Source organism: Colwellia sp. MB3u-4 (genome assembly GCF_014077065.1).
Lineage (GTDB): Bacteria > Pseudomonadota > Gammaproteobacteria > Enterobacterales > Alteromonadaceae > Cognaticolwellia.
The window spans coordinates 346029-403699 of the sequence record NZ_JACGVE010000089.1 but is presented as its reverse complement, the minus strand read 5'-3'; the positions used below and the strand labels follow the sequence as shown (position 1 = coordinate 403699).

Here is a 57671-nt window from a genome sequence, read left to right as displayed (position 1 = left end):
CTTGTCCTTTATATTGTGCACCTAAATAACCCTGGTAATGCATTTCAGACGTGGTTTCTACACTGTTTAATTTTTTGAATTTTTGTTTTTGCAGTTCAACGCCGTACGTTGCCAGTTCAGCGGTTAAATCAATACGCTCATTGCTGTATAAATAGTGCTTAAAGCTTGATGAAATATCTTCACCACAGAGCAGGTTAGCAATGTTAATAAAGTCAGCTTCACTGGTACCGATATTGGTGCGACCAAAGTGAATCCATAACTCTCGCATTAAGGTGTCTAAACTATGCTGGTTGTTTGATTTACGGCGAATAATTAAGTCTAACCATAAAGCAATTAAAGCACCTTTGGTGTAATAACTAACAATGTTATTCACCGCATCTGGGCCTTGTTGATAAAACTTGGTCCAAGCATCAAAACTTGAAGCCGTGACACTTTGTTTTAATTCACCACTACCGCGATAAACTCGTGTGGCTGTTTTCGCTAATATAGTTAAATAGTCTTCAAAGTTAATTAAGCCGGTACGATACAGTGAAAAGTCATCGTAGTAAGATGTTATCCCTTCAAAGGCCCATAACTGTTGGGTGTAACTTTCTTTTTGTAAGTTGTAAGGGACAAATTCTTTCGGTTTTATGCGACAAACATTCCAAGCATGAAAATATTCATGTGAACATAAGCTTAAGAAGCTTTTATAATCCTCATTTAGCGCGGTTGCTGTTTGTTTTGGATTGGGTAAGTCGAAGCGACTGGCTTGTAAAATAGTAGAGTTTTTGTGTTCTAAGCCACCAAAACCATTCGCTTGTAAATGAATGATAAACCAATATTCTTGAAAAGGTGCTTCACCAAATAAGCTAATGTGATGTTGGCATAACTTGCTAATATCAGCAGCCAAACGCTGAGTATCGCCATAGTGTTTACTGGTAAATACTAAATGGTGCACTACCCCTTCTACCGTAAATTCAGTGCTGTCAAAGTCACCGATAGCAACTGGGCAGTCGATTAAATGTTGGTAATTATCGGCAATATATTGACCAAATTGGTATTTTGTCGTGGCTTGCGCTCGTGGTAAACCCGTCGCCACTCGCCATTGACTATGTTCAGCTAACGTTGAGGGATGAATGATGAGCTCACATGCTTCCTCACTTAACTCTTGTACTTGCAAAAAGGTTGAGCTGCCATTGAAAAATCCGCGCTGGCTGTCTAGGTAAGCCGTGCGTACGGATAAGTCAAAAGCGAAAACTTGATAGCGCACTTGCACCTGTTCATTGCTGGCCTGCAATGACCAAGTTTGTTTATCAACTTTACTTAAGCTTATGGCTTGCTCATTGCTGTCAAAGGCGCAAATTTCGGTAATATTTTTGGCAAAATCGCGGATCATGTAACTGCCGGGTAACCAGGCGGGTAAAGATAAAGTGTAGCTTTGGCCTGGGGTACTTTTAAATGACAATAAGACCTCAAATAAATGACTATTTGGGTTAAGAGGGGAAATTTGATATTGGATCATATTGGCGCACAAATGTTGACAAGATATTTGTGCTCCAATGTAGCAGAGTTAACTGAATAAAACAGCTTGAAAATAAGCCTTAGCGACTAGCTATTGCACTGGCGATTAACTTAAAATAACGGTTTTATCTTTATTGATGCAGATACGTTGCTCAGCATGCATTTTTACGGCATTACATAAGGCGATGGCTTCTAAGTCGTGGCCCAAATGAACCATGTGCTCAATGGTAAAAGCATGGTTAATCGGTTTTACTTCTTGAACAATAATCGGCCCTTCATCTAGGTCTGCAGTGACATAATGTGCGGTAGCGCCAATGATTTTAACACCACGTTTGTGCGCTTGATGATAAGGCTTTGCGCCTTTAAAACTGGGCAGAAAAGAGTGATGAATATTAATCGCTTGGCCACGTAAGCTCCGACAAAGCTCGTCTGACAATATTTGCATATAACGGGCAAGTACCAATAAGTTACCATTATACTGCTGATAAATAGCTAATAATGCCTGCTCTTGCTGTGCTTTATTATCTTTATTGACCGGTAAGTAATGAAAGGGAACATTATGCCATTGGGCCAGTGCCTGACAATCTTGATGGTTTGAGGTAATAGCGACAATATTGACCGGTAACACACCCGCTTTCCATTTGGTTAATAGTGACACTAAGCAGTGATCATCTTTAGACACGGCAATAACGACATTAGGAAAATTCTCTTTTTCTCTAAGTTGATAATGCATATTTAACGGTTTTGCTAATAAATCAATGGCTTGTCTGAATGCTGAAAAACTGACAGTCAGTTCTCGATCATCAAAAGCAATGCGTGAAAAAAATGTATCTGTATAGGGATCACTGTATTGGCTAGTTTCAGTAATAAAGGCCCCGTGTTCGAATAAACTCTGGCTGACTTTTGCCAGTACGCCTGAAGTATCAGGGCACTGCCAAGTAAGAATATAGTGATGGATTTTTTTCATGCGGTAGACGTTATTGTGGTTATATCTCAGCAGTTTGGCATTTTATTGTCATCTTGTTCAATACTTTTGTGCGATATGCTTATGCTATTTCAAACCGAATCGGCTTCGTCATCAAGTTTGGTTTTGTGTTGAATATAAAGTGCTTCAACCTTTTCTCTGGCCCAAGGGGTTTTTCTGAGAAACTTCAAGCTTGAGTTAATGCTAGGATCATCAGTAAAGCAACGAATTTTTATTTCTTTACCGAGATAATCAAAACCAAAATGATCAACTAATTGAGTAACGATAATTTTTAACGTGACTCCGTGCAGTGGGTTGTAGGGTTGGTGATCCATATTGTTGGCCTTAACAGTTTTAAGCACTATTCTATCATGACGTAGGCTAATGCCTACTGGATTAATGACACTATTAGTGACGAAAGCAAAAAATAAAAAACGACGCTAAGGCGTCGTTTTTTAATCGTTAAGCCAAATTCAATGGCTTTAGTCTGGCGTCACTATTAATTCAAGTGAGCTGCCAATGCTTCGCTGCCACCAATATGTTGTCCGTCGATAAAAATTTGCGGTACTGTGTCTGCATGAGTTAGCGCTTTAAACATGGTTAAGTTAACATCTTTACCTACTTCTAACTCTTCAAATGTTAAGCCTTTTTCATTTAACAAGGCTTTTGCATTTTTGCAATGTGGGCAACCCGGCTTACTAAAAACCACAATCGCTGATGTTTGACAGGCTGACGGGTTAATATGATTTAGCATAGTGTCGGCGTCAGATACTTCAAATGGGTCACCTGGTAAATCAGGCTCAATAAACATTTTTTCAATGACGCCATTTTTAACTAACATCGCATAACGCCAGCTACGCTTACCAAAACCTATAGCGGCTTTATCAACTAACATGCCCATGCCATCCGTAAATTCGCCGTTGCCATCAGGAATAAAGCTAATGCTGTCTGCATTTTGGTGTTCTGCCCAAGCGTTCATCACGAAGGTGTCATTGACTGACATACAAATAATTTCGTCAACACCATTGTTAAACAGTTTTGGCGCCAATTCGTTATAACGTGGTAAATGTGAAGATGAACAGGTCGGTGTAAAAGCACCGGGTAGCGAAAAAACCACTACCGTTTTATCACTAAAAATTTCGTCACTAGTGCGCGTTGTCCACTCGTCATTGGCTCTTAATGTGAAGGTAACATTAGGGACTTTTTGTTGCTCTTTGTTTTCTAACATAATGGCTCCGTTTATAGTTTCTAAAATAATGTTGTCACTGACTATGTTGCTATTATTGAACAAGTCCAACTTTAAATAAAGTGATTAATAGTGCACTTCATGATTGATAAAATCGATTAATGAAATCAATGGATAAAAGTTGCCACTAATATTAAGCAATTTTAGCGACTGGCATCAATAGATTTAATCAGGCGGCTGTCATTATCTGCACGGGTCAATTTTCACTTATCAATTTGTACTGGTCAATTTGGCAAAGATGGCCTAAATGAATTCGATGCTATCAATAGAAATAATTTCCTGTTTTATCGGCAAAGTGGTAAATTAACCGCAATAAAGTTGTATATACAATTTGAGGGATTTAGATGTCAAACAGTTACACCTTAATTAAAGGCTCTGTGCCTTTACTCATCAGCATGCCACACAATGGCGAAGAAATACCCGCAGATATTGCGAAGGTGATGACCGCTAAAGGGCGTGAAGTTGCCGATACTGACTGGCATATGGAGCGTTTATATGCCTTTGCAAAAGAGCTTGGCGCTTATATATTAATGCCTAAATATAACCGTTATGTGATTGACTTAAATCGTGATCCTGATGGTGTTGATTTATACCCAGGTGCAAATAATACTGAACTTTGTCCCACCACAGCATTTGATTTATCACCTTTATATCAAGCAGGCTGTGCACCGAGTGCTGAACAAATAGCGGCTCGCGTTGCCGATTATTGGCAACCTTACCATCAGGCCTTAAGCTCAACCATGCAAGCAATAAAAGCTGAATTTGGTCAAGCTGTTTTGCTTGAGGCACATTCTATTCGCTCGCATGTGCCTAGATTTTTTCAGGGACAATTACCTGATTTTAATTTTGGTAATGCCGATGGAAAAAGTTGTGCTCCTGAACTCATGGCCGCTTTAGCGGATCTAGATTACGCACCTTACACTATGGTTTGTAATGGTCGCTTTAAAGGCGGTTATATTACGCGGGCATTCGGTCAACCTAATAATAATTTTCATGCTATTCAATTAGAGCTTTCACAGCATACCTATATGAATGAGCAAGCCATGACTTATAACGAAAGCTTAGCCTTGCAAGTGCAGCCTAAACTTGCCGCCTTGGTTAATACGCTGATAAATTTTACTGCCATTAACACCATAAGCCAAAACGCCACTGAGTAAGGGAAGGTATCGATGAAACTTTTTGCTAAAAAAATCTTATTAGCTGATGGTTGGGCTAACGAGCAAACGTTGACGATTGAACAGGGCGTGATTACTGATATTACCGCCGGATATATCGCCGGCGCGGAACGTGCTAATGGTGTGGTTATACCGGGTATGGTCAATTGTCACTCTCATGCTTTTCAACGGGCTTTTGCCGGTTTTAGTGAACAAGGCAGCGAAGGTCAAGACAGTTTTTGGACTTGGCGTAATATTATGTATAAATTTTTGGGGCAATTAAGCTCAGAAGATGTTCAGGTAATTGCGCGCCAGCTTTATATTGAAATGTTGAAAATGGGTTACACCCGTGTTGCTGAGTTTCATTATCTTCATCATGATATTGACGGCCAAAATCATCAAAACCTCGCCATTATGGCGCAAGCTATTTTTGCCGCTGCTGAGCAATCGGGTATTGGTTTAACATTATTACCTGTGCTGTATAGATTCAGCGGCTTCGGCACACAGGCCGCTACTGACGGACAAAAGCGCTTTATTAATTCAGTTGAGCAGTTTAATGACTTAGTCACTGATTGTTTTGCGCTCGCCAAATCACAAGCTAATTGTAATGTCGGTATTGCGCCACATTCTTTACGCGCGGTTGATAAAAATTCGCTCTTAGCGGCAGTGGCTCATGTCAGAGCACTTGATGCGCAAGCGCCGATTCATATTCACATTGCCGAACAGCAAAAAGAGGTAGCAGACTGCTTAGCTCATTATGGTCAACGGCCAGTGCAATGGTTACTCAATAATGCAGATTTAGACCAGCATTGGTGTTTAATTCACGCCACACATATCGATGAACAAGAGCGCAAAGGTATTATTGCTAGCCAAGCAATAGCCGGAATTTGCCCAACCACAGAAGCTAATTTAGGTGATGGTATATTCCCGACCAGTGAATTTTTAATAGACAATGGCACCTTTGCTATTGGCTCAGACAGCCATATTTCGGTTAATCCAATCGAAGAATTACGCTGGCTTGAATATGCTCAACGCTTAAGTAAGCAACAACGCGCCCTGTTAGCCAACAGCGAGCAAAAGTCTGTTGGGCTTAATTTATGGCAAAAAGCCGCCGCTGGAGGCGCACAAAGCACTAACAGTAATACCGGCGCATTAGCTATGGGTAAGCAAGCTGATTTATTGGTCTTGGATGACCGCCAATTACGTTTATTTGCCCATGACGATATTCACTTACTCGACAGCGTTATTTTTGCCAGCCAAAGTAACCCGGTTTTAGATGTGATGGTCAATGGTCATTGGGTGATCCAAGGCGCAGAACATGCCTTAGAGCAGGCGAGTGCAGATAGTTTTGCGACCTTATTAGCTAGGCTTTCAGCTTAATTATTTCGCTTAACGTTAACTAGGCGATTAACTAGGCGATTAGCTTGGCTCGCAATCGTCTTGATCCCTTAGCTATGATAACAATATGACTGATTTTCTGGTTATTGCTACAGGTTAAAACAAGCGACTATGGCGTTATATATTTAATGATTAGTCTAACGATCGACTAAGTAATTATCTTTTAATCCATTGTTTTTAATGCGTTTATTTATCGGGATGTAAACTAGTTCCGCTAATTAATGAAACAGATATTAGCTAGCTGTTCGACCTCAAATTGAACATTTGTCCAAGTCGATACAAGCTCTACAGCAACTCATTATAATAAATTGCTATATTTGCTGATGGCTCGACACACTTTGGCTAAATTATCGCGCTGTAGTTTTGGCGTTTGTTTTTTACTTCGACAATATTGCTCGTTAAACTTTTTTACCTGTTCACGGCTGCTGGTGATTTCTGCCACGTAAGCTATTTCTTGGTTACTGAAGTGACTAAAGTCACGCGATAAATCTTGATATATTTTATCGGACTTTAAACGTATTTTGGTGTCAGTCGCCTCTGAAAAATAACTCAGCACAACTTGTTTTTGCTCAAATAACCAGTGATTTAGTTTTTCATTGGGATAATAATGAAAATATAACGCGGCGGCCACGATCAAGATCAATAATTTTTTCATCTCTTGCCTTATAATCATATGTACGTACAAATAACCAGCAACTCGCTGCTGTTTTTTAACCAATCACCAATAGTATTATTGTTTTCTTGGGCTAAATGTCATGCTAATGACGCTAGAGTAATCAATTTGGTAGTAACAAAGCAATTTTATGCTATTTTTTTGATGGGTAATGAGTACGAATCCGTTATAATTATCCGGTATTACCGACATAAAGGATCCGCTTTGAAATCAAAAGATAAAAACATTAACGTTAGTCAGCATATTCCGATTAAAAATGTTCAAATTCATCAGCCCGCCAAAAGCGATACCTATAAACCTCGTGATCAAATCTATGTTCGCAAAGTAAAAGGTGTATTTCAAAAACTACGCAAAAAAATGAATTTTTTCTTTTTAGCGCTATTTGCGGGTTTACCTTGGTTACAATATGACGGCCACCAAGCGATTTTGTTTGATATTAGCGAACAACGTTTTACGCTATGGAGTGTCACACTTTGGCCACAAGATCTCACGCTATTGGCCTGGCTCTTAATTCTTAGTGCTTTTTTACTGTTCTTTATTACCACCTTTTTAGGGCGAGTTTGGTGTGGTTACCTTTGCCCTCAAACGGTTTGGACCTTTATATTTATCTGGTTTGAAGAAAAAATAGAAGGCACAGCCAACCAACGTAAAAAACTCGATAGCCAAGCAATGGACTTCAATAAGTTTTGGCGTAAAGCGCTAAAACACTTTTGTTGGGGCTTAATTTCTGTTTTAACCGCGCTAACCTTTGCCGGTTACTTTGCACCCATGCGTGAAGTGTTTGTTGATTTTTTCACTCTTAAGGCCTCGTTTGCCTTAGCCGCAACCGTATGGTTTTTTGCTTTTTGTACTTACGGTAACGCCGGCTGGATGCGAGAAATTATGTGTTTACATATGTGCCCGTATGCCCGCTTTCAATCCGCGATGTTTGATAAAGACACTTTAACCGTTTCTTACGATGCCAAACGTGGTGAAAACCGAGGTCCACGTACCAGAAAAGACGTACCAAAAGATATTGGTTTAGGTGATTGTATTGACTGTAATTTATGTGTTCAGGTTTGCCCTACCGGTATTGATATTCGTAATGGCTTACAATATGAATGTATTAATTGTGGTGCCTGTGTTGATGCCTGTGACGATGTTATGGATCGCATGGGTTATGATAAAGGTTTAATTCGTCATGCCACTGAGCATGAGTTGGAAGGGAAAAAAGTGCACTTTGTCCGTGCTAAACTTATTGGTTATGCCATCGTATTATTTGTGATGACCAGCTTATTGGTGTTAGAAATGGTCAACAGAGTGCCCGTATCAATGGAAATTATTCGCGATAGAAATGAGTTAGCCAAAGAGAACTTTAATGGTGATATTGAGAATGTTTACACCTTAAAGATTCTCAATAAGTCACAAAAAGATAATCGTTATCGCCTGTCAGTAAAAGGTATTAACAATACTAAATGGAACGGCGACCAAGAAGTACTTGTTAAAGCGGCTAAAATCTATACTTTGCCGATCAGCCTTTCGGTCGCTCCTGAGGAATTAGAAGACTATATGACAGATATAAGTTTTGTGATTGAATTAGTATCTGAGACGGATGAGGTGAAGCTTGAACACGAAAGCCGCTTCTTTAATAAACGCTAATGTCAGTATTTGATTTTACCTCGCTGTCACCCGATTTAATTCTAGACGGTTTGGAAAGCACAGGTTTAACGGTTGATAGTGGTTTGTTGGCATTAAATAGTTATGAGAATCGTGTTTATCAATTTCATGACATGGCTAAAACTAAATATGTGACTAAGTTCTATCGGCCGCAACGCTGGACAGAAGCACAAATTAGGGAAGAGCATGACTTTTCTTTTGAATTAGACGCAAGCGAGCTGCCTTTGGTGGCACCAATGAAAATTGATGGCGAGTCTTTGTTTTCATACAAAGGCTATAAATTTGCAATATTTCCTTGTCGTGGTGGCCGAATTTTTGAGGTGGATAACTTAGACCAACTAGAGTGGATGGGCCGGTTTTTAGGCCGAATTCACGCTGTTGCTGCGCAGAAAAGCTTTAGCGAACGGCCAACATTTAATAGTGAAGAAATGCTTCAGCAAGCACAGCTTATTATTGAAGGGTCTAACTTTGTTCCTGCGGGCTCAAGCTTACCTTTTTTCACTATTTTAGAACAAGTGATCACAGTTGCAAGTCAGCAATATCAGCCTACTTCGCAGATCCGTCTGCACGGTGATTGTCATGCCGGTAACATTTTGTGGACTGAGGTTGGGCCGCACTTTGTGGACCTTGATGATTGTCGTATGGGGCCTGCGGTGCAAGATATTTGGATGATGCTTAGTGGTGATCGCCAGCAGCAGTTATTACAACTTGATACCATATTAACTGGCTACAATGAATTTTATCGCTTTGAAGCCAATCAATTGCCTTTAATTGAATCATTGCGTACTATGCGAGTAGTTAATTATATGGCATGGCTATGTAAACGTTGGCAAGACCCTGCTTTTCCTCGTAACTTTCCGTGGTTTAATACTGAAAAATATTGGGAACAACAAATTTTGATGCTTAAAGAGCAAATGTCAGCATTACAGCAGCCACCGCTAAGTTTGCTAGGTTATTAAGCACGCATAGTGCTATTGATTTTGATTTATTAATAATTAGGAATTTTAATTTTATGAAGAAGTTAGTGAGCTTATTCGCTTTAATGTTATTACCCGTACTCTCATTCGCAGCAGATTATACTGAAGGTGAGCATTACACTAAAGTGAATGAAGACGTTTCGGCGAAATCTGAAGTACGTGAATTTTTCTCTTTTTATTGCGGACATTGTTTTAAATTTGAACCCTTTATGGCGACGTTAAAAACGTCTATACCCGCAGATGCTGACTTTGAAATGAACCATGTAGATTTCTTGCGTGCTGCGTCACCTAAAGTACAACAAATGCTCAGTAAAGCCGTTGTTGTTGCCCACCAAATGGGTTTAGAGAAGAAAATTATTGGCGCACTGTTTAATTACATCCATATCCAAAAAGCGGTATTTACTTCAGAAAAAGATATCCGAAACGTTTTCGTACTCAACGGTGCTGATGGTGAAAAATTCGATAAGTTAATGAAAAGCTTTAGTGTGGTCAGCAAAGCCAATGCGATGAAGAAACAGCAAGACTACTTTGCTAATAAAGGTGCTTTAACTGCAGTACCTACTGTGATTGTTAATGGTAAATACCGTGTTGATCCAGCCGGCTTAGATAGAAACAATTTTGAACAAGATTATATCAAGCTAGTAAATCACTTATTAACCTTAAAGTAAGTTAATCCGTGCCGACATGGATGTAGTGACTGAGTTTTTGTCTGGCATAAAAAACTGACCGTTCATCCGGTAACTAAAAAAGAGGCTTTGGCCTCTTTTTTATTGCTTTGCTATTTATATCCTATGTTTTAGCCGTGAACGCTGTCATGCGAGTGTCAAAAGCGTTGGCAAAACGGAGTGCTGAGGCATCGTCCATATTAAAATAAAGCGAAGGCTCAATTAACTCAGCTTCCATTAAGGCAAAGGTGTTTTGATAGCGAACAAAGTCAATACGCGCGTAGAGTAGTTCACCATGTAGCTTGCTGATAGCTCGCATTGTATTGTTTGCTGCTACCAATAAGGATGGTTCAGGCATTACCGATAATAAGCCACCACCATGCTCTTCTTGAACACGAAAATCACCTTGGGCTGGGGTTTTTAATATGGTGTGACTGTACTGGCCGTTAAAATAAAACAACGAAAATTCACCTTCTTGGCAAATAGCAGCCATAAAAGGCTGCACCATCAACTCTCGCTTTGCAAACGCTTGACTTAACTCAGTAACTTTATCTTGATAAGTGTCTTTTGTAAGCCAAAATGTATTGTCAGCATTGGCACTGACTCGCGGTTTTAAGACTATTTGCTCGGTAGCAAAATGGCTGAAATATCCCGCCATATTGTCAGGGTCAAAAGCCTGTGGCCATAAGGTCGGTACAATAGTCACTTGCTCAGCGACTAAGCTTTTTAAGTAGCTTTTATTAATATTCCACTGCACCACATTTAAGCTGTTTTCTAAGCGGGCGCTTGATTGATCAATAGCCGACAGTACCTTGAGAAAACTTTCCATGTCATCTTGGTAATCCCATGGGCTACGAATAATAACCGCGGTATAGTCTGACCAATTTACGCTGCTATCATGCCAGGAAATCACTTCGGTTTGCCAGCCTAAAGCCAGCATTGGCTGATCAATCAAACAATCATAAGCCTCAAAATTTTCCAAACTGTCCATGGATAAAATTGCGCATTTTTTCATAAAATCTACTGCCTCTGCTACATTGGTTAAAGGTTAAAGTGAATAAACTAAGGCTAGTTAGCAAAAATTTCTGCTGGAAACAATTGCCCATACATAGCTATTGGCATAACAAGCCACTGTGCTGATGTTTGATTAAAGATCAATAATTGCTGCTCAGTGGCATAAAAACTTAACTGTAATGGCAGTGGTTGGCCGGCAATATCGAGCTTAACATCGAGCGAAAATTGTCGATCAACTATTGGAGCTTGGGCCATTGCCTGACCGCTACTTTGCTGCCAAGACATCATCATTTGTGCTAATGCTTGGCCGGAGATATTAGCCGGAGCTGCCCGCCAAGTGCGGCCTATCCGCTCAATAGTGACCACATTACTTATATCGAGCGTTAAAATAATATTTTGCGATCCGACTAAAGCAATCTCTTGATCGCTAGTGACCTCAGTATTTTCATCTGGCGAGTGAATTTTTTTATTCGTGGCGTTAATCAATAAAATAAAGCCCATTACCATAATGATAATGACATTATTCCAGCCAGTTTTTGATAATCTGATCATCATGCCCCTCAGTACTGCCTATTATCTTCATCATACAAAAAAATTGAGCTCATTAGAATATAGCGTTACATTAATAACAATAATATCACCCCAAAATTAAGGCTTCGTATGAAACTAAAACCATTAAGTGCTGGAGTATTATTACTCTGTGGCTTATTCAGCGCAACCAGCACGTTTGCCAACCAAAGCAGTGAACAGTTTCAACAGTTACTCAATGAGCATTGGCAAAGGGCAAATCAAGAACAAGTGTTTTTTCGAAAAGACCCCGATGCCTTTCGCATGAAGGGTAATTTACCTGAAATGTCAGCAAATGGCCGCGAACGTCGGTCAAAATACAATAATGAATTGCTAACGCGTATTAATGATATTGATGTTAATAAACTCTCAGGTGCTGATCAGATCAGCTATCGTTTATTTAAATATGAACGCGAAGCGGAAGCAAAAAGTTATCAATTTCAAGATCACCTTTATCCGTTAACTTATTATTCAGGCTTTCATAGTTACTTTGCCGGCGCTCCAGCCAACATGTCATTTTTAACCGAACAAGACTATAGTAATTATTTAATCAGTCTCGCTGATTATCCACGTTATAACCAAGCACATATCGTTGATCTAAAACAAGCCATTGCCTTAGGTCATACCCATTACTGTGAAAGCTTTAAAGGCTATGAAAAATCAATCAGTAAGCATTTAGTCGCTGATGTACAAAACAGTGTTTTTTATGCGCCTATGCTGAATATGCCAGCAGTCATTTCATCAACCGAGCAAGCGCAGTATCGCCAGCAAGTAAAAACCTTGATTAAAGAGACTGTTTTACCTGAGTACCAAGATTTTTATGACTTTTTCACCAAAGAATATATGACCCACTGTCGGACCACTGCTGGCATTAGCAGTGTTGAGGGCGGCGAAGCATACTACCAATACTTAATCGAGTATTACACGACCACGGATTTATCAGCTGATGAAATTCATCAAATAGGTCTAGATGAAGTCAGTCGCATACGTACAGAGATGCAGCAAATTATTAAAGCTGTGGACTTTAAGGGTGAATTTAAAGGTTTTATTGCGTTTTTGCGTAACGACCAGCAATTTTACACCGATAGTGCGATGGATATGCTGGAAAAAGCCAGCTATATCACCCGTAAAATGGCCGCACAATTACCGAAATGGTTTTCAGTATTACCCAGATCAACCTTCGACATTAAATCCAGTCCAAATGGTGGTGCCTATTATGTTGCCTCCGATGGCAGTGGTACCACATCAGGCACCTACTTTTTAGAGACTAAAAATTTAAACAGCCAACCTTTATATACTTTAGAGGCATTAACCTTCCATGAGGCAGAGCCCGGTCATCACTTTCAAAGTGCTATTGCGCAAGAAGTTGATATGGCTGAGTTTCGTAAAACTTTATACCACGCCGCCTATGGCGAAGGTTGGGGGCTATATTCTGAACGTTTAGGTAAGGAAATGGGCTTTTACCAAAACCCATATAGTGACTTCGGTCGTTTAACCTATGAAGCATGGCGTGCTTGTCGCTTAGTGGTCGATACTGGCATTCATGCTAAAGGTTGGACCCGTCAACAAGCGATCGATTATTTAGCCAAGAATACCGCTTTAAGCATGGCTGATGTTATTGGCCAGATTGACCGCTATATTACTTGGCCAGCGCAAGCCTTGTCATACAAAATTGGTGAAATCAAAATTCGTCAATTGCGGGCGAAAGCGGAACAAGCCTTAGGTGATAAGTTCGATATTAGAGCTTTTCATGACCAAATGCTGAAAAATGGTAGCTTACCCATGGCGCTGCTTGAAGAGTTAACTATGGACTGGATAGCGCAGCAGTTGTAACGGCTAAGATATTTATATCATGCAAAAAAGAGCAACGCTATTAAGTAGTTGCTCTTTTTATTTGCGACTTATCCCAGCTTCAACAACATTGCCCAACCAACTAGTTTTCAAAGCTTAATGGTCATGATCATAGTTATTAAGCGCATACAATAACAACCACTTGCTAGCTATTGTCAGTGCTTCCAATTCAGTTAACTCAGCTGTTGTGGTATTTAAGATCGACTTGACGCATTTTCATGTCAGCCGTTTAGTAACTCAGTTTAGTAGCTCAGTTTAGTAACGCAGTTTAGTGGTGAGTAACTGGCATATCAGATAGGACTAAAGACAACTTTCAGAGGGTAAAATAGGCATAAGATTAAGGCGTAGGTTTGCGGTGCAAGTTAACGGAGTCATTTTCTATAGGCAATAAAAAACCCGGTATAAACCGGGTTTTTAAATAAGCCGTATCAATTACTTGATTTTAGCTTCTTTATACATAACATGCTGACGGATGCGAGGATCAAACTTTTTGATTTCCATCTTTTCAGGCATAGTTTTTTTGTTTTTGTCAGTAGTGTAAAAATGGCCAGTGCCAGCACTAGAAACTAAACGAATTTTATCGCGCATTGCAATTCCTTAAACTTTTTCGCCACGGGCACGGATATCAGTTAATACTGCATCAATACCGTTTTTATCGATAATACGCATTCCTTTCGGAGTTAAGCGTAATTTAACGAAACTATTTTCACTCTCAACCCAAAAACGGTGAGTTTGAAGGTTAGGTAAAAAACGACGACGAGTCGCGTTTCTTGCGTGCGAACGGTTGTTTCCAACCATTGGCTTTTTGCCTGTTACTTGGCAAACTTTAGACATATGAGTACTCCAAAATTAATTTCAGGTCGTGCTGTATTTCCCCAAGACCGTCGCCTCGGGATCCTGAAAAAGGTGGCATATTATAGTGAAAGTGAAAAATGAATGCCAGTATTAATCAACTTTAAAGTGAATAGTTTTGAAATATCATATAATTCAAAGATTTAGGTTGAATAATTGATGTGACTTTAGTGTTTCATGAGTTATTATCAGCCGAATCGAATGTTAATAGCACATTTTTAGGCTATTTTAACCGCTAACTATTTACGTGATCATTCTTTTTGATCTTTTTTAGCCAGTGCATTAGTTAAAATGTCAATAATAGCTGACATGGCTACTTGGGTATTAAGTTGAGTATTAAGCGCCAATGCTTGTAGTTGTGCGATTGCTGTTTTACTCAAGGCCAATCTGCTAAGGCGAAAACGACGGCCGCTGCTTTGCAATTTTTTACTTGTCATGCCATGTATTCTTTGGCGCTCAAAACAGCTTGCTGAAATACTCACACATCATTCAATCATTCAATCATTCAATCATTCGGCCATGTTCAGCATACGAATAACAATGACAACCCGCCACAATGATATGATCAAGTACTTTGATATCAATTAACGCCAGTGCTTGTTCTAGTCGACTGGTAATTTGATTATCGGCCATACTTGGCTCAGCAATACCCGACGGGTGATTGTGCGCAAGAATAACCGCTCCCGCTTGATATTTTAGTGCGGTCTCAACCACAATGCGTGGGTATACTGCAGCCGCATTAATGGTGCCGTGAAATAGCCGCTCAAACTTTATCACTTGATGCTGAGTATTTAAAAAGAGCACCGCGAATACTTCTCGGGTTTCATGGCGCAGTTCAGCTTTTAAAAAGTTTTGCGTGCTCAGTGAAGACGTTAACGATTGCCCCATTTGCATCTGTTCCGCTAAATAGCGTGTCGACATTTCTAAACATGCTTGTAATTGGACATATTTTGCAACACCTAAACCATGATGCTGGCAAAAGTCATCTAATCCCGCTTGATATATTTTCGAAATACTGCCAAAACTTTTTAATAAATTTCGTGCAAGGTCAACTACATGGCAACCTTGAACGCCTGTACGTAAGAATATTGCTAGCAGTTCGGCATCACTTAAGCTTTTCGCGCCAAAGTGTAATAACTTCTCTCTTGGTTTTTCACGGTCTGGCCAGTCTTTTAACATAAGTGCATCCTTGCAAAGTGATTTGAATAAAAGTGCGATAATGCTATCTTATTGCCCATTGTCGTTATTAAGATTAGCAGTTTATGCAGATTCTTCAGGGTAAAAAAATCCTATTGGGTATCAGTGGCGGCATTGCCGCCTACAAAACGCCAGAGCTAGTGCGTCGATTAAAAGACCAAGGTGCTGATATTCGTGTCGTGATGACAGAAGGCGCTCAAGCCTTTATCACGCCATTAACCTTACAAGCGGTTTCCGGCAATGCGGTATCAAGTAGTTTATTAGATACGCAAGCTGAGTTGGCTATGGGCCATATCGAACTGGCAAAATGGGCTGATTTTATTTTAATTGCACCCGCTACAGCCGACCTTATTGCTAAAATTGCCGCCGGGTTGGCAAATGATTTGCTAACCACGCTTTGTTTAGCGACCGCAGCGCCCGTGGCTATTGCACCGGCAATGAACCAACAAATGTGGCATAACCTAGCAACACAAAAAAATATTAACACCTTAAGGTCATGGCACTACCGCCTATTTGGTCCAGGTGCTGGCGAACAAGCCTGCGGTGATGTCGGCTTAGGCCGCATGTTAGACGTGCCTGAGTTAGTTGAATTAACTTGCCAAGCCATCGCAAAAATGAATAACCATGATACTGACTTAAATCAGCCAAAACCTTTAACTGGCCAGAAATGGTTAATTACCGCTGGGCCGACACGCGAAGCTATTGACCCTGTGCGTTATATTTCCAACCACAGCTCAGGAAAAATGGGTTTTGCTATTGCCAATGCAGCGCAAAGCCTTGGCGCAGAGGTCACCATCATCTCAGGGCCTGTTAGTTTAGCGACACCACAAGGTTGCCAAAAAATAGCGGTAACGAGTGCCACAGAGATGCATCAAGAGGCTATCGCGCTTGCGCCTGATGCTGATGTTTTTGTCGCTTGTGCTGCTGTGGCTGACTACCGTATTGATCATATTGCCAGTGAAAAAATTAAAAAATCTCAAGACACCATGCAACTGAATTTGATCAAGAACCCTGATATTGTCGCTGATGTTGCTGCATTAGCACATAAGCCTTTTACGGTTGGTTTCGCCGCTGAAACGCAAAATGTAGAGCATTATGCTCGTGATAAATTAGCCCGTAAAAATCTTGATATGATCGCCGCCAATAACGTCGCGGCTGCAGGTCAAGGCTTTAACAGTGACAACAATGCGTTAACGGTATTTACCGCTAGCGATAAAAAAGTTTTACCTTTAATGAGCAAAAATGAGCTTGCCAAACAATTAGTCCAACATATTCACCAAACATGGCAAGGTTCTCGATTAAAGAACTAGGTCGGGCGGCTAATTTCAGGCTTGAACATCAGCTAAATAACGCTATACAATCACGCTAATCTTTTAGTAGTAAACCCATCGGTATAATTTATTCATCCGTTTGGTCTGACTGTTGAAAATATAATAACAATAGAGAATCAGTTTTATGTCGGCAACTCAAAAACCTAATCGTAAACAACAAATTTTAGAATGTCTTGCGCATATGCTAGAAACCAGCGCAGGGCAGCGGATCACAACGGCAAAGCTTGCCGCCGAAGTCGGTGTTTCTGAAGCGGCGCTTTATCGTCATTTTCCATCGAAAGCACGGATGTTTGAAGGCTTAATAGAATTTATTGAAGAATCTATTTTTTCTCGGGTAAACCTGATATTAACCGACCATAAAGAAGCCTTGATTCGTTGCCATCATATTTTGCATGTATTACTTATTTTTGCTGAGCGTAATCCCGGTATGTGCCGTATTCTTGCTGGTGATGCGTTAATGGGGGAGAATGAGCGTCTACGGGCTCGTGTGAATCAATTTTTTGAAAAGCTTGAGTCACAATTTAAGCAAGTTTTACGAGAGCGAAAGCTACGAGAAGGTAAAGGTTTCACCATTTCAGAGCAGGCTTTAGCCAACATTTTAATGGCTTATGCTGAAGGTAAAATTAATCAATATGTTCGCTCGGACTTTAGCAAGAAACCCAGTAACGATTTTAATGAGCAATGGCAATTTTTAATGGCTGATAAATAGGCCATTGCTGCACAAAACATCAAGCGATTTATTTTCGTTAGTAAGTAAAAATTTAAGGAAGGCTATTGAGCACGTTAGCACAACTAGAACCAAGCAAGTTATGGCAAGTTTTTGATAAAATTTGTAGCATTCCACACCCATCAAAACACGAGCAAAAAATATCGCTGTGGATCCAAAGCTGGGCAACTGAACTCGGGCTAAGTGTTAAAGAAGACGCCATTGGCAACCTCATTATTAAAAAACCCGCCACGGCAGGGATGGAAAATAAAAAGGGTGTTATTTTACAAGCTCATATGGATATGGTGCCACAGAAAAATGCGACTACTGATCATGATTTTCGTATCGACCCTATCAAGCCATACATAATTACCGAAGCTGATGGCGACTGGGTAACCGCTGAAGGTACAACACTAGGTGCAGATAACGGTATTGGCTTATCATCTGCGTTAGCGGTCCTGGCCAGTGACGATATTGTGCACGGCCCGCTAGAAGTTTTAGTCACCATTGATGAAGAAGCAGGCATGACGGGGGCTTTTGGTCTTAAAGCCGGTTGGTTAGACGGCGACTTGTTAATCAATACTGATTCAGAGCAAGAAGGTGAAGTGTACATGGGTTGCGCTGGCGGCATTGATGGTGAAGCTACTTTCGCTATTAGTAATGAAAGTGCGCCTGCAGATGTTGAATCATTTAACTTGTCAATTTCGGGTCTTAAAGGTGGGCACTCGGGTGTCGATATTCATACCGGTCGAGCCAACGCTAACCAAGTGTTGGTGCGTTTTTTACTCGATGCTAGCAACACCTTAGGTTTGCGTTTAACGGAATTAAATGGCGGCAGTTTACGCAATGCTATTCCGCGCGAAGCCGATGCTAGCTTTGTTATTAGCCGTAATAAAATTGAGCCGTTAAAAGCCAAGTTAGCTGAGTATTTAGCAACAGTGCGCCAATCGCTAGGTGCTATCGAAACCAGTATCGAGATGTTATTGATTTCGCCTGAAACCTTTGATGTATGTTGGACGCAAGCCAGCCAAAATACTATCTTACGTGCACTTAACGCCTGCCCTAATGGTGTGTTACGGATGAGCGATGACATTGAAGGCATTGTTGAAACCTCATTAAACTTAGGTGTTATGCGCAGCAAAGGTAATAAATTTGTCGCCATGACTTTGATCCGTAGCTTACATGACGACGGGCGCTTAGCCGCACAAACTATGGTGCAATCTGTGTTTGATCTCGCTGGCGCAAGTATTAAGTTTTCTGGCGCTTACCCTGGTTGGAAACCTGATACTAGCTCAGCATTAATGCAAACTGTGCGTAACACTTATCAAACACTGTTTAATAAAGTACCTGAAATTATGGTTATTCATGCCGGTCTTGAATGTGGCTTATTCAAAACAGCTTATCCGCATTGGGATATGGTGTCATTTGGTCCAACGATCAAATTCCCTCACTCACCGGATGAAAAAGTACAAATAGCGACTGTTGAGCGCTATTGGCAGTTATTGTTAGCCGTATTAGCCAATATTCCAGAAAAGTCGTAAGTGCTGCTGTAGCGCGTTATTTTAGTGCGCTACAAGTCGCTTTTCTTTTTTATTTGCTACTGTAATTTACTCGATTTTAGCACTATTTGATTATTTTGGATAAAACCCGACCAGATCTGCAAAATGTTTGCTAGACTAAAGTCTAATGAACAACCCATTGTAAACAACCTAAAATAAGCTCGGCATCCTATAAATTTTATAAAGGAAATAAAGATATGATTCAGCCAGAAAAAATTATAATAGCTGACGATCATCCATTATTTAGACAAGCATTATTAGGTACATTAAAATTAAAACTCACCCAAACACATTGGTTGGAAGCACAAACTATAGCAGAGCTAGAACAGCAACTGCGCGACAATACCGACAGTGATCTGCTATTACTAGATTTGCATATTCCAGGTGCTCATGGCTTTAATACCTTGATACATGTACGTAATCATTTTCCACAAATACCGGTTGTAGTAGTATCGGCTCATGAAGACCACGAAACCATACATAAATCTATGGGCTATGGCGCTTCAGGCTTTATTCCAAAGTCTACCCCCGTTGAAGATATTTATAATGCTATTCAACAAGTCTTATTAGGTAATGTTTGGACACCCGATGCGTACAGTGAGTCGTCACCGATGCAAGACAATAACAATATTGCAGAGCGTGTTGCTAGCTTGACTCAACAACAATATAGAATTTTAATGATGTTCGCCCAAGGCATGCTTAATAAACAAATTGCCTATGATTTAAATGTCTCAGAGGCGACCATCAAAGCGCATGCCACGGCAATATTTCGTAAACTTGATGTGCGTAACCGTACACAAGCGGTTATCGTTATTGCTCAACTTGATATTTCTGACGTGCAATTACAAGACTGTTAATGTGTAGTTACCTGAACTTTAAGCACGAAAATTGAATCATTAAAGTTGAATCACGAAAATTGAATCACGAAAGTTGAAAATAAGTAAGGTTATCAAGAGTCATTATTGCCAATACTTTTCTTGCATTTTTTTCGTTAACATCGAACTCATCATCGCTCTAAGCGCGGCAGGTTTTATCAATTTACGCATAAAACCAATATCTGCTACTAGGGCTTTTTCCTCTAGGTTACTATCTGTGGTGGCGGTAATTAACACCGCAGGCACGTAGTGTCGACTCAACTTTCTTAGCTCTGTAATTAACGCGATACCGTTAAAGTCAGCGTCGAGCTGATAGTCAACTAACAGTATTTCGATATCGTTTTTGTGCTCATCAAAAATTGACAGTGCTTGATGATATGAATCCGCGGCCAATACATTGCAACCCCATACTGATAATAGCTCAATCATACCACCTAAGACATCAGGGTCATTATCGATACACATTACCGTAACATCGCTTAATCCCAAATTAGCCACAGGTTTTGCGGCTACTGATTCTCGTTGTGCTCGAGTGCGTTCAACCCCAACGGTAAATTTACAACCCATATTCACTTGCGAACTCAGCGCTAAAGGGTGACCCAATAACTTAGCTAAGCTTTGGGTGATGTTTAGCCCTAAGCCTAAACCACCTGCTGATGAATTCTGCTGATTATCTAACTGGGTAAATTGCTCAAAGACCATGGTTTGTTTTTCTTCAGGAATACCTGGGCCATTATCCAGCACTTGTATCTCAATAATATCTCCTTTCGCTCGTGCCCCTAACAATATCTTACCTGGACTGGCATAACGAAAGGCGTTACCAATTAAATTTTGCAATATTCGGCGTAATAAACTTCGATCTGAGCGTAACCACATTGAATTACAGCGTACTCGAAACTCCACTTCATGTTCCAAGGCACTGGCAGAAAACTCTTTGGCAAGATCATCAAATAAAGACTTCAATGAAAAAGAGCTAATATTGAGTTTTATATTACCACTTTCAATCCGGGAAATTTCTGCCAAATCTGCCACTAGGTCATTGGCTACTTTTAAAGAGTGGTCAATATTATCTACCTGTCGTTGTTGTGTTGCCGTTAAATTGCCTTGGCTAGCTAAAGCTGAGGTAAATAGCCGCGCCGCTTCTAATGGTTGCATTAAGTCATGGCTACAAGCTTTTAAATATAAGCTTTTTTTAATATGCGATTGCTCCGCTTTTTCACGGGCTAAAGCTAAAGCATCGTTGGTTTGCTCTAATTTTTGTGTTCGCTCAAGCACCCGCGTTTCTAAATCCACATTGGCTTCAATTAAACCTCTTTCGGCTTGACGATAGACGGTAATATCAGAAAAGAGCATAACAAAGCCACCACCCGGTAGCGGATTACCTTCAATGCGTATGACTCTACCGTCACTATCTTCTCGTTCAGAGCTATGCGGACTGCCATTGCGTAAATGCATTAGGCGTTTACTGACTTGCTCATCAACCTTACCGACACCGCATAAACCTCGCAGTATGTTAAAGCGAATTAAATCACTGACGGGGCTACCTTGAAAAACCAGTTCACTGGGGTAGTTAAATAAATCAACATACTTTTTGTTCCAGGCCACAAGGTTTAGCTCACTATCAACAATGGAAATCCCTTCACTGGCATTTTCGATCGCACTTTGTAATAAATCTTGGCTATATTGTTGTCGTTGGCTCGACGCTTCTTCCACTAATACTGCGACTTCGTCTAAAGCAATATCACGACCATCTAACGCCGACGATAAGACTAAACGGGCAGACGATGCCCCCATAACACTCGCCAAAGTATTTTCAGTGTGCTGTAATAATTTTTGGTTATACGCCACATTGCTCATTTGTGTCTTGTCTGTTGAACACTGAAATTGTATAAAACTAGCGCTGGACTTCTCTTCACCCACAAAGCGTGAAAGTAATAGCTCAAGTTCTTGATAATTTATTTGTTTATTACGTTGTAACTGTAAAACTTTTGGCGCTTTGTATTCCATAAATAAGGATACTTGCATACGCTCTTGCACACTTTGACGACTAACATGAGAAAGTAACCACATGGCAATGATGTTAGCTGATAATGACAACAGACTTGCCATTGAATTAGCCGGTAGGAAGCCTCCTTCAAAGGGGTTTGGATAAAGACCAAACTGTGGCAGAAAGTTGAGTGTTAACCAAGCACCAAAACCAATCACGATTCCGCCATAAACCGCAGTTAAAGTGGCTCTACGCCAATAAAAAGCGGCGACTAATGCGGGCGTTAATTGGGCAAAAGCACCAAAGGCTATTTCACCTAAAGAACTTAAGGTATCTGGCGATGTCATCAAAAACACGCCATAACCTAATAAAATAACAAATAAAATTAATATTTTACGAATAGTTAATAATCGTAAACGGAAATTATCATAATCTGTTTCATGGTGTTTATTTGCTCGATATAACCAAGGAAAAACAATTTCATTACTGAGCATAGTACTCAAAGCAATAGAAGAAATGATTACCATAGAACTGGCAGCAGATATTGCGCCCAAAAAGGTTAACAAGGTTAACCAAGGTTGTTGCTGATACCAAGGTAGAAATAATACGTAAGCATCAGAGGGAACACTATCGCCCAATAATAACTGTCCTGCTAGCCCTAACGGCACCGCAAAAATTGCAAATATTAATAAGTAAAGTGGAAAAATTCGACGACTAAGCCAAGTATCTTTTTCATCTTTAAGTTCAACCACCATGACTTGAAATTGCCGTGGTAATGATAAAAATGCCGCCATAGTGATCACTAGCATAGCGAACATTGACATAATATTGGGAAAGTTCAGTTGTTGTTCAAGATTCAGGACAGTTGACGATCGACGCCAAATTTCCATTGGCGAATCAAAGAGCACGTAGGTAACAAAAATACCAACGGCAGCGAAGGCAAACAGCTTTACTAAAGATTCAAAGGCTATCGCGAGCATGACACCCGGATGACGTTCAGTCACATCGATATTACGCACACCAAATACTATGGTAAAGCCGGCTAAGACTAAACTAACGATTAAACCAAAATGCCAATTAGCTAAACTCTGCTCTGCTTGCAGCTGTTGAAAAGTATAAACAATGGCTTTTAATTGCAGCGCGATATAAGGCATGGTGCCCACTAACGCGACTATGGTGACTAAAATGGCTAAGTTATGTGATTTACCAAAGCGAGCGGCTAATAAATCAGCGATCGAAGTAAGATTTAATTTTAAACTAACGCTAATAATGCGTTGAATGAAAGGCCAAGCGAATATAAAGAGTAGTATAGGCCCTAAATATATTGGTAAATGTGAAATGAAATTACTCGACGCTTGTCCAGTAGTGCCTAAAAAACTCCACGACGTACAGTAAACGCCTAGGGTTAATGCATAAATTATCGCCTGGCTTTTGCGTAATAATTTATGACGGTATTTATCTCCAATATAGGCAATAAAAAACAGCAAACCTATATAAGCAAAACTTAAGCCTGCTAATTGCCAATTTGGAAACATAACATTTCTCTATAACTGATATTAATCATCTGATTATATGGATTTATTCAGAGATGTCATTAAACTTAAAGTTCAACGCTAATTTAATGTTTGAGTATAAAACTCCGCAATATATTGGCCGCCTTTGATGTTAGCAATAATGCGTAATTTTTGCTTATCACCCTTGTTACTAATAGTATTGCGTAAAGGTGTTGGGCTCTGCCAGTAATATGCACTATCAATCATGCCTAAAGGGTAAGCACTGGCTTGGTTGTTACTATCAACTAAAAAAAATGTTGCACTATCGAGCGGAAAAGTTGAATTTAATGTTGTAGTGCCTGCTTTATCATAAATATTGACCTCAAAGGTGCCTGATTTCAACACACACTTTTCATTGATCACATCACAAAGACCAAATGGCACCATATTAAATACTCTTTCTTGATCTGCTTTATTTTCGATATAAAAATCTGACGCAATGTAGCCACCCAAGATAAGAAACGGTGCCACTATTAATGCTGTTTTTGTATGACGATTCATGATTATCCTTATTTTCTCTAGTATTCAAATTTAAAGGTTATTTTACAACTGTGTATCTTACATCAGCTGGTTATCTAGCTTAAAGACATCCTTAACAATAAAAACTAAAGGCTCCACAAGTGGAGCCTTTATTTAATGGGTATTAAATACCATCACACGCTATTAGTGATCATGTGCTGTTGAAACGCCACCATGTGGTGTACGGAAGTTTTCAACCAATTGTTGGATATGAGCTGGAGCTGGACCTGTAAATCTTAATACTGTAAAGGCTACAGCAAAGTTAACAAATGCGCCGACTGAACCAAAGGCATTAGGTGAAATACCAAAGAACCAGTTAGGACCCATATCACCTAAGAAAGATGTACCTGGAATAAACATAAGGCCTTTGTGTTGGAACACATAAAGCATAGTTACACCGATACCTGAACACATACCCCATACTGCTGCGGTACCACTCATTTTCTTAGAAAATATACCCATCATTAGTGCTGGGAATATTGATGATGCAGCTAAACCAAAGGCTAGTGCAACCGTTCCTGCGGCAAAACCAGGCGGATTTAAACCCAACCAGCCAGCGACCAGAACCGATATTGTCATCACAACTCGACCTGCTAGTAACTCATTTTTCTCTGTTAAATCGGGCGTTAATATACCTTTCATTAAATCATGGGAAATTGATGAGGATATTGCTAACAGTAAACCGGCTGCAGTAGATAAAGCGGCAGCCAAACCACCAGCGGCAACTAATGCAATTACCCAGTTTGGTAAGTTTGCGATTGCAGGGTTAGCCAATACCATAATGTCACGGTCAACTTTAATCATTTCATTCGTTGTTTTATCAGCGTTGTATTGTATTTTACCATCGCCGTTTTTATCTTCGAATTGTAATAAACCAGTTTTTTCCCAGTCTTTAAACCACTGAGGACGTTCAGCATATTCCATATTTTGACCGGCTGCTGGCTCAATAGTGTTCATTAAGTTCAAACGAGCCATAGCGCCAACTGCTGGAGCAACTGTGTATAACAAAGCGATAAAAACTAAAGCATAACCTGCTGATTGACGTGCTGCTTTTACTGAAGGAACAGTGAAGAAGCGCATGATAACGTGAGGTAAACCTGCTGTACCAATCATCAGTGACAAGGTATATGCGAACATATTTACTGAGCCACCCATGTTATCAGTAGTGTATTCTTTAAAACCAAGATCAGTGACTACCATGTCCAGCTTATCAAGTAAGTAAACACCACTACCATCTGCCAAGGTAGAACCTAAGCCTAGTTGTGGAATTGGGTTACCTGTTAACTGTAAAGAAATAAACACTGCTGGAATGGTGTAAGCAAAAATCAATACACAATACTGAGCAATTTGCGTGTAAGTAATACCTTTCATACCACCAAGTACCGCATAAACCCAAACAACGAACATACCGATGTAAAGGCCATTATCATAATCAACTTCTAAGAAGCGAGAGAAAGCAACACCCACACCTTTCATTTGACCTATGATATAAGTTAATGAAGCGATGATTAAACAAACAACCGCTACAATACGTGCAGTTTTTGAATAATAACGATCAAAAATAAACTCAGGTACAGTAAATTTACCGTGTTTACGCATGTAAGGTGCAAGCAACATGGCGAGTAATACATAACCACCCGTCCAACCCATTAGGAATACAGAACCGCCATAACCCAAGAATGAGATCATACCCGCCATTGAAATGAATGACGCAGCACTCATCCAATCGGCACCGATGGCCATACCATTTTGCATTGGTGTAATACCACCACCAGCGACATAGAAATCACTCGTTGAAGCCGCACGTGCCCACCAAGCAATACCAAAGTAAACGGCGAAAGAACCGAACACGGCAATGTAAGTATAGAGTTTTAACTCATCCATTATGATTCCCCCACGTTATATTTTTTATCAAGGTCGTTCATTTTTTTAGTATACCAAAAAACTAAACCGACAAATGTGTAAATCGAACCTTGTTGTGCAAACCAGAAACCTAGCTTATACCCACCTAGACGTATCTCATTTAATGGTTCAACAAGCAGTAAACCAAAACCAAATGAAACTACGAACCAAATAACAAGACTTATAAATATTAGGCGCAGATTCTCTGACCAATATGTTGCATTACCTTCCATCATTCTCTCCTAGCAATTATTCCTATTAAACCTGTTTAGCTTAATAGGCACAGCGTTTTATGATTTTTATACGCTTTATACCCGTTGTTTAAAGTAATGTTGACTATTAATTCGACCAGCTAGCACAAGCAAACTTGGATAAATGAATACTTAACCTACTCCAGGCTACACACTAACAATCTTTTTTCGACTCTCATATTAAACTTTAGTCTAGAACACAGGTGAAATAGTTGACTTAAGGGTTACAATTCATCTAAATACACTAAGGATATTTATTGGAGATATTGCCATGGACTCAGCATTAACCGAAATCAGTGAATTTATACAAGCGATTCCTCCGATGGATTTATTGCCGAGTAATATCATCGAACAAGTCGTTAAAGAGATTAGTATTTGTTATGTGCGTAGGGGGCAGTCGCTACCTCCAGAGGGTATTGTAGAAGCGAACCTCTACATATTACGCAAAGGTGCATTAAGTTATGTCACTGAAAATGATGAGTTATTGGGGAAATATAGTGAAGGCGATATTTGTACCGCTTTTTGCCTAAATAATGATGACAAGGCTAAAGTTACCTCTGATGAAGATACCTTGCTTTACAGCATCAACTACCATAACTTTCACCAGCTGGTCAGTGAATATCCCGATGTACTGGCATTTTTTCAGCAAACATCTGAGCAACGCCTCAATAAAAAAATGCTGCAAGTTAATGAAGACGCTATTTTAAATTCTTCATTACTTAATAGCTCAATCGCTCACTTTTGTCATGACCCTGTTTTTACCGTAAGTCCTGACACGAGTATTCAACAAGCGGCCATTTTGATGACAGAACAAGGTTTTTCATGTTTGGTTATTGTACAAAATGATCAGTTACTCGGTATAGTCACCGACAAAGATATTCGTCGGCGCTGTGTGGCGCAAGGCTTAAGTATTGAGCAACCGGTTAGCGTAATCATGACCGATGACATGGCGACAATCGATATTAAAAGTACCGCCTATGACGCGTTAATGATGATGACACAAAAGCATATTCATCATTTACCTGTCACTGCAGATAGCCAACTCAAAGGTATGGTTACTGTCACTGATTTAATGAATAATGAAGGGCAAAATGCCATTAACATTACCAGCATTATTCATAAAGCAAAATCGGTCGACGAACTCATCGAAATCAGTAGCATGATACCCAAACTGCAAATCCGGATGGCAAAGCTAGGCACTACCGCTGACCATGTTGGTAAAAGTATTAGTGCCATTACCATGGCGTTTACCATTCGATTAATTGAAATGGCGGAAAAATTATTAGGCCCACCACCTGTGCCTTACGCGTGGTTGGCTGCAGGCTCGCAAGGAAGACAAGAGCAATTTGCTCACTCAGATCAAGACAACGCCTTGATCATTTCAAACGACATGCAACCACAGCATGGCTACTGGTTTAAAGATCTTGCTACTTTTGTTTCTGATGGCTTAGCCGCTTGTGGTTTTATTTACTGCCCTGGCAATGTCATGGCGACAAATCCTCAGTGGTGTCAAACACAAAAAAAATGGTCACAATATTTTGCCCAGTGGATTAACACACCAGACCCAAAAGCCTTAATGCATTGCAGCACTTTTTTTGACTTAATTACGGTTTATGGCGAGAGTAATTTACTCGAGCAAGTGCGAGTGAAAATGTTAAAAAAAACCCAAAGTAGCACATTATTTATTGCACACTTATCGCGTAACGCTTTAAATTTAAGGCCACCATTAGGTTTTTTCCGTGATTTTGTCTTAATTCAAGATGGCGAAAATAAAGCGACACTAGATTTAAAACACAACGGTATTGCCCCAATAGTTGATCTGGCCCGTATTTATGCACTATCTGAGGGGATTTCTTCGGTCAATACCATAGAGCGATTAAAGCAAGCCGCAGGCACACCTTCATTAACCAAAGCATCAGCAGCAAACCTTATTGATGCCTATGAATTTTTAAGTATGCTGCGCATGATGCACCAAGCCAACAAATTACAAAAAGGACAACAGCCTAATAACTACTTGTCACCTAAAGATATATCTAAACTCGAGCGTGAACACTTAAAAGATGCCTTTAAAGTGATCAAAACCATGCAAGACAGCCGTCAGTCAACTTATTAACGATAGCCATTTATTATGTTAAACCATCATCCATTAACTCGTTGGCTATTCGGTTACGAAGCACAACGTAAACGTATGCTAAAAAGGGCGCCTGAAGGGCCATTGCGTGATTTTCTCAGCGTACCCTTTCCACCGCTTTACACCCCGTTGAATTGTATTCCAATTCTAGCGGTAGATTTTGAAACCACAGGTTTAGATGCGGTGCAAGATAAGTTACTCAGTGTCGGTTGCGTAGAATTAAACTTTAATCAAATAAAGCTTGGCAGCAGTTATCATCAAATTATTAACGCTAAAGGTAGCTTAAAGGCCAATAATGTCACTATTCATCAAATAACTGACGACCAAAAAGACCAAGGGCAGCCCTTAGCTGAGGTCATAGAACAATTACTTAAGCGCCTTGCCGGCAAAGTGATGTTAGTACACTTTGCCCGTATTGAACGACAGTTTTTGCGACAAGCCTGCCTTGAACTTTATGGTATGGCGCCACCATTTCCTATTATAGACACCTTAGTGGTCGCTAAAAGAAGACTCGATAAAAGAGATGTGGCCTACGACCCTTCTGAATTAAGACTGTTAGCCTTACGAGAAAAGTACGACCTGCCTGAGCACTATGCCCACAATGCACTCAATGACGCTATCGCAACAGCTGAATTGTTGTTAGCGCAGTTAAGCGAAAGAAGTAAGGATTTGTCACTGCAGCAATTGATTTTATAAGTTGAGCATTAACCTATTTGCTAGAGAAATAGCCGCTACGATTGAAATACTTAAGGTGCTGCACAATAACTTTGCCACACCATGGCGCCTATACCGGCTGCATTTTAATAGACAGATTTTGCACGCCGAGCAAGACTATGTGGCTAAGTTATTTTAGCCAAATGCAGAAAATAGCTTGGTCTATGGTCAAACTATGAGATAATTATGGTCGCAATCACATACCTATGGTCAATTATGAAACTTTTAGTTCGCAACCTTTCTCGTACGACAACCGAACAGGAACTCCGTATTTTATTTTCTGCTCATGGCACTGTCACTGAATGTAACTTAGTTTTAGACCAAGAAACGGCCAAATCAAAAGGTTTTGCTTTTGTTGTAATGCCTGATGAAAAAGAAGCAAAACTAGCCTTGTCTAATCTACATGAAACCAAAATCGCAAAAAATAAAATTCGTGTGAAAATCGCGCAATAATTTTAGCCAAACAATAGAAAAAAAAGCCAGCTCCATGCTGGCTTTTTTGTCACTAAATAAAACTAAAGCTCGTTAGTACTTGCAGAGTGACCATGCAGCTATTATGACGATATTTTTTCATCTGTTAGCTTGTGCTGTTTTTCATAGCTTAGTGATTTAATCTGCCATTTTAATAACGCTTAATAGCTCAGTTGAGCTTGTAAGTGTAACTCTATGTAATCTTTTGTAAATTCAGTCAATTAAGGTTTATTATTAAAATACTTTAATTTAGAATGATCGTTCACTCTAAATTTAAAAGGTATTTAACATGCAGTGTTCCCGCACCGTTTTATTTGTATTATCAAGCCTCATAGGTTCCGTTGCTTTAACGGGTTGTGATATCGCTGCCGAGCAGTCACAAGTTTTAGCACCTCAAGCTGTGCCAGTAGGTGTGGTGACATTAAAAAGCCAATCATTAACGCTTAAAAAAGAATTACCTGGTCGCATTAGTGCCTTTCAAATCGCTGATATTCGTCCTCAGGTAAGTGGTATAGTGCAATCGCGTTTATTTACTGAAGGCAAGCGAGTTGAGCAAGGCCAAGCGCTTTATCAGATTAATCCTGCCACATTTAAAGCTGAACTAGCGGCGAGCGAAGCCGCTGTGGCAAAAGCGCAAGCCAGCATTGCAAGCAGTAAAGCTAAAGCTTCACGCTATAGCGAGCTATTAAAAATTAAAGCAGTAAGTCAGCAGGACTTTGATGAAGCTGATGCGTCATACAAACAAGCGAAAGCTGAATTACTAACCGCTAAGGCACAGCAACAAAGTGCGCAAATTAATCTTGATTATAGCCATGTCTCGTCACCCATTAGCGGACAAATCAGTAAGTCGAGTGTCACTGTAGGTGCTTTAGTCAGTGCCAATCAAACCACTGCGCTTGCAACAGTGACACAGCTTGACCCAATCTATGTCGATTTAACGCAATCAAGCAATGAACTAACCAAACTTAAAAAAGCGATAGCGTCAGGTGCTTTGACGGTTGACTCGACAAGTCAAACAGACGTTGAACTCATCATGGAAGATGGTGCAACTTATGCTCATAAAGGCACATTACAGTTTTCTGAAGTAACCGTAGACCCAAGTACGGGCTCGGTAACCCTGCGCGCTAAATTTCCTAACCCGGAAAAATTATTATTGCCAGGCATGTATGCCCGCGCTTCTATCATTGAAGGCGTAAAAGCCAACGCTATTTTAGTTCCTCAGCGTGGCGTAAGTCGAAATACTAAAGGCGAGCCAACAGCAATGGTGGTCAGTAAAGACAATAAAGTTGAAAGCCGTATTTTAGCTGTTGATAGAACAGTGGGTTCAAATTGGTTAGTAACAAGTGGATTGGCTGATGGCGACAAATTGATTGTTGAAGGTTTGCAAAAAATTCGTCCCGGTGCCCCAGTTGTTTCATCTGAAGTTGGCTCATCTGCTGCAGCATCTTCTGTAAATAAAGCGCAATAACGGAGCATTGTAATGTCACGATTTTTTATTGATAGACCTATATTTGCATGGGTACTTGCTATCGTGGTGATGCTTGCGGGTATTTTAGCTATTCAAAATTTGCCTATCGCACAGTATCCATCGATCGCGCCACCTGCTGTTAGTATTACAGCAACTTACCCGGGCGCCTCAGCACGTACGCTTGAAGATACAGTAACACAAGTTATTGAGCAGAAAATGAAAGGGCTTGATGGCTTGCTTTATATGTCGTCCACGTCTGAGTCTAGCGGCTCTGCTACGTTGACGCTTTCATTTAGTGCCGACACTGACCCTGATATTGCTCAGGTTCAGGTGCAAAATAAATTGGCAACCGCAACACCATTGCTACCAGAAGCAGTGCAAAGACAAGGTGTTGTCGTTGCTAAATCAGCTCGAAACTTTTTAATGGTTTACGCTTTCGTCTCGAAAGATGGCAGCATGAGCAATATTGATATTGGTGATTATGTTTCATCGAATGTGCAAGATATTGTCTCGCGCGTAGAAGGTGTGGGTGAAGTGCAATTGTTTGGCTCTCAATATGCCATGCGCATTTGGTTAGACCCAGCAAAACTTGAAAGCTATAAACTAACACCAGCCGATATTAGTGCCTCTATATCAGAGCAAAATGCCCAAGTATCAGCAGGTCAATTAGGTGCTATGCCCGCTATTGCTGGCCAGCAACTCAACGCAACAGTAACTGCACAAAGTCGATTACAAACACCGGCTCAATTTGAAGAAATCTTAGTTAAAACCAGTAGCGATGGCTCTGTTGTGCGCCTTAAAGATGTAGCGAGTGTCGAACTCGGTGGTGAAAGCTACCGTGTAGTTGCCCGTTATGATGGTCAACCTGCCTCAGGTCTAGGTATTAAACTTGCCAGTGGCGCCAACGCACTTGATACCGCTGATGGTATTAAAGCCGCGATAAATGAGCTTGAACAATTCTTTCCTGAAGGATTAGAAGCCGTTGTTCCTTACGACACAACACCCTTTGTTTCTTTATCAATAGAAAAAGTTATTCACACTTTAATTGAAGCCGTTGTTTTAGTATTTATTGTCATGTATCTATTTTTACAAAACTTCCGCGCGACACTCATTCCAACCATTGCGGTACCTGTGGTGCTGCTTGGTACGTTCGGTATTCTATATACTTTTGGCTATTCAATAAATACGATGACCATGTTTGCGATGGTATTGGCTATTGGTTTATTAGTTGATGACGCCATCGTCGTGGTAGAGAACGTAGAACGATTGATGACCGAAGAAAAACTATCGGCGGTTGAAGCAACACGTAAATCAATGGATGAAATAAAAGGTGCCTTAGTCGGTATCGCTATGGTGCTTTCAGCGGTATTTATTCCGATGGCATTTTTTAGTGGTTCTACTGGTATTATCTATCGTCAATTTTCAATTACGCTAGTCTCTGCGATGGGGCTTTCGGTCTTAGTTGCACTTATTTTAACGCCAGCACTGTGTGCTTCGTTATTAAAACCAAGTCATGTACACGACAACAGCTCACTAATCGGTAAATTTTTCTCTGGCTTTAACCGTGGTTTTGATAAAACTAACGCCGGTGCGCAAGGCTTTGTTAGCCGAATGATCCAAAACTCTAAACGTTACTTGCTTATTTATGCTGTGATTGTTGGTGGTATGGTCTACGTGTTTTCAAACTTACCGACTGCATTTTTACCTGATGAAGACCAAGGTATTTTGTTTAACCAAGTTTCATTACCCGCAGGCTCTACAACACAACAAACGTTAGAGGTAGTTAAGAAAGTAGAAGATCACTTCTTGAACGACCAATCTGAAGCCGTTAATGGTATTTTCACGGTAACAGGTTTTAGTTTCGCCGGTTCAGGGCAAAATTCAGCGATTGCCTTTGTAAATCTTAAGCATTGGGATGAACGCCAACGTGACGATTTATCGGTACAAGGTGTTGCGGGTAAAGCGATGGGATATTTTTCTACGATAAAAGAAGCCTTTGTCTTTGCTTTCCCACCGCCAGCGATTATGGAACTAGGTACTGCCAACGGCTTTAATATCTTTTTGCAAGACCGTGTTGGTCTTGGCCATGACGCGCTGCTAGCCGCTCGAAATCAGTTATTAGGCTTGGCAAGTCAAAGCCCAATCTTAGCGGGCGTTCGTCCTAACGGCCAAGAAGACATGCCAGAGTTACAACTTGATACTGATTTAGCGAAAGCTGAAGCACTTGGTGTTTCGCAAAGTGCTATTAACAGCACGCTTTCAACAGCATGGGGTAGTAGTTATGTAAATGACTTTATTGACCGTGGTCGCGTGAAAAAAGTGTATATGCAAGGTGATGCAGAATCTCGTATGGTGCCAGAAGATTTAAATAAATGGTATGTACGTAACAATAATGGTGACATGGTGCCTTTCTCGGCATTTTCTAGCACTTACTGGACCTACGGCTCACCACGTTTAGAGCGTTATAATGGTTTTTCAGCAATGGAAATTCAAGGTAGTGCAGCGCCCGGCTATAGTACGGGTCAAGCAATGGATGAAATGGAGCGTTTAGTTAAACAGCTGCCAAATGGTATTGCATCTGAGTGGACAGGTATCTCGTTCCAAGAGCGTTCAAGTAGTGGGCAAGCTCCTTTACTTTATGGTCTTTCATTACTGTTTGTATTTTTATGTTTAGCGGCATTATATGAAAGCTGGTCGGTTCCATTCGCTATTATGTTAATTGTGCCTTTGGGTATATTTGGTGCAATTATGGCGGCTTTAGGCGGCGGTTTATCAAACGATATTTACTTACAAGTAGGCTTGTTGACTACCATAGGTTTAGCCTCTAAAAATGCGGTATTAATTGTTGAATTTGCCATTCATAAAATGGATGAGGGCTTAGGCCTAGTTGATGCCGCTGTCGCCGCAGTACGCCTTCGTTTACGTCCTATCTTGATGACCTCTATGGCCTTTATTTGTGGTGTTTTACCTCTAGCTATTGCATCAAGTGCTGGCTCGGGTGCGCAAAACGCCTTAGGTATTTCAATTATCGGTGGCACACTTGCTTCATCAATTTTGGTGGTGGTATTTGTCCCGATGTTCTTTGTCTTAGTGCGTCGTATCTTCCCTGGTAAAGTTAACGATTCTATCAAGGAGAGCGTAGAATGAATTTAAAAAATCGTTCTTTTAACGCTGGTAACGTCTACAAGCGCCAGCTGAAAACCCTGACTGTAAGTGCTATTACGTTAGTTGTTTTGAGTGCTTGCCAATTAGCACCTGAGCAAAATAAACTTGCACTACCTGTACCTGATGCCTATGCATCAGGTACCAATCAAGCACAAGTTACGCCACTAAAATGGCAAGAGTTTTTTAACGACAAAAGCCTGCAAGCATTAATTACACAAAGTCTTGAGCATAATAAAAATCTCCAAATTGCCATGCTTAATGTCCAGCGTGTACGTGGGCTTTATCAAATTGAAGACTCAGCGTTATATCCATCGTTAGATTTTAATAGCTCGGGTACTCGCCAACGTTTACCCGCTGATTTATCAGCAGGAAACAAGGCGACAATAAGCTCACAATATGGCGCAACAGTAGGTATAACCTCCTACGAGCTTGATATTTGGGGTAAGGTAGGTAATCAATCAGCACAAGCCTTACAAACTTTATATTCTAGTGAGCTTAGCCAATACAGCACGCAAGTGACGTTAGTGGCTGAACTGGCTAATGCCTGGCTTAACTATGCTGCCGATCAGCAATTATTAACGCTTTCTAGAGAAACCTTGAATTCTCAGCAAGAGTCTCTGTCGCTGACACAAAAAAGCTTTGATTTAGGCGCGGCTTCAAAACTTACGCTTGAGCAACTTAAAAGTACCGTCGCTACCGCAAAAATTGATATCGCAAAATATAAGCGCTTATTAAAACGTGACAAAAATGCTTTAGACTTACTTGTAGGTAAACCAGTCGCGAGTGATTTTCTGCCAAGTAAGTCACTGAATTCGCTGCTTACCTTGCCAGAAATACCGGTTGGCTTGCCGTCTGACTTATTAACACAACGGCCAGACATTAAAGCCGCAGAACATCAACTATTAGCAGCAAATGCCAATATTGGTATTGCGCGTGCCGCTTTTTATCCAAGTATTAGCTTAACGGCAAATGCCGGCTCGGCTTCAAGTGATTTAAACAGCTTATTTGATTCAGGCTCTGGATCATGGAGTTTTGTACCTTCGATTCGCTTACCTATTTTTAATATGGGTCGTAACCAAGCGGGGTTAGATGTCGCTAAAGCTGAGCAAGCAATTGCCTTGGTGACTTATCAGCAAAAAATTCAGCAAGCGTTTCGTGAGGTGGCTGATATACTGGCCGATAGAGAAGGTTATCAAGCGCAATTAACCGCACTTGATATGTTGCTACAAAGTCGTCAATCGACCTTTGATTTATCTCAAGCACGTTATAACAAAGGGGTGGATAGTTACTTACAAGTTCTTGATGCACAAAGAACCTGGTATAACGCTCAGCAGCAAAATATTATGGGTCAACAAGCTTTACTTGCTAGTCAAATTAGCTTGTATAAAGTCGTTGGCGGTGGCTGGGAACAAAGTGCTAAAACTGGTCAATCTAAGTAATTTTATCAGGGTACATAATTACTATGTACCCTGATAAAACCCAGTGGTAAATTCATTTTTAAAATGTAAAAACGCTTAATTAAACACTATTTTCGTACCGGTAGTCCGGTAATGGAGTTTCGTATGAAAACCAAAAGACATTCAGATCCTGCGCTTGCTCAAGCACGCAGAGAGCAAGTGCTTAGCGCTGCAGCTGATTGTTTCCGCCGTAAAGGTTATCACGGTGCAGGCATGGCTGAAATATCTCGCACAGCGGGAATGAGTGCCGGGCATATTTATAATTATTTCGATAGTAAAGAAGCCATTATAGAAAGTATTATTGAAAAAGATATGGAAGAAATGTTCTCTATCTTTCAGCAGTTTGAAGACCATCCCAGTGATGTGTTAACCGCACTGTTAGATGGCTTAAATATTGGTGTGCAAAGGCACATGGATACTGGTTCATGCGTTGTTGATTTAGATATGATGGCTGAAGCGGGCAGAAACATTAAAGTCGCAACGCTATTGCGCGACGCAGATGCACAAGCAAGAAATCGCATGAGGCAACTATTAACCAGTGAAAGAAGTCTGTTAAAAGATCATTCTGAACAAGAACTTGAAAGCCGTATAAATGTTATTTTTTCGGTGATGGCCGGGTTATTACTAAGAAAAGTTCTTTACCCAGAGCTCACTGAAGAAACCGTATTAATAGCACTTCGACCCGCCATGAAAACATTACTTATGCCATTTGAGTAGCAGCAGTAGAGCTTAAAGCCAGCCAACGGATTTGGCTTTTTTTTGTCTATAAGATGATTTTAAGATTTTATTAATCAAGAAACAATGGTTCTTCCTCCCTTGATTAACCAAGCCATACCGGAAAATTACTGAGTTTATTGCTTAGCTTTACAAAATTTATCTTCGGCTAATCTGTCAGTGTAATATTCAGTAATAGCTTGATAAATAATCGCTTATCGTCATATTTAGCGACTTAGCCACTATGTATTTAGTACTAAACTAGTGAATTATTTGTCCCTATGATTGCTCATACTGAATATCACTAACGTACCAAATTTTTTCACCTGTTGGCGTCTTCACTACCACTTCGTCATCAACGGCTTTTTTTAAGCAAGCGCGTGAAATAGGGGAGTCGATTGAAGAAAAATCGTTGCGGCCATAGATCTCTTCTGGGCCGACAATACGAAACTTTAGCGTTTCATTATCGTCATTGTTTAAACTCACCCAAGCCCCAAAAAATACTTTACCTTCTTGCTGTGGTCCGTAATCAACAATCTTTAGCTCTTCAAGTATTTTGCGAAGATAGCGCACGCGGCGGTCTATTTCACGTAGGCGTTTTTTGTTGTACTGATAGTCAGCATTTTCACTGCGATCACCTAAGCTTGCCGCCCACGATACTTTACGAGTGGTTTCAGGACGGTCTTCACGCCAAAGCTTATTTAACTCTTGCTGTAATAAAACATAACCCGCTCGGGTAATTAATTTTGTTTTCATAACTTGTACTATCGTTTCAATAACTGGCGATGAAGAGTGGTTAGCTGCACATAATGCAAAAAATCAAACACTCATTTACCCGTCATAATATCGTGAAATACCTGGCTAGGCTAGTGATACCCATCAGCTTAACTTATGAAGCCATTGAGTATAATTATTGTTTGATAACAAACTACTCTATGAACAGCAAGGTAGTGTTGATGAAGCCAAAAGGGCACTAAGGTATTGAGTTTGCTATGGCTTTAAAATGAAAAATACCGCGAGGTTACGCGGTATTTTATCTTACTTTTTCTCTAATGGTGTGGGCTAGGTTTGCTTTGGAATGATTTGAATTTCAACCCGGCGATTAAGCGCGCGGCCATTAGCCTTCATGTTATCAGCCACAGATCGAGACTCACCATAACCTATGGTTTTTAAACGACTAGCAACAATATCTTGATTGGTTAGATATTGCTTAACACTGCCGGCACGTTGCTCAGATAAATTTTGATTAAACTCTGCTCCACCTTGGCTATCCGTATGGCCTTCAATGCTCAACAAGGTTTTTTCATATTTATTTAACACCCGTGCGATATCGTCTAGCGTGCTATAAAAGCCAGAAGTAATATAAGCTTGGCCAATGGCAAAAGTGATATTGGCCGGCATAATTAAACGTAAATTATCACCTTCGCGCACCACTTCAATACCTGAGCCAGATAATTCGTCACGAAACTCTTGCTCTTGTTTATCCATATAATCGCCAATAGCCACGCCAGCAAGTGCACCAATGGCAGCGCCCCAAACAGCACGTTTATTCTTATGGTTACTGGTCGACTTGCCGATAATAGCGCCAGTAATTGCGCCAATAGCGGCACCTTTTTCTTTATTGGTGCTTGCACAACCACTAAACGCTAACGAAAGAACTACTAAACTGATGATAGATTTTTTGAATTGCATAAATACGACCTTAAGGAGAATAATACGATTTGAAATAACTTGTTTTATCATACCAAGGAAAAATGAATGGCAGATGAACAAGCGTGGCAATAAGCTTAGACTTTAACTTTCTCTCTAACTTTAACTTAAGTGATTGTATCAATGTTACCCGCATAAATAACATCTTAAAGCTTAACTCTTTCCATCTCGGGCCTATATTTACAAAAGTGTGGGTTATTGGCGTAATGCTGGAGTGATGACCGAACTGCTTAATACCGCTAAATGGAGGAGGTTTGAGGGGAGCCTGAATATAAAAACACCACGGCTAGCGTGATGTTTTATTTAAATAACGGATGATGTTAACGTTCAAAGTAGGCGTATAAAATTTAAGGTATAAAGTTAGCTTTATACCTTACATAGCCCTATTGAAATACCGCATCAACAGCGATAACTTCAACATTTTCACTCGGTAACTTGAGTTTATAGCTTTCGATAATTTTATCGCTGGCTAATAACTCAGCTGGTTTTTCAGCGTTATATTTCAATGATGAAACTTGCTCTGACAATAAGCGTTTTTTCATGTCTTCGCCGTCACCTGAAATAAAGACATAGTGAATATTATCAGTTTGTAAGTTTTCTTTAATCACTCGATTGACATCGGCTAAAGATAATTTAGCAAATTGCCCACGTACATAGTTAACAAATTCTTCGGTTTGATAAAACTCACTATCAAGGGCATAACCTAGTTGCTGATCTTGGCTCGCTACTAGTTGAGGCGCATAGTTAGTTAAATAATTACGCGTTGCTTGAAAGTCTTTTTCGCTCATACCCTTTTCAATTAGCTTATCTAATTCGTATAACGCGGCCCGGGTCGCAAAATGGGCATCATTGTTCGAACGTAATGGTCGCAGCCATACTTGAAAAATTTGACTAGAACGGCCTAAGTTTGCATCTGGCTTAGTTTGGTACATACCACGCGGGAAATATTCGATATAGGAATAATCACCGTAGTTCATACCACGTGCTTGGCGTATTTGTTGATACAAGTAGCTATTTGAACTTCTGTGTTCACCAAAGTATGAACGCACTAACCATAGCGCGGCCCAATCTTGGTCATTACGTATAGTATCGATTGGAAAACCGAATGAAACCGCGGTTGATTGCGCATTTTTTTCAACTATGGTCGCATGATGACCTTTTAACACCGGCGCTTTTGCAATGCTTAAACGTTTTTCATCACCCAGAGGTAAAGTCGCAAAATCACTCAATAATTGGCTTTTTAAATCACGTGGCAGTGCGCCGGTTATACCCACATGCAATTTAGCCTGCGTAAGTTGTGTGCGATAAAAAGCCTGCACATCATCAAGGGTAATCGCTGCTAAATCAGATAAGTCGCCGCTATTATAATGCGCGTAAGCGTGACCTTGATAAAGTTCGCTATAAAGTACTTCTTTACCCAACTCTTCATCATTAGACGATTTTAGTCCTGATTTAATACCGTCAATTAATTCTTTTTTCAGACGTTTAAAGTCATCTTCGCGCCAGCCTGGGTTAAGTAATTGATCACTAATTAATTGATACCAAGGTTGTGCATTGTCTTTATGCACACGACCCGTAAACGAGATCATTTCTTTATCTAGCTGAGACGAAAACTGTCCAGCTAATGGGTATAAACCTTGTTGTATTTCTTTATAGCTACGCGTTTGTGAGCCACCTTGGGTCAACATACTTGCCATTAATGCCGCAACGCCTTTTTTACCTGCGGGATCAGCCGCGGCACCGGTATAAAACAAAAAGTTAACATCAATCAATGGTGAGTCATTGGTATTATCTAATAGCGCAAATTGTGCTTTACTCGCTGGCGTTTTTTTCGCTTCACGTTTTGCCACCGCCGCGTTTAAAGCAACTTCTTGCTCAAAACCCGTCACCTTATCTAATGCCGATAACGTAACAGTCGTGCGGTTATCATCAATAAAATATTTATTAGCGATACGCTTAATATCGTCAGCGGAGATATTATCGAAGCTGTTATAAAGGTGATTAATCGTTTCAGGGTCGCGATCAAAGTGCATGTAGCTTGCTAGGGTTGAAGCAATTGACTCTGAAGAGTCTAAGCTATTGACGAAGCTATATTTTAAGTTAGATTTTAAATTATCAAGCTTTTCTGTTGAGACTAATTCAGTGCGCGCTTGCGCGTAAGTTTGATTGATGGCATCACGCACAATCGCTAAATCTTTTTCTTCGTTCACCTTAATAAAGACGTGACGTAAACCGGCATCTTTTGTCGCTGGATTGTAGTTAAACATTTGGCTGGCCAACTGCTTGTCAACCACGAGTTCTTGATACAAGGCTGAGTTATTGGAAAAGTATAATTCAGAGATTAAATCTAATGCCGCGCGATCTTTTTTCTTGGGTTGCCAATCAGCCCCTTTATACGACACTAATAACCAATGGCCCGGTAAACCGTCAAATTTTTCATGGACATATTTCGCCGCTTGTTGTTTTGGCTCTGGTGTAATGTCATTAACAAAATCACCTCTTTGCCAATTACCCCAATGTTTTTCTACCATTGCCATAGTTGCTGCGGGCTCGACATCGCCAACAATCACTAACGAAACATATTCCGGTTTATAAAACTGTTTAAAGAACTTTTTGCCATAAGCAACTTGCTCAGGCATAGCTTCTACGTCTTCAAAAAAACCCATGGTAGTATGTTTATAAGTATGGCTGTCAAAGGCCTCTTTGCGCACAGCAGCAAGTAATTTACGCACAGGACTGGCATTATTTTTTAAGTATTCACCTTTAACCGTTAATGCTTCAGTTTTAAATTGTGCTTCGGTGTAAGTTAGGTTTTTAAAGTGATCTGCTTGAATCTCTAATACTTTATCTAAGTGATCTTTAGAGAAATCTAAATGATAGTTAGTGTAATCGTTGGTGGTGTAGGCACCATTATCAACACCGGCATTTTTAAATAAATCAGCATAAACCGCTTGTGGGAATTTTTCTGAGCCTTTGAACATCATGTGTTCGAAAAAATGCGCAAAGCCGGTTTTACCCACTTCGTCTTCATCACGAGAGCCAACTGAAACTGGAATTTGCACAGAAACCAGATCAGGATAATCGGTTTTTACAATCAGCACGCGTAAGCCATTGTCTAATTCTTTAAAAACATAATTTTGACTGAATACTTTGTTGCTATTGGTGGCAACGGCGGCACTTTGTGCTGTTGAATTTTGGTGAGTTTGGGTGGCTATACAAGCCGAAAGCGTCAAACTTGCAACAATGGCCACTGCTAAATATTTTATTTTCATTATCAATCCCTTTATTGTTATGCTGATATCTTATGAAATTGATGATGTTTTTTCACTATTTTCAGCATAAATTTAGCCAATAGTCTGTAACAAAATACATACATCATCAATGCCACCAAACAAATTAAGCCGCAATGCCGTCGCGACAAAAAGAGAACTGAGCATGATGAATAATACTTTTATAGATAAAACCGTTATCATTACTGGCGCCTCTGCCGGTGTGGGTGCTGCAACGGCAAGAACTTTTGCCCACCTAGGGGCGAATTTAGTCTTAGTAGCTCGTGGACAAACCGCATTAGATAAAATTACTGAAGAGCTAGCAAGGACAACATCGGTCATCAATATTGCCATGGATATTAACGACCCCACAGCCAATGAAAGCTTGCTGGTAAAAGCAGCGCAGGCTTTTGGCTCGGTTGATGTCTTGATCAACAATGCTGGTTTTCATCAACGTGGTGAGGTAGAAAGTAACCACGCAAATGATCTAGCCAAAATGGTTGATGTTAATTTACGTGCGCCGATTCAATTGTCTTGCTTAATCTTGCCATATTTACGCAAAGCGGGTGGCGGTGCAATAGTTAATGTTGGCTCGCTAGCCGGTAGAACGCCGTTGCAGGGCGCGGCAACTTACGCGGCAACAAAAGCAGGCTTGCGAGCATTTACTTACTCGTTAGCCGATGAGCTAAAAGGGACAGGGATTTATGTTGGCGTGGTTTCACCTGGGCCTATTGATACTGGTTTTATTATGTCAGAAATAGATCAGGTAGAAGACATAGTATTCTCACAAGCCATGAGTAGTGCCCAACAAGTTGCCGATGCTATTGTTAGTATTGCCCGTGGTGAAGCAACCGAAATATCCTTACCCAGAGCCAGTGGTTGGTTAACAACCGTGTCTTATCTTTTCCCGACACTGCGAAGAGTATTACGACCAGCACTTTATCGCAAAGGCCGCAAAGCGAAAGAGCAGTACAAGCAAGGTAACACTAAGCTTTAACACTAAGCCTTAGTATTAGGCCTTAATATAAAATGGTAATACTAAACCGTAACAGCGATTGAAATAATTCAGCCCTAATCAGTCGTGCTATTTATCTACGTTGACGTCTTATTTAATGAAAGTAGTGTTATTGAGCGAGTAAGCGGGTTAACACTGGCGTTTGGCAGACATCAAGTACCGCCGGTGGTTTTTTAAAAAAGAAAGCATCGTCACGTTTAATACGCTCAGTTAATTTAGTGGCAAACAATTTACTTTCGGTATTTTTCACCGCTAAATGAATTTGTTGTTCTGCGGGGACATCTGCCATCATTTGCATCGATACAATGGGCGTATAGTCAGCACTGGCTACTTCAGTCTCACCCTCTATGGTGGCGGTGCGTGTTATCGCTTGCACATGATTCATGCCATAAATAACGCGACCAAATATGCTCATAATACGATCTAAATATCTTGGTGCTTGACCATTAGTAATATAAAAATGACTAGAGCCTGAATTGGCATCGTTACCACGTGCCATGGCAATAATGCCCGGACAATGCGTTAACCAAGCACTAGCTTCGCTAGGATTATAAGCCAGTGCAAAACCGTCTTTAAAACCCGTTTGCTCGGCAAATAAATCCTTGTTTTGCACTAAGGTAAATTGCCAGTTTTTATTGGTTGGCCATTCGCCTTCAAGTGCTAACAAAGGTATTGAACTATCAAGGTTGCTGTCTTCCTCGGGGCCAGCCTGAGCAACAAAACCATCAATAACCCGATAAAACTTGTTGCCATCGTAATGCCCAGCCTGGGTTAAACGCATAAATTGTTCAACATGCCTTGGCGAGAATTGTGGCGCTAACTCAATCACGACCTCACCGTAAGGTAAGCTTAATAACACCATGTTTTCAATAGCGACTGTTCGCCACTCATCTTGATTATTAGCCGGTTGGCCAGCGATGGGTGTTATTTTGCTTTCTTTAATCTCTTGTTTGGCCTGTACTGTGGTACTTAATATTAGGGTACTTAATATGATGAGACTTAACGACAAAGTTAAGTGGTAAAAAATTATCAGCGGGCTTAAAAGCAGGTTACAAAATTTCATGAAATCCCTTTTTCATTTTTTGTCTAACATTAGATAAGGTTATCTAATCATGTGATTGATTGTTTAATATTTCACCATAAATTGCAAACCAAAAGATAAAATTTACCGCTAGTCTTTAGCAAAAATAATATCAAATAAATGAATTATTGGCGCAACAGCAGGCAATTGATACCATATAGCAAAATTAGCAATAGCCAGAGGACTCATTATCTGCCCATTTAAAAGGGTTAAAATAAAAAATGACTGTGTTATAAAAGTGATAAAATTTATAACTAGCATAGCGAGTTACTAAAATTTATATTTTGTATTGAGCTATTTTTCTTGATGAAAAGTAGCCGACGTAATTAATCAAATAGTTATAACTGACCTTAACATTGACGGAGTTTTTGTGAATAAAAGTTTTATCACCAACTTTTTAGCCCTAATCGCTATTATTATTGGCTATATTGTCAGCAACAATATTATTTTTACCCTAGGTTTATTTGCCTTGTCGGGTGCAGTAACCAATTGGCTTGCTATACACATGTTGTTCGAACGCGTGCCTTTTTTATACGGCTCAGGGGTTATTCCCGCGCGCTTTGAAGACTTTAAAATTGCCATTCGTGCTTTAATGATGGAGCAATTTTTTACCGAAGAAAATATTGACCGTTTTTTAGCCGGTAACGACAACCCGGCCACGGCCATTAATCTTGCTCCCGTTATTAATAAAGTCGATTTATCACCGGCCTTTGATAATTTAGTCATCGTCATTGAACAGTCTTCTTTTGGTGGCATGTTAGCTATGGTAGGTGGCACTGAAGCACTACAACCTATGCGAGAGCCCTTTATTGAAAAAATGCGCGCATCGGTCATTGAAATTAGCCAAAGTGAAGAATTTAATGCCATTCTTCGGGAAGAGTTAGAACAACCTAGTATCATGGCTGGCATGCGCGATAAGGTAAGCGATATTATTGAAAAGCGCCTTAATGAATTAACGCCACAACTCGTCAAAGAAATTGTGCAAAAAATGATCCAAGAGCACTTAGGTTGGTTAGTGGTTTGGGGTGGCGTATTTGGGGGTATTATTGGCTTTATTGCCGCCATAGCAACCAAGTTCTAAAGCATGTGCTTTGCTCATCAGCAGTCAGTAACCAGATAATTGTTACTGACTGTTTTACTCTAACCTGCTGATTTATTACTCAGGTCGCTTGCAAGCTCATTCACCCGTTTCGTCAAGAAGTTAATGTCGCTAATGACATAGCTTAATTACAAGCTTAAAAAAGTAACTCATAAAGTAACTCATAAAGTCACTAAAACTTTCATTATATGAAATTTTAGCTCGTCTAGCGTTTAAATCTAAACCAATAAATAGACAGCTAAAATCTTGCCGTAATCACAACCGATTCAATCCCCTAGCTATATTTGTTTATTAATTAACCGGCGATAACTATCCGTTATCAACGAGACTTTTTTCGGCTATTTACGGTGGAAATTTTTAATCTTTATGCTTTAATTTTCACCTGATAGCCGTTATGCTAGCGCTTTAATAACAGGGATTAATGCCACAACTCCAAGCTCGGAGTTCAACCGCTCAGCTCCCTCTCTTGTAAAAGGTACACCCAAAATGTTTGGTCGCTTATCAGCGTTGCCTGCCGATCCTATTTTAGGCTTGTTGGCTAAATATCGTGAAGATTCAAATCCTAAAAAAATTGACTTAGGTGTTGGCGTTTACAAAAATGAAGCCGGTCACACGGCAGTTTTACAATGTGTAAAAGCCGCTGAAAAACATCGACTCGATACTGAAGATACCAAGGTTTATATTGGTCCAACAGGTTCAGCACTTTTTAACGAAGAAATGGCTAAATTAATTTTTGGTCATCATAAAGTGTTGCTAGAAAATCGTACACGCACCATTTCTACTCCGGGTGGCACAGGGGCATTACGTGTAGCAGCTGAATTTATTAATTCATGTAAAGCGGGTGCAACTATTTGGGTAAGTAACCCAACATGGGCGAATCATACTGGTGTATTTCAAGCCGCAGGGTTAAATGTTAAAACTTATCCTTATTATGACTATGAAAACAAAACCCTTGATTTTGATGGCATGCTAGCGGCATTAAAAGAAGTTAAAGCCGATGATACGGTATTACTACATGCTTGTTGTCATAACCCAAGTGGTATGGATTTAAGCAACGAGCAATGGCAACAAATTGTTGAAGTGGCAAAAGATATTGGCTTTTTACCGCTGATTGATATGGCTTACCAAGGTTTTGGTGAAGGCTTAGACGAAGACGCTTACGGTCTACGATTAATGGCTGAAAGCGTTAAAGAAATGATCGTTTGTAGCTCATGTTCAAAAAACTTTGGTTTGTATCGTGAGCGTATTGGCGCTTGTTCTATTATTGGTGAAAGCTCACACAGTGTTGATATCGCTAATTCAGTATTGCTCAGTGTTGTGCGCTGTATTTATTCAATGCCGCCAGCACATGGTGCGGCCTTAGTAGAAACTATTCTGCATTCAGACGAGTTACGCGCCCAATGGCACAGTGAACTACAAGAAATGCGTGACCGCATTAACGGCAATCGTCAGCTACTAGTAGATAAACTTATTGAAAATGGCGTAACGCGCGACTTTAGCTTTATTCCACGTCAAAAAGGCATGTTTTCTTTCTTAGGCATAACCCCTGAGCAAGTACAACAATTGCAAGACGAATACAGTATTTATATGGTGGGTTCAAGCCGTATGAGTATTGCTGGCATTGCTAATCGCAACGTTGACTACTTAGCGCAATCAATCGCGAAAGTGCTATAAGTTATGATTAAAGCACTCCATGCATTAAGATAATGTGTGGAGTTCTTTTCGATTTTATTCGCAACCGACCACTCTCAACCGGCCACTCTCAACCGAGCACTAGCATAACGCCCAAAGATAACTGCATTTTTAAACATTGCTTGCCAAGTATTTTTCAGATTCACCTCATCTCCATAACAAACCATTTCACTAAGCTAAAGTTAACTCCAGCAGCAGTATATTTAAAAAAGAAAAACAAGAAAGAGAATGCGTATATAATATGTTGAGCTAGAAATTTATCGCGTCATGAAAAACCTAACATGAGTCTAAGGTAATGAGTGCCGCAAGTTTTATCAAAGGATATATGGATGATTAAACCCAAAGCAATAGATCATATCGTATTACGCACAGTACAATATCAGGCGCTTATTGACTTCTACTGCGAGGTTTTAGGTTGTGTTGTAGAGCGCACATTGCCAGACGATATCGGTTTAACTCAACTCCGTGCTGGCTCTGCTCTTATCGATATAGTTGATGTAAATGCCGCCTTAGGTAAAGCTGGCGGTCAAGCGCCACAAGCCACCGGCAACAACCTTGAGCACTTCTGCCTGCAAATAGAAAAATTTGATGAAAACGAATTAAAATCTTATCTCCAAGGTAAGGGAGTTGAGGTGGGTGAATTTGAAGAAAGATATGGCGCGCAAGGTATGGGCCGTTCACTCTATTTAAAAGATATTGCCGGCAATAACATTGAACTGTGTGCCGCTAGATAAAATAAAGCGTTAAGAGCGATTAAGGTTCAGCTGCTAGCCACGGCTGTATTGACGTTTCATCAGTATTGAACAGAGGCAAGATTAACGCTAAGACTGTCGTTTTTATTATTACAGCACGCGTTACTTTGTTAAATTTAGCGGCCAGACAAAAGTCGCGTACTCATCAAAGTAAAATGATGACAGATTAAATTTCGGCATCATTAAGACCCTTCTCTTTATATCGATATAACTAATAACAATGCAGTTTTTTTCACCTTCGATGACTCATTCGTCTGTACATTGAATATCCCAGTGCTAAGCTCATTACATAACGAATGATGAACTCATACCTGAGCGATTAACTGATTGTAGCAGGTTGAGGTTTAGTCGCGAGTTGAGCACAAACAATAAAAGCAAATTAAGTATTTGAAACCAGCTGAAGTAAGGCTTGAACATTTGCGACTCTAAGCCTAGCTGATGATAAATCAAATACTATGATAAGTTTGCATGCTGTTTATCCCAAATTAGCAACATTTGAATATGTCTTACATGTAACCAACTTGGTATAGTGCAAATGATAAATTTTCAAGGCTACAAGGTCGTAAAGGAACAGCAAGAGGTTTCAAGCTCTGTACAAGTATTTATTGTAAAAAATGATAAAGAACAAAAATTTTTAGTTAAGTGCTTAAAAAAAACAACGAATAACCAAGCGCTTGTTCGTTTTAAACATTGTTTAGCTTTACAAAGTCAATTGCCCGTCAAGCAACTAATCGCGCCGCTTGAAATTTATGACGAAGCACAATATTGCTACGCGTTATTACCTTTCTCGCCTCACACACGAACGCTGGCTGAATTGTCATTAACCCCCCTTTCATTAGCTAGTAAGTTACAGATTTCTATCAATATTTGTCAGCTTTATGCCCAGTTACATCAACTCGGTTTTATTGTGAATAACATTTGCCCTGAACATATTTATATCGATGAAAATTTTCAGCCGCTATTATACGATTTAAGTTTTGCGACAAAAATTTCTGCACTGCATAAAAAGACCGCTAACCTTAGTGTTGAACGACCTTATTTAGCCACATTAGCGCCTGAAGCTAGTGGCAGAATGAATCATGTTATTGAAGTTTACTCTGACTTTTACTCTATCGGTGCGAGCTTATTCAACTTATTTACTGGTCGCTTACCTTTTATTTATGCGGATGAAATGGAGCTGGTGCATGCCCATATTGCCAAAACCCCCGCACTTGCCAACCAATACAATCAAGACCTACCCACAGCCATCGCCAAGATATTAGCGCGCTTATTAGAAAAAGAACCTTCTCAACGTTATCAAAGCGCTATTGGGCTTAAAGCAGATTTTGTTCATTGCGCTACCGACTTAAAAAAATTGGCCAAGGTTCGAGAGTTTACGTTGGGTGAAAAAGACTTCAGCAATAAACTCATTTTTTCAGCGGCTATTTTTGGCCGTGAACAAGAACAAGCTAGGTTACTACAAGCCTTTAACTTTGTTGAGCAACATAAAAGTAGTCAAATCTGTTTGATCAGCGGCCACTCTGGTTCAGGAAAGTCACGTCTTATTAAAGAGTTACATCGGCCTATCATTGAAAAAAAAGGCTATTGTGTTCAAGGTAAATACGAACAATATAAAAAAAACATTCCCTATTTTGCACTGATTCAAGCAACGAAAGAACTTATTGAGCAACTGCTGGGCGAGAGTGAAGCCAGCCTAAGCAACTGGAAAAAGATCTTTCTTAGCGCTTTACAAGGTAAGGGGCAATTATTGGTAGAATTGGTGCCAGAACTAGCACTTATTATTGGCGTGCAACCCACTCTTGCGGAATTGCCAGCAGAAGAAACTCGTAACCGTTTTAACGCGACACTGGTCAATTTTTTACAAGCCTTTGGCCAGCAGAGTAGCATTGTGACTATTTTTATTGATGATATGCAATGGGCTGATATCGCCAGTATTCAATTATTGCAGCATCTAGTCAGGGCTAAATATAGTACTAATTTACTGCTGATTATTGCGTTTCGAGACAATGAAATAATTGCTACCCAGCCATTAAATTCATTGTTAGAAGCGATAAAGCAAACACAGGCTTTTAATACCCAGATTAATTTATTAGCACTCGATGCTAGCGCAATCAAACAATTTATTGCCGCGTCGCTGGCACTTAAGCCTGAAAAAACACAACAGTTAGTTGATATCGTTATTGAAAAAACGGCCGGTAATCCTTTCTATATTAAAGAATTTATTAAATCTTTAAATCAACAAGGCATATTAACTAAAAATAAACAAAATTATTGGCATTGGGATGAGCAACTAACACACACACTTGCGGCAACCGACAACGTGATTGAAATAATGGCGTTGCGGTTAACCCATGTTTCAAAAGCAGGTCAAAATATATTATACCATGCGGCATGTATTGGTAGCCTTGTCTCTGTGAGGTTATTAACCCAAGTGCTTGGCGTAACCGAGCAAGAGATTGAACGAGAGTTACGGCCTTTAATTGCCGATGGTTTATTCATTGCTTATTCACAAGACCTGCAAATCGAAAGCTTAGAACAAGTTAAGTTTTCGCATGATAAAATACAACAAAGCGCTTATTTGCTCACCAACCCGGTCGAAAAATCACTGATCCATTACAAAGTTGCCCAGTATTTTATCGCAGAGATAGCGACCAAAGCGCCAAAGAAATCAACCACTGAAGAGGATGTTTTTGCTTACATTGAGCATCTAAACTTAGCCTCATCTTTGTATATTGAACAGGGTAATGAAAAGCTATTAGCGCATTTTAATAATATTGCCGGCGAAAAATCTTTAGAAATAAACGACTACAATAGTGCACTTTATTACTTTGATCAGGCTGAAGACTATTTAGGTAAACTGCATTGGCAGCAAGCATATGCTTTAAGCCTTCGCATCGCATTAGGCAAAGCCAATGCGCTGTACTTCCTGCAAGATTATGACCAAGGTAATTTACATTTTCAACACCAGCATACGCTGATTAACGACGTAATTGACCAAGCAGGTTTTGCCAACATTCAAGTGCTATCACTGATTGCACAAAACGAAATGCAAAAAGCCTTAGATTTAGGTATGAGCACATTAGCAAGTATTGCTATTACACTGCCTCAAGCTAACGAACCGCTGAATTACTTAGCCATAGAGCAACAATATCAAGCGGGCAAGATTCCTGACCTGATTAATTTGCCCGCCATGACCGACAAGCGTAAGTTGTTGGCCTTAGATATCCTTAACGCCATTCAAACACCGGCTTATTTATTAAGTCCTGTAGCCTATATGCGTATGGCTTACACGGCGCTTGAATTATGTTTAACTGCAGGGATTTCTGCGCTAAGCGCGAAAGTATTTGCTAGCCATGGTTTATTATTATGTGGTGTATTTAGTCGTTTTGAAGCCGGCTCAGCTTTTGCCACTTTAGCAAAAGAGGTTAATCAACAATATCCTTCTGAGCCTATTTATGTCGAGCTTGAATTCATCCATAAAGTCTCTATTGCTCATTGGACATCGCCACTGAGTAAGACCTTAAAGCCATTAGAGGAAAACTTTTATCGTGGTATTGAGTGTGGCAGCATTGAGTATGCTTTTCACAGTGCATTACTTTATAGCATGCACAGTTTATTCAGTGGTAAAAACCTTTTTAAATGTCAAAAAAAAATGGCTCGATATGCTGAGTTAATGCAAAGTAAACAACAGCATTATCAACGGGTGATAATACAAGTGTGGCGACAGTTAATTAGCAATTTACAAGATGAAAATTCCCAGGTGAAAAACTTACAAGGTGAGCACTTTGATGAGGCATTACAACTACCGATTTTAATGGCAACGCAAAATATTACCACGCTGTTTTGCTATCATTTAGCGGTGATGATCCAAGCCTATTTATTTAATAATATGACTCAAGCGCATGCACAAATGCTGCGGGCACAAGCTTATCTACATTCAGTTATTTCTTTATATCATTTTGGTGAGTTTCATTTTTATGCTGCCTTAATCCGTGCTCAGTATTGTCGTCATAAAACCACTGAGCAACAAGACAGTAATTATCATGAAAATATCGTAGAGATCAATACTAGCCTTGATTTAATGGCGCAATGGGCCAACAGTAGCCCAGACAATTATCGCCATAAAGAAAAACTTATCCGCGCTGAATTACAATTTTTGTTACAAGACAGCGCTGCCTGGCAAAGTTACGATCAAGCTATTGTGCTGGCCAAGCAGTACTTAGCGCCTCATCATATTGCTCTAGCTAATGAATTGGCCGGCAATTATTGGTTAGCCGCCAATAAAAAGTCGCTCGCAAGAGAATATTATGAGCAAGCTGTTAATGGCTATCAAGTTTGGGGAGCCAAGCATAAAGCGCAACAATTATTAACCTTGCGCCAATCACTGTTAAGTGCACAAGGTTATGACCGCGATAACCTGCCCAGTGCTCAACAGCACAATAGTGCCCAAGTGCTTGATCTGGCCTCAGTGCTAAAAGCCTCTGAAACCTTAAGTGGTGAAGTCGACTTATCCGCATTTTTACACCGAATGATGGCTATCATTATTGAAAACGCTGGCGCACAAAGTGGCGCTTTATTATTGCAAAGTGATGGTATTTTAAATATCGAAGTCGCCTTGTCTCGTGATGGTATTGCCAATACCCAACAGCAGCTGTTGCCTTACTCGATTATTAACTTGGTTTCTCGCACCCTAAAAACGCAAGTATTAACGCATCTCAATGTTCAAGAGCATTTTTTATCGGATCCTTACTTTACAGCGCATCAGCCAAAATCAATGCTCTGTTTTCCCAGTATAGTCAAAGGCAATTTACAAGGTATTGTCTACCTTGAACATTACGATATTGCAGGTGTATTTAATGATGAACGGGTTAATGTCCTGCAGCTGCTTGCTAATCAAACCGCTATTTCGTTTGATAATGCCAAACTGTACCAGCTAATACTCAATTACAGTCGCAATCTTGAAGATCAAATTTATCAACGTACCAAAGAATTGGCCGCAGAAAAAATTAAAGCAGAACAAGCCAGCCAGGCTAAATCTAATTTTTTAGCCAACATGAGCCACGAGATCAGAACACCCATGAACGCGGTCATTGGTTTAAGTCAATTAGCTTTGCGCACCCAACTGTCAGTAACACAACAAGATTATTTAGAGAAAATACAAGATTCCTCCACATCATTATTAGCTTTAATTAACGACATTTTAGATTTTTCAAAAATAGAAGCCGAAAAACTCACCCTAGAGTGCATTGCGTTTTCTCTACCCGAAATACTGCAACGTGTGGTTAATATTTGTAGCCTGAAAGTGCATGAAAAAGGTGTAGAGTTTGTTATTGATATCGCCGCCAACGTCCCAAAAATAGTTAAAGGTGATCCACTGCGTTTACAACAGGTGATCGTTAATTTGGCTAATAATGCTTTGAAGTTTACTCATGTGGGCTCTATTAATATCTGCATTGAAAAGCACAGTGAAAATAGTCAAACAACCTGCCTAAAATTTTCGGTACACGACACAGGCATAGGCATGAGCCAGCAACAGCAACAAGGCTTATTTCAATCATTTAGCCAAGCCGACGATTCAGTCACCCGTAAATACGGTGGTACGGGTTTAGGTTTAGCTATAAGTAAACAATTAACTGAGCTAATGCATGGCGAAATTTCACTGAAGAGTGAACTCAATGTTGGCTCAACCTTCAGCTTTACCGCACGCTTTGAACATGCTCAACAAGTGGCTGACATTATGCCAACCATCAATCGACAAGTACTATCTAAGTTAAAAGTTTTAGTGGCCGATGATAACGATATCGCCAGAAAAGTATTAATCAAAGCGTTAGCTGATATTGAAATTTCTGCCGATGGGGTCGAAAACGGTGCACAAGCATTAGCGGCGGTATGCTCTGCACAACAAACTGACAGCCCCTATGATATGGTCATGATGGATTGGAAGATGCCTAATATGGACGGCATCCAAGCAGCAAAGCATATTCAAGCACAAATAAAGAAAAAATTGCCTCATATATTAATGGTTTCTGCCTTTGATAAAGACGAAGCAAAAGCTTTAACCGTTAATACGGGTATTGAACAATTTCTTGAAAAACCGATTAATCCATCGGCATTAACTAAGGTCATTGTTGAATTATTAAATACAGAGAGCGAACATATTCTTGTGGAAAAAATCCAGCCAGAACTCATAGTCCCCAATTTAAGTGCCTATAGCGTTTTATTGGTTGAAGATAATATGATCAACCAACAAGTGGCAAAAGAGTTTCTAGCCGACACAAAAATCACCGTAGCATGTGCCGAAAATGGCCTTGTTGCCTTAGAAAAGTTGGCCACTCAAAGATTTGACTTAATCTTGATGGATATTCAAATGCCAGAAATGGATGGTTTAACCGCAACGAAAGAAATTCGTCGAACGCTAACATTACAAGACTTGCCGATTATTGCTATGACCGCACACGCGATGAAAGGCGATATAGAAAAAAGTATCGCTGCCGGCATGAACCTACACCTGACCAAACCTATTGATCCTGAATTATTATACCAAACACTCAAGCAGTATTTAGTTAAGCCAAACGCTGCTATCAAGCATAAGCCAGCTAACTCAGCGCAATCGAGTAACACTCAGGAAAGATTAGCTACACTTCGTCAAACTACTATTTTAGCGGTTGATGACGCGGTTAAAAAGCTGCAAGGCAAAGAAAGTCTTTATACTGAATTGATCTATGACTTTTGGTTAAATTATCAAGTACTGGCAAAAGTCATGGTGCAATTTTATCACTTGGAGCAAACAGACGTTCTTTATCGCAGTGCGCACTCGTTAAAATCAACCGCACGATATATTGGTGCGGTTGCATTGGCGGCAAGTGCTAATGCCTTGGAAAACGAAATTCATCATCAAGGCCAAGATATTAAATTAAAGCTCAACCAAGTTACTGCAGATTTAGACGTTATTATTGGACAATTAAATGGTATTTATCATCCGCTAATATTAGCGAAAAATGACCCGCCCCTTAACCACCAAAAAGTGAAGGAAATTATAGTAAAATTAAAGCCTTACTTAATATCTGCTAACATTAAATCACAAGACATTAGCCAGCAGTTAATGGAACTTGGCGATCAAACACCTTACCATCAGCAGACAGTTAACATCCAAACATTAGTCAACAACTTTGACTTTGATGAAGCTTTAGCGGCATTATTAACATTAGAGCAAAAAATAAGCAACGCCAACTAGCTTAGGTATAGAAATATAATGCAATCACTCAACAAGGAAGAAGGCCGTAGGGCGCATGAACAAAGCTATACGCTATTGTGTATTGACGATGAGAGCGTTAACTTAAAAGTATTAGCATCAATCTTCAAAGATCACTACAACGTGGTGGCTTGTAAAAGTGCTAAACAAGGTTTTCAACTCGCTTTGCAGGAAAACCCTGATATTATTTTGCTTGATGTACTGATGCCAGAAGAAAACGGTTTTGAGCTCATGGCAAAGCTAAAAAAACACCCTCAGTTAGCCAGTATTCCCGTTATTTTTATTACCGGTTTACAAGAGGTAGAAGATGAAGAAAAAGCTTTAATGCTCGGCGCTTGTGACTATATTCAAAAGCCCTTTAACTACAGTATTGTGAGGGCAAGGGTTAACACGCATTTAGAAATTATTCGTCAACGTAATTTATTGCAAAGATTTGCATTATTCGACAGTTTGACCGAGTTACCCAATCGTCGAAAATGGCTGCAAGACAGCACTGAAAGTTGGCTAACTGCTCAGCATGCTCAAACTGCTATGGTGTATGGCATTATCGATGTTGACCACTTTAAAAAATACAATGATCATTATGGTCACCAACAAGGTGATGTGGTTTTACGTAAAATTGCTCAAACCATTAAACGCAACTTATACCATTATAATGGCGCTATTTTTCGCTGTGGTGGAGAAGAGTTTTATTTTTATTTTCCTGTGGTTGTAAGCTGTAAAGCCTCAACCGTGCTGGCTGTTTGTCTTAACAGCATAACTGAGCTCGCTATTGAACATCTTGCGGTGAACACGATTGGCCATGTTTCGGTAAGTATTGGCGCTATACAAGTCATTCCTCATAAAAATACCAGCATTGAGCAAATTATGCAGCAAGCTGATGAAAGGCTATATTTAGTTAAAAAAGACACTCGAAATGCTTTTAACCTGCTCGAACTTGATCAAAGCAATTAGCAAATACCGCTCGACATTGCCTGATTCAAGCAAAAAACATCAGGCATTGCCAAGACAAATTAATGGGCAACCCGCCAGATTTTAGTTATAGTGCGCGTCATTAACACTGACTACGCCAATTGAAATAGTGCGCAATTCATGACAGTAATTGGCCTTACTAGTAGCTGTTACTTACTCAGCTACCAAGGATAAATTGTGACAACTAAAGGCAACCTTTTCATTCTATCTGCCCCTAGTGGCGCAGGTAAATCGAGTTTAATCTCCGCTTTACTTAAACAAACATCAGCAAGACCCATGCAAGTGTCTGTTTCACACACAACACGCGATCCTCGTCCCGGTGAAGTCGATGGTCAACACTATCACTTTGTGAGCGAAGAGCAATTTAAAGGTGCCATTGCGGATAAACACTTTTACGAATACGCCGCCGTATTTGGTAACTGCTATGGCACCAGTGAAATAGCGATAGATCAACAGCTTGCACAAGGCATTGATGTTTTTCTTGATATTGACTGGCAAGGTGCACAGCAAGTTAGAATAAAGAAACCAGACGTAACCACCATCTTTATTAGCCCACCTTCAAAACAAGCATTAGAAGAGCGCTTGCGTGGCCGTGGCCAAGACAGTGAAGAGGTTATTCAAGCACGCATGGCGCAAGCAAAAGCAGAATGTTCACACTATCAAGAATTTGACTACATTATTATCAATGATGATTTTCAGCAAGCCTTAACGGACCTGACTACAGTAGTAAACAATCAGCGTTTAAAGCGCAGTCAACAAGTTTGCCAGCATCAAGGCTTATTTGCAGAATTATTAGCGTAGAGCGCTTGCTTACTTACCGTTAGATCAAGTAAACTACGCGACTATTTTATAAATTTAATTGCTGGAGTGACCAAATGGCTCGCGTAACTGTTGAAGATGCCGTAGAAAAAGTCGGTAACCGTTTTGATTTGGTGCTAATTGCATCTCGTCGTGCTCGTCAAATTGCTACGGGCGGAAAAGACCCATTGGTTGATCCTGAAAATGACAAACCAACAGTAATAGCTTTGCGTGAAATCGAAGCCGGTCTTATCACCACTGCAGTAATGGACAAGTCTGATCGTCATGAACAAGTACAACAAGATGATGAAGAATTAGACAAGATTGCAGCCATTGTTGGTGGCAATCAATAATATTCGCTTACGTTTAACGTTAATTGCGACATAAAAAACGCGTAAATTACCTCACAGTAATTTACGCGTTTTTTATTATCTGTTAAGTTTGAGTAAATGAATAATAAAAATTCGTGCTAGCGCGCTTAAACATTGGCATAGCGGCAAAATAATCGTATTCTAAACCTATTGCTAAAAGCTGAGCCACTCTCATCATTAAGGAATTACTGAGTGTACCTTTTTGAACCACTAAAAAAACACGTATCAAGTTATCTATCCAAGGTACAAATTGACCTACTAAAGCAGGCCTATATTGTTGCGCGTGAAGCACATGACGGCCAAATGCGCTCAAGTGGTGAACCCTATATAACGCACCCAGTGGCCGTTGCCCTTAATCTTGCGAAAATGCATTTAGATCACGAAACCTTAATGGCTGCTTTGCTACATGACGTGATTGAAGATACCGCGACCACTAAAGACCAGTTAGCTGAATTATTTGGCCATACGGTGGCAGAGCTGGTTGAAGGTGTGAGTAAACTCGACAAGCTCAAATTTGATAATAAAGAAGAAATGCAAGCGGAAAACTTTCGCAAAATGGTTTTGGCCATGGTGCAAGATATTCGTGTTATTTTAATCAAACTTGCCGATCGCACCCACAACATGCGAACTTTAGGGGCATTGCGACCTGATAAACGTCGACGAATAGCCCGTGAAACATTAGATATCTATGCGCCAATCGCCAATCGCTTGGGTATTCATGACATTAAAAATGAACTGGAGACTTTAGGCTTTGAAGCCCTCTATCCGATGCGCGCACGAGCATTAAAGTCAGCGGTAAAACAAGCACGTGGCAACCGTAAAGAAATTATCAACAATATCCAAGCAGAGTTGACCAGCCGCCTAGCAGAAAATGGCATTAAAGCTCAAGTTATTGGCCGAGAGAAACATCTTTATTCCATCTATAAAAAAATGCAAAATAAAGAATTAATGTTCAATGAAGTCATGGACATTTATGCCTTTAGAATTATTGTTGGTGACAAAATTGATGACTGCTATCGCGCTTTAGGCGCCGCCCATAATTTGTATAAGCCGATTGAATCACGCTTTAAAGACTATGTGGCGATTCCAAAAACTAACGGCTATCAATCACTGCATACGTCTTTAATTGGCCCTCATGGTATT

45 protein-coding genes (2 of these 45 cut by a window edge) are annotated in these 57671 nt (G+C 40.1%); 26 read left to right on the top strand and 19 right to left on the bottom strand.

From position 1 onward, the window contains the following. The 4 genes from H4J61_RS17410 to H4J61_RS17395 form a co-directional block, all read right to left on the bottom strand. On the bottom strand, positions 1 to 1501 hold the 5' portion of the coding sequence (locus tag H4J61_RS17410) for a M61 family metallopeptidase (protein WP_182186557.1). Its footprint begins 293 nt before the window's first position; the window shows 1501 of its 1794 coding nt (coding positions 1–1501); its start codon is at positions 1499 to 1501; the stop codon falls past the left edge of the window. A gap of 105 nt (positions 1502 to 1606) precedes the next feature. Beyond that, positions 1607 to 2467, bottom strand: a complete 861-nt coding sequence (purU, locus tag H4J61_RS17405; RefSeq protein WP_182137097.1) for a formyltetrahydrofolate deformylase — start codon at positions 2465 to 2467, stop codon at positions 1607 to 1609. Positions 2468 to 2556: 89 nt separating this feature from the next. Further along, positions 2557 to 2799: a VF530 family DNA-binding protein gene (locus H4J61_RS17400; protein ID WP_182186555.1), complete on the bottom strand. Its 243-nt coding sequence runs from the start codon at positions 2797 to 2799 to the stop codon at positions 2557 to 2559. A 164-nt stretch (positions 2800 to 2963) separates the two neighbouring features. Continuing rightward, positions 2964 to 3692: a glutathione peroxidase gene (locus tag H4J61_RS17395; protein ID WP_182137099.1), complete on the bottom strand. Its 729-nt coding sequence runs from the start codon at positions 3690 to 3692 to the stop codon at positions 2964 to 2966. Between the two features lie 362 nt (positions 3693 to 4054). Here H4J61_RS17395 and hutG point away from each other — a divergent pair, with 362 nt between their 5' ends. Both hutG and H4J61_RS17385 read left to right on the top strand, forming a co-directional pair. Next, positions 4055 to 4867, top strand: a complete 813-nt coding sequence (gene hutG, locus H4J61_RS17390; protein WP_182186553.1) for an N-formylglutamate deformylase — start codon at positions 4055 to 4057, stop codon at positions 4865 to 4867. 12 nt (positions 4868 to 4879) lie between these two features. Further along, entirely contained in the window at positions 4880 to 6244 is a 1365-nt protein-coding gene (locus tag H4J61_RS17385) for a formimidoylglutamate deiminase (RefSeq protein WP_182186551.1), read from the top strand. Positions 6245 to 6560: 316 nt separating this feature from the next. On the opposite strand, the gene H4J61_RS17380 is transcribed toward H4J61_RS17385, so the two are convergent. Continuing rightward, positions 6561 to 6917: a hypothetical protein gene (locus H4J61_RS17380; protein WP_182186549.1), complete on the bottom strand. Its 357-nt coding sequence runs from the start codon at positions 6915 to 6917 to the stop codon at positions 6561 to 6563. 222 nt (positions 6918 to 7139) lie between these two features. Here H4J61_RS17380 and ccoG point away from each other — a divergent pair, with 222 nt between their 5' ends. From ccoG to H4J61_RS17365, 3 genes are read left to right on the top strand one after another with little or no spacing between them, the layout of a single operon-like run. Beyond that, on the top strand, positions 7140 to 8573 hold the full coding sequence (gene ccoG, locus H4J61_RS17375; protein ID WP_259363428.1) for a cytochrome c oxidase accessory protein CcoG: 1434 nt from the start codon (positions 7140 to 7142) through the stop codon (positions 8571 to 8573). Then, on the top strand, positions 8573 to 9550 hold the full coding sequence (locus H4J61_RS17370) for a serine/threonine protein kinase (protein WP_182186547.1): 978 nt from the start codon (positions 8573 to 8575) through the stop codon (positions 9548 to 9550). Before ccoG ends, H4J61_RS17370 begins: the two co-directional genes overlap by 1 nt. 53 nt (positions 9551 to 9603) lie before the next feature. Further along, complete coding sequence (locus H4J61_RS17365; protein WP_182137104.1) at positions 9604 to 10236, top strand: thiol:disulfide interchange protein DsbA/DsbL; 633 nt, start codon at positions 9604 to 9606, stop codon at positions 10234 to 10236. 121 nt (positions 10237 to 10357) lie between these two features. Here H4J61_RS17365 and H4J61_RS17360 read toward each other — a convergent pair whose 3' ends face one another. Both H4J61_RS17360 and H4J61_RS17355 read right to left on the bottom strand, forming a co-directional pair. Then, positions 10358 to 11248: a RimK family alpha-L-glutamate ligase gene (locus H4J61_RS17360; RefSeq protein WP_182186544.1), complete on the bottom strand. Its 891-nt coding sequence runs from the start codon at positions 11246 to 11248 to the stop codon at positions 10358 to 10360. 53 nt (positions 11249 to 11301) lie between these two features. Further along, the gene (locus H4J61_RS17355; RefSeq protein ID WP_182186542.1) at positions 11302 to 11799 is read right to left on the bottom strand and encodes a hypothetical protein; all 498 of its coding nucleotides are present in this window, start codon (positions 11797 to 11799) and stop codon (positions 11302 to 11304) included. A 108-nt stretch (positions 11800 to 11907) separates the two neighbouring features. Between H4J61_RS17355 and H4J61_RS17350 the strand changes: the two genes are divergently transcribed. Beyond that, entirely contained in the window at positions 11908 to 13647 is a 1740-nt protein-coding gene (locus H4J61_RS17350) for a DUF885 family protein (RefSeq protein WP_182186540.1), read from the top strand. Between the two features lie 450 nt (positions 13648 to 14097). On the opposite strand, the gene rpmG is transcribed toward H4J61_RS17350, so the two are convergent. From rpmG to radC, 4 genes are all read right to left on the bottom strand, one after another. After that, the gene (gene rpmG, locus H4J61_RS17345; protein ID WP_070375415.1) at positions 14098 to 14253 is read right to left on the bottom strand and encodes a 50S ribosomal protein L33; all 156 of its coding nucleotides are present in this window, start codon (positions 14251 to 14253) and stop codon (positions 14098 to 14100) included. 9 nt (positions 14254 to 14262) lie between these two features. Beyond that, positions 14263 to 14499, bottom strand: a complete 237-nt coding sequence (gene rpmB / locus H4J61_RS17340; RefSeq protein WP_146877856.1) for a 50S ribosomal protein L28 — start codon at positions 14497 to 14499, stop codon at positions 14263 to 14265. Positions 14500 to 14768: 269 nt separating this feature from the next. Continuing rightward, complete coding sequence (locus H4J61_RS17335) at positions 14769 to 14954, bottom strand: hypothetical protein (protein WP_182186538.1); 186 nt, start codon at positions 14952 to 14954, stop codon at positions 14769 to 14771. 64 nt (positions 14955 to 15018) lie between these two features. After that, positions 15019 to 15696, bottom strand: coding sequence for a DNA repair protein RadC (gene radC / locus H4J61_RS17330; RefSeq protein ID WP_182137109.1), 678 nt, complete (start codon positions 15694 to 15696; stop codon positions 15019 to 15021). Positions 15697 to 15779: 83 nt separating this feature from the next. On the opposite strand from radC, the gene coaBC reads away from it, so the two are divergent. From coaBC to H4J61_RS17310, 4 genes are all read left to right on the top strand, one after another. Continuing rightward, a complete protein-coding gene (gene coaBC, locus H4J61_RS17325; protein WP_182186536.1) occupies positions 15780 to 17024 on the top strand; it encodes a bifunctional phosphopantothenoylcysteine decarboxylase/phosphopantothenate--cysteine ligase CoaBC in 1245 nt (414 codons plus the stop codon). A gap of 145 nt (positions 17025 to 17169) precedes the next feature. Next, entirely contained in the window at positions 17170 to 17754 is a 585-nt protein-coding gene (gene slmA, locus H4J61_RS17320) for a nucleoid occlusion factor SlmA (protein ID WP_182186534.1), read from the top strand. Between the two features lie 65 nt (positions 17755 to 17819). Beyond that, positions 17820 to 19292, top strand: coding sequence for an aminoacyl-histidine dipeptidase (locus tag H4J61_RS17315; protein ID WP_182186532.1), 1473 nt, complete (start codon positions 17820 to 17822; stop codon positions 19290 to 19292). Positions 19293 to 19507: 215 nt separating this feature from the next. Next, positions 19508 to 20167, top strand: coding sequence for a response regulator transcription factor (locus tag H4J61_RS17310; RefSeq protein ID WP_182186530.1), 660 nt, complete (start codon positions 19508 to 19510; stop codon positions 20165 to 20167). 102 nt (positions 20168 to 20269) lie between these two features. On the opposite strand, the gene H4J61_RS17305 is transcribed toward H4J61_RS17310, so the two are convergent. From H4J61_RS17305 to H4J61_RS17290, 4 genes are all read right to left on the bottom strand, one after another. Then, complete coding sequence (locus H4J61_RS17305; protein WP_182186528.1) at positions 20270 to 23707, bottom strand: PAS-domain containing protein; 3438 nt, start codon at positions 23705 to 23707, stop codon at positions 20270 to 20272. A 78-nt stretch (positions 23708 to 23785) separates the two neighbouring features. Further along, the gene (locus H4J61_RS17300; RefSeq protein WP_182137115.1) at positions 23786 to 24226 is read right to left on the bottom strand and encodes a hypothetical protein; all 441 of its coding nucleotides are present in this window, start codon (positions 24224 to 24226) and stop codon (positions 23786 to 23788) included. A gap of 162 nt (positions 24227 to 24388) precedes the next feature. Further along, positions 24389 to 26128, bottom strand: a complete 1740-nt coding sequence (locus tag H4J61_RS17295) for a sodium:solute symporter family protein (protein WP_182137116.1) — start codon at positions 26126 to 26128, stop codon at positions 24389 to 24391. After that, a complete protein-coding gene (locus H4J61_RS17290) occupies positions 26128 to 26379 on the bottom strand; it encodes a DUF4212 domain-containing protein (RefSeq protein ID WP_182137117.1) in 252 nt (83 codons plus the stop codon). Before H4J61_RS17290 ends, H4J61_RS17295 begins: the two co-directional genes overlap by 1 nt. Positions 26380 to 26668: 289 nt before the next feature. On the opposite strand from H4J61_RS17290, the gene H4J61_RS17285 reads away from it, so the two are divergent. The 7 genes from H4J61_RS17285 (at position 26669) to H4J61_RS17255 (ending at position 36520) form a co-directional block, all read left to right on the top strand. Then, a complete protein-coding gene (locus tag H4J61_RS17285) occupies positions 26669 to 28510 on the top strand; it encodes a putative nucleotidyltransferase substrate binding domain-containing protein (RefSeq protein ID WP_182186526.1) in 1842 nt (613 codons plus the stop codon). A gap of 15 nt (positions 28511 to 28525) precedes the next feature. After that, positions 28526 to 29224: an exonuclease domain-containing protein gene (locus tag H4J61_RS17280; protein WP_182137119.1), complete on the top strand. Its 699-nt coding sequence runs from the start codon at positions 28526 to 28528 to the stop codon at positions 29222 to 29224. Positions 29225 to 29458: 234 nt separating this feature from the next. Then, positions 29459 to 29695 carry an RNA-binding protein gene (locus H4J61_RS17275; protein WP_146877867.1) on the top strand — a complete coding sequence of 79 codons (237 nt, stop codon included), beginning with the start codon at positions 29459 to 29461 and terminating at the stop codon, positions 29693 to 29695. Between the two features lie 307 nt (positions 29696 to 30002). After that, positions 30003 to 31181 (top strand): efflux RND transporter periplasmic adaptor subunit, encoded by a 1179-nt coding sequence (locus H4J61_RS17270; protein WP_182137120.1) that lies wholly within the window; start codon positions 30003 to 30005, stop codon positions 31179 to 31181. 12 nt (positions 31182 to 31193) lie between these two features. Beyond that, positions 31194 to 34328 carry an efflux RND transporter permease subunit gene (locus tag H4J61_RS17265; RefSeq protein WP_182186523.1) on the top strand — a complete coding sequence of 1045 codons (3135 nt, stop codon included), beginning with the start codon at positions 31194 to 31196 and terminating at the stop codon, positions 34326 to 34328. After that, complete coding sequence (locus H4J61_RS17260) at positions 34325 to 35785, top strand: efflux transporter outer membrane subunit (RefSeq protein WP_182186521.1); 1461 nt, start codon at positions 34325 to 34327, stop codon at positions 35783 to 35785. The genes H4J61_RS17265 and H4J61_RS17260 overlap by 4 nt, the downstream gene beginning before the upstream one ends. A gap of 123 nt (positions 35786 to 35908) precedes the next feature. After that, positions 35909 to 36520 (top strand): TetR/AcrR family transcriptional regulator, encoded by a 612-nt coding sequence (locus H4J61_RS17255; RefSeq protein WP_182186519.1) that lies wholly within the window; start codon positions 35909 to 35911, stop codon positions 36518 to 36520. Between the two features lie 276 nt (positions 36521 to 36796). On the opposite strand, the gene greB is transcribed toward H4J61_RS17255, so the two are convergent. The 3 genes from greB to H4J61_RS17240 all read right to left on the bottom strand — a co-directional run bounded on the left by greB (position 36797) and on the right by H4J61_RS17240 (position 41499). Further along, the gene (gene greB / locus H4J61_RS17250) at positions 36797 to 37273 is read right to left on the bottom strand and encodes a transcription elongation factor GreB (protein ID WP_182186517.1); all 477 of its coding nucleotides are present in this window, start codon (positions 37271 to 37273) and stop codon (positions 36797 to 36799) included. Between the two features lie 306 nt (positions 37274 to 37579). After that, entirely contained in the window at positions 37580 to 38209 is a 630-nt protein-coding gene (locus tag H4J61_RS17245) for an OmpA family protein (protein WP_182186515.1), read from the bottom strand. 401 nt (positions 38210 to 38610) lie between these two features. Then, positions 38611 to 41499, bottom strand: coding sequence for a pitrilysin family protein (locus H4J61_RS17240; RefSeq protein WP_182186513.1), 2889 nt, complete (start codon positions 41497 to 41499; stop codon positions 38611 to 38613). 163 nt (positions 41500 to 41662) lie between these two features. Here H4J61_RS17240 and H4J61_RS17235 point away from each other — a divergent pair, with 163 nt between their 5' ends. Next, positions 41663 to 42493: an SDR family oxidoreductase gene (locus H4J61_RS17235; RefSeq protein WP_259363426.1), complete on the top strand. Its 831-nt coding sequence runs from the start codon at positions 41663 to 41665 to the stop codon at positions 42491 to 42493. A 127-nt stretch (positions 42494 to 42620) separates the two neighbouring features. Here H4J61_RS17235 and H4J61_RS17230 read toward each other — a convergent pair whose 3' ends face one another. Next, positions 42621 to 43574 (bottom strand): peptidylprolyl isomerase, encoded by a 954-nt coding sequence (locus H4J61_RS17230; RefSeq protein WP_182186510.1) that lies wholly within the window; start codon positions 43572 to 43574, stop codon positions 42621 to 42623. A gap of 388 nt (positions 43575 to 43962) precedes the next feature. Here H4J61_RS17230 and H4J61_RS17225 point away from each other — a divergent pair, with 388 nt between their 5' ends. From H4J61_RS17225 to spoT, 8 genes are all read left to right on the top strand, one after another. Continuing rightward, complete coding sequence (locus H4J61_RS17225; RefSeq protein WP_182137128.1) at positions 43963 to 44673, top strand: DUF445 domain-containing protein; 711 nt, start codon at positions 43963 to 43965, stop codon at positions 44671 to 44673. A 504-nt stretch (positions 44674 to 45177) separates the two neighbouring features. Next, on the top strand, positions 45178 to 46365 hold the full coding sequence (locus H4J61_RS17220; protein ID WP_182186508.1) for an amino acid aminotransferase: 1188 nt from the start codon (positions 45178 to 45180) through the stop codon (positions 46363 to 46365). 347 nt (positions 46366 to 46712) lie between these two features. Continuing rightward, the gene (locus H4J61_RS17215) at positions 46713 to 47117 is read left to right on the top strand and encodes a VOC family protein (protein ID WP_182186506.1); all 405 of its coding nucleotides are present in this window, start codon (positions 46713 to 46715) and stop codon (positions 47115 to 47117) included. Positions 47118 to 47670: 553 nt separating this feature from the next. Continuing rightward, the gene (locus H4J61_RS17210; RefSeq protein WP_182186504.1) at positions 47671 to 54369 is read left to right on the top strand and encodes a response regulator; all 6699 of its coding nucleotides are present in this window, start codon (positions 47671 to 47673) and stop codon (positions 54367 to 54369) included. Positions 54370 to 54387: 18 nt separating this feature from the next. Beyond that, positions 54388 to 55341 (top strand): diguanylate cyclase domain-containing protein, encoded by a 954-nt coding sequence (locus tag H4J61_RS17205; protein WP_182186502.1) that lies wholly within the window; start codon positions 54388 to 54390, stop codon positions 55339 to 55341. A gap of 195 nt (positions 55342 to 55536) precedes the next feature. Continuing rightward, positions 55537 to 56160 (top strand): guanylate kinase, encoded by a 624-nt coding sequence (gmk, locus tag H4J61_RS17200; protein WP_182186493.1) that lies wholly within the window; start codon positions 55537 to 55539, stop codon positions 56158 to 56160. A gap of 74 nt (positions 56161 to 56234) precedes the next feature. Continuing rightward, complete coding sequence (gene rpoZ / locus H4J61_RS17195) at positions 56235 to 56510, top strand: DNA-directed RNA polymerase subunit omega (protein WP_182137134.1); 276 nt, start codon at positions 56235 to 56237, stop codon at positions 56508 to 56510. Positions 56511 to 56720: 210 nt separating this feature from the next. Beyond that, positions 56721 to 57671, top strand: partial view of a bifunctional GTP diphosphokinase/guanosine-3',5'-bis pyrophosphate 3'-pyrophosphohydrolase gene (gene spoT / locus H4J61_RS17190; RefSeq protein WP_182137135.1) — the beginning only. 1155 nt of this gene lie beyond the right edge of the window; only the first 951 of its 2106 coding nucleotides appear in the window; the start codon lies at positions 56721 to 56723; the stop codon falls past the right edge of the window.

Bases quoted from the DNA above. Each gene is read 5' to 3' on its own strand.
- purU (WP_182137097.1), bottom strand. From the start codon at position 2,467: ATGAAAAAAATCCATCACTATATTCTTACTTGGCAGTGCCCTGATACT.
- H4J61_RS17400 (WP_182186555.1), bottom strand. From the start codon at position 2,799: ATGGATCACCAACCCTACAACCCACTGCACGGAGTCACGTTAAAAATT.
- H4J61_RS17395 (WP_182137099.1), bottom strand. From the start codon at position 3,692: ATGTTAGAAAACAAAGAGCAACAAAAAGTCCCTAATGTTACCTTCACA.
- hutG (WP_182186553.1), top strand. From the start codon at position 4,055: ATGTCAAACAGTTACACCTTAATTAAAGGCTCTGTGCCTTTACTCATC.
- H4J61_RS17385 (WP_182186551.1), top strand. From the start codon at position 4,880: ATGAAACTTTTTGCTAAAAAAATCTTATTAGCTGATGGTTGGGCTAAC.
- H4J61_RS17380 (WP_182186549.1), bottom strand. From the start codon at position 6,917: ATGAAAAAATTATTGATCTTGATCGTGGCCGCCGCGTTATATTTTCAT.
- H4J61_RS17370 (WP_182186547.1), top strand. From the start codon at position 8,573: ATGTCAGTATTTGATTTTACCTCGCTGTCACCCGATTTAATTCTAGAC.
- H4J61_RS17365 (WP_182137104.1), top strand. From the start codon at position 9,604: ATGAAGAAGTTAGTGAGCTTATTCGCTTTAATGTTATTACCCGTACTC.
- H4J61_RS17360 (WP_182186544.1), bottom strand. From the start codon at position 11,248: ATGAAAAAATGCGCAATTTTATCCATGGACAGTTTGGAAAATTTTGAG.
- H4J61_RS17355 (WP_182186542.1), bottom strand. From the start codon at position 11,799: ATGATCAGATTATCAAAAACTGGCTGGAATAATGTCATTATCATTATG.
- H4J61_RS17350 (WP_182186540.1), top strand. From the start codon at position 11,908: ATGAAACTAAAACCATTAAGTGCTGGAGTATTATTACTCTGTGGCTTA.
- rpmG (WP_070375415.1), bottom strand. From the start codon at position 14,253: ATGCGCGATAAAATTCGTTTAGTTTCTAGTGCTGGCACTGGCCATTTT.
- rpmB (WP_146877856.1), bottom strand. From the start codon at position 14,499: ATGTCTAAAGTTTGCCAAGTAACAGGCAAAAAGCCAATGGTTGGAAAC.
- H4J61_RS17335 (WP_182186538.1), bottom strand. From the start codon at position 14,954: ATGACAAGTAAAAAATTGCAAAGCAGCGGCCGTCGTTTTCGCCTTAGC.
- radC (WP_182137109.1), bottom strand. From the start codon at position 15,696: ATGTTAAAAGACTGGCCAGACCGTGAAAAACCAAGAGAGAAGTTATTA.
- coaBC (WP_182186536.1), top strand. From the start codon at position 15,780: ATGCAGATTCTTCAGGGTAAAAAAATCCTATTGGGTATCAGTGGCGGC.
- slmA (WP_182186534.1), top strand. From the start codon at position 17,170: ATGTCGGCAACTCAAAAACCTAATCGTAAACAACAAATTTTAGAATGT.
- H4J61_RS17310 (WP_182186530.1), top strand. From the start codon at position 19,508: ATGATTCAGCCAGAAAAAATTATAATAGCTGACGATCATCCATTATTT.
- H4J61_RS17305 (WP_182186528.1), bottom strand. From the start codon at position 23,707: ATGTTTCCAAATTGGCAATTAGCAGGCTTAAGTTTTGCTTATATAGGT.
- H4J61_RS17300 (WP_182137115.1), bottom strand. From the start codon at position 24,226: ATGAATCGTCATACAAAAACAGCATTAATAGTGGCACCGTTTCTTATC.
- H4J61_RS17295 (WP_182137116.1), bottom strand. From the start codon at position 26,128: ATGGATGAGTTAAAACTCTATACTTACATTGCCGTGTTCGGTTCTTTC.
- H4J61_RS17290 (WP_182137117.1), bottom strand. From the start codon at position 26,379: ATGGAAGGTAATGCAACATATTGGTCAGAGAATCTGCGCCTAATATTT.
- H4J61_RS17285 (WP_182186526.1), top strand. From the start codon at position 26,669: ATGGACTCAGCATTAACCGAAATCAGTGAATTTATACAAGCGATTCCT.
- H4J61_RS17280 (WP_182137119.1), top strand. From the start codon at position 28,526: ATGTTAAACCATCATCCATTAACTCGTTGGCTATTCGGTTACGAAGCA.
- H4J61_RS17275 (WP_146877867.1), top strand. From the start codon at position 29,459: ATGAAACTTTTAGTTCGCAACCTTTCTCGTACGACAACCGAACAGGAA.
- H4J61_RS17270 (WP_182137120.1), top strand. From the start codon at position 30,003: ATGCAGTGTTCCCGCACCGTTTTATTTGTATTATCAAGCCTCATAGGT.
- H4J61_RS17265 (WP_182186523.1), top strand. From the start codon at position 31,194: ATGTCACGATTTTTTATTGATAGACCTATATTTGCATGGGTACTTGCT.
- H4J61_RS17260 (WP_182186521.1), top strand. From the start codon at position 34,325: ATGAATTTAAAAAATCGTTCTTTTAACGCTGGTAACGTCTACAAGCGC.
- H4J61_RS17255 (WP_182186519.1), top strand. From the start codon at position 35,909: ATGAAAACCAAAAGACATTCAGATCCTGCGCTTGCTCAAGCACGCAGA.
- greB (WP_182186517.1), bottom strand. From the start codon at position 37,273: ATGAAAACAAAATTAATTACCCGAGCGGGTTATGTTTTATTACAGCAA.
- H4J61_RS17245 (WP_182186515.1), bottom strand. From the start codon at position 38,209: ATGCAATTCAAAAAATCTATCATCAGTTTAGTAGTTCTTTCGTTAGCG.
- H4J61_RS17240 (WP_182186513.1), bottom strand. From the start codon at position 41,499: ATGAAAATAAAATATTTAGCAGTGGCCATTGTTGCAAGTTTGACGCTT.
- H4J61_RS17235 (WP_259363426.1), top strand. From the start codon at position 41,663: ATGATGAATAATACTTTTATAGATAAAACCGTTATCATTACTGGCGCC.
- H4J61_RS17230 (WP_182186510.1), bottom strand. From the start codon at position 43,574: ATGAAATTTTGTAACCTGCTTTTAAGCCCGCTGATAATTTTTTACCAC.
- H4J61_RS17220 (WP_182186508.1), top strand. From the start codon at position 45,178: ATGTTTGGTCGCTTATCAGCGTTGCCTGCCGATCCTATTTTAGGCTTG.
- H4J61_RS17215 (WP_182186506.1), top strand. From the start codon at position 46,713: ATGATTAAACCCAAAGCAATAGATCATATCGTATTACGCACAGTACAA.
- H4J61_RS17210 (WP_182186504.1), top strand. From the start codon at position 47,671: ATGATAAATTTTCAAGGCTACAAGGTCGTAAAGGAACAGCAAGAGGTT.
- H4J61_RS17205 (WP_182186502.1), top strand. From the start codon at position 54,388: ATGCAATCACTCAACAAGGAAGAAGGCCGTAGGGCGCATGAACAAAGC.
- rpoZ (WP_182137134.1), top strand. From the start codon at position 56,235: ATGGCTCGCGTAACTGTTGAAGATGCCGTAGAAAAAGTCGGTAACCGT.